This is a genomic window from Arthrobacter rhombi, assembly GCF_039526245.1.
In the GTDB taxonomy this organism is placed as follows: Bacteria; Actinomycetota; Actinomycetes; order Actinomycetales; family Micrococcaceae; genus Arthrobacter_H; species Arthrobacter_H rhombi.
The window spans coordinates 187,752-245,422 of sequence record NZ_BAAAIV010000010.1 but is presented as its reverse complement, the minus strand read 5'-3'; the positions used below and the strand labels follow the sequence as shown (position 1 = coordinate 245,422).

The window sequence follows — 57,671 nt, the reverse complement described above, 5'->3', positions numbered from 1 at the left end:
ACCTGAGAGATTCCGCCGTGCCCGGTGTCCCGGACGTGGCTTGCACCGTCGGTGAGCAGGCCCCGCGGGGTGCTGCTTCTTTCCAGAGTTGCCTCAGCGCGGCGGTACGGATGCCTGAGAGATTCCCGGGGAGGGTATTGCTCCTACGGCGCCCGCCAGTGGTTCTGAACGGGACTCTCCCGCCGCATGTCATTGGCGTGTGTCCTCGCGGACACGTCTCCATGATACGGCGAGATCCACGCCACAGACAAGCTGCGGTGGCGAACCCGCCGGTTTTGTAACCATGCATGAGGGTGCAAAAATATGAGCCGACCCCTTCCACCACCGGCCGTTGCCGCAATCCGGCAACCACCACCTGACCCGGGCCCCTCGAGCCCGTTGAGGACGCGCCATGCAGGCTTCCGCCAACCACCCGGCCCCGGCCTCCCGGCCCCGCCTCCCGCTGGGACGGCAGTTGCTGCTGCGCAAGGACGTCGAGGCACTCAGCGCCGAGGCCGGACACGGCTCAGGCAGCGGCACCATGCGCCGCACGCTGGGCGTGCTGCAACTGACGATGATCAGCGTCGGCGCCACCCTGGGAACCGGCATCTTCGTGGTCCTGGGCTCCTCCGTGCCGTTGGCAGGTCCCGCCGTCTGGATCTCCTTCACCATCGCCGGGATCGCCGCCCTGCTGGCGGCGCTGTCCTATGCGGAAATGGCAGGTGCAGTGCCCGTTTCGGGGTCCAGCTACTCCTACACGTACGCGACCATGGGCGAGGGCCTGGCCTGGATCTGCGGCTGGTGCCTGATCCTCGAATACGGGGTGTCCGTGGCGGCCATTGCCGTGGGTGCCGGCGAATACGTCAACGAGCTGGCCTCGACCTTCAACGTCGAGTTGCCCGCCGCCCTGACCAACCCGCCGGGGGCCGACGGCGGCGTGTTCAACATCCCCGCCGTGGTCGTGGTGGTGCTGGCCATGGTCCTGCTGATGCGCGGCGCCAAGGAGTCCGCCACGGTGAACACCGTGCTGGTGTTCCTGAAGATCGCCGTGCTCATCTTCTTCGTCGTGATCGCTTTCAGTGCGTTCAACACCGGCAACTTCGCCCCGCTGCTGCCCATGGGCACCGCGGGCGTCTCGGCAGCTGCCTCGCGCCTGTTCTTCTCCTACATCGGCTTCGACGCCGCTTCCACCGCCGGCGAGGAGGCGGTGAACCCGCAGCGCGACCTCCCCCGGGCCATCATCGCCTCGATGATCATCGTCACCGTGCTCTACATCCTGGTCGCCGTCGCCGCGGTGGGAGCGAAGGACTGGCAGTGGTTCGTCGGCAAGGAGGCCGCCCTGGTGCAGGTCCTGGAGGAGATCACCGGGCAACCCTGGGTCGCACTGGTCTTCGCCGTCGGCGCGGTGGTGGCCATCATCAGCATCGTCATCACCGTCCTGTACGGGCAGACCCGCGTGCTGGTGGCCATGTCGCGCGACGGCATGGTCCCGCGGGTGTTCGGCAAGCTGAACCCGCGCACCGGCACCCCGGTGCTGAACACGCTGATCACCGGAGGCACCATCGCCCTCACCGCGGGGGTGGTTCCGCTGGGCCAGCTGGCAGACGCCACCAGCATCGGCACGCTCTTCGCGTTCAGCCTGGTCAGCCTCTCGGTCATCTACCTGCGCCGGAACCGCCCGGATCTGCCGCGCACGTTCCGCGTACCGTTCTACCCGGTGACCCCGATCCTGGCCGTCGCCGGCTGCGTGTTCCTGATGGTCAACCTGGGCGGCATCACCTGGGTCGTGTTCGGACTCTGGATGGTGCTCGGCGCGGGTGTCTACCTCGCCTACGGCCGGCGGCGCTCCACGGTCGCTTCGAGGCACGACGTCGGAGCCACCTCCCGCTCCTAGCCCAGGGCCCCGCTGCTCCCGAGCCAGGTCCCGATGAGGAACGTGGCGCCCAGAGCCAGCACGCCGCCGATGACCACACGCACGATCGGTCGCGCCATCGGCGCCCGCCCCAGGTAGGCGCCCAGGCCTCCGGTGACCGCCAATGCCACCAGGACCGCGGCGAAGGTCACGGGGATCTTCAACGCCGCGGGCAGCAGCACCGCGGTGAGGAAGGGCAGCAACGCCCCGACGGTGAAGGAGACCGCTGAGGCCGCCGCGGCATTCCACGGGCTGACGACCTCGTCGGGGTCGATGTTCAGTTCGGCGTCCAGATGCGCGGCGAGCGCGTCGTGGGCCGTCAGCTCCCGGGCGACCGTCGCGGCGGTTTCGGCGCTGAGTCCGCGCCGTTCATACAGGTAGGTGAGTTCGGAGAGCTCCTCGTCCGGCATCTCCTCGAGTTCGCGGCGCTCCTGGGCGATCAGCGCCTTCTGCGAGTCGGCCGAGCTGGAGACCGAAACGTACTCGCCCAGCGCCATGGAGACCGCACCGCCGATCAAGGCCGCGGCACCGGCGGTCAGAATGGGGCCGGTGGCGGTCGTTGCCCCGGCGACGCCGACCACGACAGCCGCCGTGGAGACGATCCCGTCGTTGGCGCCCAGCACCCCGGCACGCAGCCAGTTCAGGCGTTCGGCCAGTCCGGCGGATTCGTGCGGTTCATCCGCATGGGGTGCGGGTTCCGGCAGGCTGCTCATGCGACCTAGTCAACCACCATTGGAGTCCGGCGAGCCAGCGCTAGGCTGACGGCATGACTTTTGCCAATGTGGGAACCCTCGGAGCCGCCCCCGGAAAACGCGACGAACTGGTCGCCCACCTGACCCGGCGCAGCGACGTCCTGGCCGGACTGGGGTGCATCGCCTACGAGGTCGGGGTCAACGCCGAGAATCCGGACACGGTCTACGTCCTTGAACTCTGGGACAACGAGGCGGCGCACCAGGAATCGCTGGCGCTGCCCGAGGTCCAGGCGGCGATCGCCGCCGCCCGGCCCCTGCTCTCCGGCGAATTCGGCGGCCTGCGGTTCGACGTCATCGGTTCCCCGCTGCGCGACTGACTGGCCCGCTGCCGCCCCGCAGAAGCGGCTACAGCCGGACGTAGTCGGGGTAGCGGGCGCTCAGCGAATCGCCGGATGAGGTGCCGGTCAACCGCCGCTTGACCCACGGCACCACGTGCTCGCGCGCCCAGCGCGCGTCCTGCTGCATCCTGGCCAGCCGGGACTGCGTCGCCACGGTCTCGAGTTCCGGGGTCTCGATCGCGTCGGTGGACTCCAGCAGGTTCAAGACCTTCTTGGCCATCAGCGTGTGGCCCGGCGTCCCCATGTGCAGACGGTCCTGGGCCCAGTAGCGCAGGTCGCTGAATTCCCGCCACCGCCAGTAGTCGGCCACCACGGCTCCGTGGTTGTCTGCCGTCTCACGCACCCATTCGTTGTAGATGGCCGTGCGGCCGCGGGTCTTGCCGAACACCGCCGAGTCCGAGGAATCAAAGCCGGTGAACACCACCACGGCTGCACCTGAGGCGCGCAGCCGGGCCACCATGTCGTCGTATCCCGCCATGAGGGCGTCGATGTCCACGCGCGGACGCAGGATGTCGTTGCCGCCGGCGTAGAGCGTGACCAGGGTGGGCTGCAGCACCAGCGCCGCATCGAGTTGCTCGTCGATGACCTGGCGGATCTTCTTGCCGCGGATCGCCAGGTTCGCGTACCCCCACGCCGGGTCGGCGGTGCACAGCTGTTCGGCCACGCGGTCCGCCCACCCCCGCACCCCGTTGGGCCGGGTCGGGTCGTCATCTCCCATGCCTTCAGTGAACGAATCCCCCAGGGCCAGATACCGCTTCTCGAATTCCACGCATCCACCTTACGTCGCCGGCGTCGGCTGGTTGCGCCCTCGGCTGAAAGGTCCCCCGGCGCAGTCGTTTTCGAGCCGTGGCACAGGGTTCTCACAGTTGTGTTGGGGACAGTGGAAGACATGCAGCACCCGTATGGACCGCTTTCCCGAAAGGAACCCGTCGTGAACATCCGCCAGGCTATTTTCGCTTCCGTGGCCTCGGCAGGTGTCCTGGCTTCCGGCTGGCTGGGTGGCACGGCCCCCGCAGCCCAAGCGGCCTCCACCCAGACCCCTCCCCGCCTCGGCTCGCTGCCCTCCGGCGCCTCGGCGACCATCAGCGACCGGCTGTCCACGTCCTCGGCGTCGCTCTCCCCGGTCCGGCGTCAACAGCTGCGCGGATCCGCCCCGGTCCAATTGCTCAGCGGCCCCGGATACTCCCCCGCCGCCTATGCCATGACCCAGCAGGCTGCCCTCGACGCCTCACGGGCGTGAACTCGATGAGTGGGCCAGCCGAAGATCCCCTGCCCGATGAGGAAGCTGACCCGCCAGTTCCTTCCCTGGCCAACCGGACCTTCGAGGCCTTGGGGACAGTGGTCAGCATCAGCGCACCCCTGGCCGCCGACGAGCTGGACGCCGCCGTGCAGACCATGAAGCGGGTCTTCGAGGAGACCGAACAGTATTTCGGCGTGGGCGGCCGCGGATCGGTGGAGGACCTGCGCCGCGGTGAAATCGAACTGCGCTACTCCCACCACCGGCTCCGCGCCCTGTATGAACAGGCCATCACCTGGCGCAACGCCACCGAAGGCGCCTTCACCCCACACACCCCGACCGGCCCCGTGGATCTGCGCGGACTGGTCAAGGGCTGGGCGATCGCCCATGCCGGCCAGGCCATGATGGACCTTGAATTGCCGCACTGGTCGGTGACCGCCGGCGGCGACGTGCTGTGCAGCGGTTCGCCCTTCCCGGCGGAGCCCACCGGATCCGACCCCTTCTACGGGCGGCATTGGCGCGCGGGCATCACCGATCCCTTCGACACCGACGCACTGGTCGCCGACGTCCCGCTGGCGGGCACCCCGGGGTTCACCGCGGCACTGGCCACCTCATCCGGCCACGGCTACGGCCGCTCCAACGCGTACCTGCAGGTCAGCGTCCTGGCCGAGGACATCGTCACCGCGGACGTGCTCTCCAAGGCGATCCTCGCCGGCGGTGCCACGACCCTTGATGCGGCGGTGCGAGAACTCGGCGTTGCGGTCCTGGTCTGTGGGCACGACGGCGAACTGCAGGCCTCACCGGAGTGGCCACTCCACAGCCCGGCCTGAGAGACCGTCTATTCCAGCGGTGCCAATCCGGCGAGGACCTCGTTGAGGGATTCGGTGGTGGAGGGGTGTGTCCAGATGCCGTCGCGCAGCTCTGACGCGGTGACGCCCGCGCGCATGGCCAGGGCCACCAGATTCACCAGTTCCTGGGCGTCGATGCAGTTCAGGGTCGCCCCCAGGACCAGGTCGGTCTCCGGGTCGACGACGAACTTGATGACCCCGCGGGTCTGTTCCATGATCTTCGGTCGCGGCATCGCGGCGATCTCGGCGACCTTCTTCGAGGCGACCAGGACGTCGCGTCCCGCCTCCCGCGCCTGCTTCTCGTTCAAGCCCACCCGGGCCAGGGGCGGGGTGAGGAAGGTGGTGGAGGGGACGGCCACCCGGTCGGCCCGGCTGCGAGTGCCCTTCCCCATCAACTGGCCGGCCAGGATCCGCGAATCGTCAAGCGAGATGTAGGTGAACTGGTCTCCACCGTTGACGTCGCCCACGGCGTAGACCCCTTCGAGGCTGGTCCGCAGGAAGTCGTCGACCGGGATGTAGCCGCGGTCGTCGGTGGCGATGCCGACCGCGTCGAGCCCCAGGACCGCGGTGGCCGGGGTCCGCCCGGTGGCAACGAGCAGGGCGTCGGCCTCGAGCGAGCCGTCCCCCGCGGAGTCCGTCACCCCCAGGGTGACCGTGCCGCCCTCAGCCGCGACGGAAGTGGCCGAGGCACCGAGCCGGAAGGTGACCCCCTGCGCTTCGAGCCCCTCGCGCACGGCCGAGGCGACGTCGTCGTCCTCCGCGGACAGCAGTGCCTCCGAGCGCCCCACCACGGTGACCTCGGAGCCGAAGTCGGCGAACATGCCAGCGAATTCGAGGCCGACGTATCCGCTGCCCAGGATGGTCAGGCGGCGCGGGAACGGGTCGGCGTGCTGGATGGTGGTCGAGTCGTAGACCCCGTCGGCCGGTTCCAGGGCTGCCAGGCCGTCCAGTGACGGACGGGCCGGGAAGGCACCGGTGTTGATGATGACGTGTTCTGCGGTGATGTGCAGCGTTTCCGTGCCGCCGGTGACCTCCACCAGGTGGCCGGGGGCGACGGAGTCCTGCCCGTTCTCCCCGGGGGCGATGAAGCGGGCGTCGCCGTCGATGAGCGTGACCGTCGAGACGGTCGCGAGCATCTCGTGGTTCTTCGCGCGCAGCTTGCCGATGAGCCCGTCGCGGGCTGCCACGGAGGAGCTGAACCACTCCACCGGGTCGTCCCCCTCGCGGCGCCCGCTGGCCTGGTGGACCAGCGCCTTGGTGGGAACACAGGCCACGTTGATGCACGTTCCGCCGTACATCTGGGGCGAACGCTCCACCAGCGCCACCTGGCGGCCGCTGCGCGCCAGCTGCCCGGCGAGGGTCTTCCCGCCCTTGCCCCAGCCGATGACCAGGGTGTCCACGTCCAGCTGCTCCATGGTGTTGCTCCTTCTTGTGGGTGGGTGTACGGATGAATCTAGTCGGCCGCGGCGCTCAGCAACACCTGGCGCAGGGTGGCGGAAAGCTGGCCGCCGCGGGATGTGGTGCCACTCTCCTCGGCCCGGGCCGGCACGTACCCGAAGCCGATCCCGTAGGCAGGGTCGGCGTAGGCCAGGGTGGCGTTGGCGCCGTCGTGCCCGAAGGCACGCCAGGAACCGAAGTCGTTGCGGGGGATGGACTTCATGAACATCAGCCCGAACGCACCGGTCAACCCGTTCGCCCGGTCGATGCCAAAGACCTGCTCATCGGCGACGGCGTGGACGGTTTCCCCGGTGAGGAACGGCCCGTCGGCGGCACCGTCTTCACGGACGACGCCGGTGCTCGCCGCCGCGTAGAGCCGCGCCAGGCCGCGGGCGCTGGCCACGCCCCCGGCTGCAGCGATGCCCGCGGAGCGGATGATGGGCAGGTTGGGCAGATCCAGCAGCCCGTAGCCCACGCCGTCGCCGACGTCGAAGCCGGAGGTCGAGTTCAGCGCCAAACCCATCGGCCCGAACGGGTCGATGAAGGGCAGCTGCTGCTCCCCGGCGGGCTTGAGGACGTCCCGGTAGCGGGCCTCCTCCGCCTCGGGCAGACCGAGGTAGAAGTCGATGCCGAAGGGCTCGCGGATCCGGGTCTCGTAGACGTGCTGCAGGGTCTGGCCGGTGATGCGCCGGACCAGTTCCTCGGCGAAGACCCCCATGGTCAGCGCGTGGTACTGATGCGTGGAGCCGGGCTTCCAGACCGGCGGTGCGGCAGCCAGGCGGGCCGCACCCGTGGCCGAGTCGGTGTACTGCTCCACGCTCATGCCGCCGTCGACGCCCGGCAGTCCGCCCTGATGGCTGAGCAGCTGCCCCACGGTGATGGCGGCCTTGCCGTTGGCCGCGAATTCGGGCCAGTAGGTGGCCACCGGCTCCTCGGGATCCAGCAGTCCGTCCTGCACCAGCAGGGCCATCACCAGGCCCGCGGCGCCCTTGGACGCGGAGAAGACCCCGGTGAGCGAGTCCTCGCTGCTGTTCGGGCCCACCACGTGGTCGATCACCAGCACGCCGCCGGCGTAGACGCAGAGTTGCGCCGAGTAGTCGGGGTCCGCGGCGGCGAAGGATTCCAACAGGTCGACGACGGGGGCAAAACGCGGATCGGTCACGAGGTGGTTCTCCTGGGGTTCGGGCGGTTAGATTTCTGGGGTTTCCTGGCGGAAGCGCAGCCGCCAACGGTTGTCCTGGCGGTGCCAGAGGGAGCCGACCGCTGTGGCGGTTTCTGCTCCCACCCATCGGTAGGCCAGGTGGATGGCGTCATCCCCGGCCTGGACTGCCTCGAGCAGCTCGAACGTGCGCTCGGCGCCGGACCAGGTGGCAGGTGGCGCGTAGTTGGCGGAGGGGGCATCGTCGTCGTCCGGGATGCCGTCGTCGCGGGCCTCGGGGAGATCGGTGGCGGCGGAGGCGAGCACGGTGATGGCGGTTTCACGTTCGCGTACCGTGCCGTCGGCGGCGATTTCCCGGTAATCGGGATGCAGCAGGAAGTTCAGCTGGCTGACCTCTGAGCGGACTTCGGGGTCCAGCAGTTCGCGTTCGAGGGTGACCACCGCGTCGATGTCGGCGTTGCCCTGACCGGTTTCCGCGGTGTCCTCCAGCGAGGAGAAGAGGTCGTCCTGGGCGGGTTGCCGCGGAGCTGCCGGGGCCGGAGCCGGAGCTACGGCCTGGGCCTGCGCCACGGAGGCTTGCTCCGCCGTCGTCCGGGTTTCCGCGGGAGTGCCGGCGGCTGTAGCGCCGGGGTAGCCGGGGCCCATGTCGCTGCCGCGTCCCGCCTGGTAAGCGGTGGCGACGGCGCGGGCCCGGTCATCGGCCGCCTCGTTCAGGTAGTGCCCGGCGTGGCCCTTGACCCATTCGAAGCTGTAGTCGCGGCCGCGGATCGCCTCGTCGATCTGTTTGAGGAGCTCGACGTTGAGGACCGGCTTGCCGTCGGCCTTCTTCCAGCCCTTGCGCTTCCAGCCGGGCATCCATTTGGTGACGCAGTTGATGACGTACTGCGAGTCGCACAGGATGCGCAGGTGCTCGTCGGTGACGTGGGCGGTGGCGCGGAAAAGGTCCAGCACCGCCATGAGCTCGCCCATGTTGTTGGTTCCGTGTGGCCAGCCGCCGGCACGCCAGGTGGCGTCGTCGACGTACCAGGCCCAGCCGGCCGGTCCGGGGTTTCCCAGCGCTGAGCCGTCTGCTGCGGCGGTGATCGTCATGGTTTCCATCCTGCCACGTGGGGCTGTCGCTTGGGCGCTCCTGCCGCTCGTGTGATGCGACAACCTCTGGGGGGATACATGCACGTCAACCGCCTGTCCGCGCTGTTGGTCGCCGGGCTCTCGCTGCCACTGCTGTCCGGATGCTCGGCCTCGAATGCCGCCTCCGGGATCGAGCTGCTGGAGCAGCCCGCGACGAAGGCCGATGCCTTGCCGTCGGGTAGCAACGCTACGGGGTTCAAGCCGGGCACAGCACGGTTTGCCGCCCGGGCGGAGGGCCACTCGTTCTATGTGGCTCTCCCGGCCAACGAAGAGGATACCGAATCGATGCCTGCACGTCCCGGGGTCTGCATCATCGTCGCGGAGGATGATTTCACTGGTTGCGGCGGGATGCCCGTCAACGCGATGGGCATCAGCTTCGGCACCGTCCAGCTCGTCCCCGACAGATTCGACGCCTCGACCCTCACCTCCGCTGGCTGGAAGCAGCTCCACCGGAACGTGTTCGTCAAGGGCCTCAAACCGATCCCGTCTCCCGAGCCCAGCCCGTAGGACCGCCTAGGCCGGGTACAACGGGTTGTGTCCCGGGGTGACCTCTTCGCCGGCGCGTACCGGACCGGGGGCCGTTCCGTTGCCGAAGGGCGAGCCACCCAGGGATTCGCGGCCGTGCGGCTCGAGCCAGTTGGACAGGTCCGGGCCCTTCGGGACGAACTGGGTGGGATTGATGTCCTCGTGCACGATGTAGTAGTGCTGCTTGATCTGCACGAAGTCGGTCGTATCCCCGAAGCCCGGCGTCTGGAACAGGTCGCGGGCGTACGCCCAGAGGGCCGGCATCTCATCGAGCTTGTTGCGGTTGGCCTTGAAGTGGCCGTGGTAGACCGGGTCGAAACGAGCCAGCGTGGTGAACAGGCGGACGTCGGCCTCGGTGATGTGGTCACCCATCAGGTAGCGCTGACCGCTCAGCCGCTCCTCCAGCCAGTCCATCGCCGTGAAGAGGCGGTCGTAGGCGGCATCGTAGGCGTCCTGGGAACCGGCGAATCCGCAGCGGTAGACCCCGTTGTTGACCTCGGTGAAGATCCGTTTGATGACCGGGGCCATCTCCTCCCAGCTACCGGCAGGGATGAGGTCCGGGGCGCCCTCGCGGTGGAATTCCTTCCACTGCGTCGAGAAGTCCAGGGTCATCTGCGGGTAGTCGTTGGTGACGACGCCGCCGGTGGGGATGTCGACGATCGCCGGGACCGTGATGCCGCGCGGGTAGTCGGGGAAGCGGGCAAAGAAGTTCTCCTGCAGCCGTTCGGTGCCCAGTACCGGGTCACGTCCGTCCGGGTCCAGATCGAAGGTCCAGGAACGGGCGTCATGGGTCGGGCCCGGCAGGCCAATGCTGATGGCGTCCTCGAGGCCGAGCAGGCGACGGACGATGAGCGTGCGGTTCGCCCAGGGGCAGGCGCGGGCGGCCACGAGCCGGTAGCGGCCTGCTTCGACGGGCCAGGCCTGTGCCCCCTCGGCGAGTCCGGCGTCGGGGTTCCCGATCGATCCGCCGGGCTCGGCGGTGGAGGCGCGGATGGCCTCGGGATCGGCGACAATCCGGTCATCGATGTAGTTGGTATCCCGGGTGAATTCCTGTCCCGGTGTCACGTACGCGCCACGGGTGGAGTGCTGGTTCTCGCTCATGAAGCCAGCCTACGCCGGGCCGATGAAGCGTGGCTGGCCGATGGTCACCTTCCGCGCTAAGTTAAGGTGTCTTAACTTTTCTCGACGACGACGAAGGAGGGCCATGGCGACCACGGTCATCGAACGGCAGGGCCGGCCCCAACGCCGGCTCATCTGGCTGCTGGGACCTGCCTTTGTGGCGGCCATCGCCTATGTGGACCCCGGCAACGTCGCCGCGAACCTGACCGCCGGCGCCCAGCACGGCTACCTGCTGGTGTGGGTACTGGTGGTGGCCAACGTCATGGCCGTCATGATCCAGTACCTCTCCGCCAAACTGGGCCTGGTGACCGGGAAGTCGCTGCCCGAGCTTCTCGGCGAGCGACTGCCCCGCACCGGCCGGCTGGCGTTCTGGGGCCAGGCCGAACTCATCGCCATGGCCACCGACCTGGCCGAGGTCATCGGCGGCGCCATCGCCCTGCAGATCCTCTTCGGCCTGCCGCTCCCCCTCGGCGGGCTGCTGGTCGGCATCGTGTCCATGGTCCTGCTGGCCATCCAGTCGCGACACGGCCAACGCCCGTTCGAATTGGTCATCATGGCCCTGCTGGTGCTGATCACCATCGGCTTCGTTGCTGGTCTGTTCGTCAGCCCGACGGACTGGGGCGCCGCAGCCGGCGGATTGGTCCCGCGGTTCGAGGGGGCCGGAACGGTCCTGCTGGCCGCCGGGATGCTCGGTGCCACCGTCATGCCGCACGCCATCTACCTGCACTCCTCGCTCTCCCGCGACCGCCACGGGGGCGGTCACACCCCGACCGGGCTGAAACGTCTCCTGCGCGCGAACCGTTGGGATGTCGGGCTGGCCCTCGTCGTCGCCGGCTCCGTCAACATCGCCATGCTGCTGCTGGCTGCCACGAGCCTGCGCGGCGTCGAGGGGACCGACTCCATCCAGGGCGCGCACGCGGCCATCGTCGATGCGCTGGGGCCGTTCATCGGCGTCGTCTTCGGGGTGGGTCTGCTGGCGTCGGGCCTGGCCTCCACCTCGGTCGGCTGCTATGCCGGTTCGGCGATCATGTCGGGGCTGCTGCACCGGCGGATCCCGTTGCTGGCGCGCCGCTTGGTGACGCTGATCCCCGCGATCATCATCCTGTCCGTCGGCGTGGACCCGACGTGGGCCTTGGTACTCAGCCAGGTGTTCCTCTCGGTGGGCATCCCCTTCGCTCTGGTTCCCTTGGTCCGTTATACGGGCCTGCGCTCGCTCATGGGCACGAACGCCAACCCCCCCGCCACCCAGGTCTTCGCGTGGGCCATCACCGTCGCGATCGTCGCGCTGAACCTGCTGCTCATCTACCTCACCGTCACAGGAGCCACCTGATGGCACCCCGCCCGTCTGCCAGTCCGCCGGCCGAGGGCATCAGCCGGGTTGCCGAGGATTTCCTCAAGGCCATCTGGTCCGCCACCGAATGGGGAGGCGCGCCCATCACCGGCAAGGCGCTGGCCGAACGCTTCGGCACCACAGCGGCCAACGTCTCGGACACCATTCGCCGCCTCACCGCGCAGGGCCTGGTCAGCCACGAACCCTACAAGCCGGTCCGACTCACTCCGGCCGGCGAACGCCACGCGGTGGCCATGGTCCGCAAGCACCGGCTCATCGAATCGTTCCTCGTACGCACCCTCGGCTACTCGTGGGAGGAAGTGCACGACGAGGCGGAGAACCTCGAGCATGCGGTCTCCGAAACCATGATCGAGCGCATCGACGCCCTCCTGGGCCACCCGGACCGCGACCCCCACGGAGACCCGATCCCCGCGGCGGACGGCACCTCGCCCCACCCGGAGCACGCGGTGAACCTCCCCGATGCCGCCCCCGGCAGCTACGAGGTCACGCGCATCTCCGATGACGATCCGGCTATTCTGCGCTTGCTCGCCGGCCACGGTCTGGGCCCCGGGTCCGTCGTCACCGTGCGAATCCGCGACGCCAATTCCGAATTGCTCTTCCTCGAGTACGACGACGGTGAGTTGGCTTCGCTGCCACGTGAAGCGGCCGCGGCGATTTGGCTGGTCAACAAGGGCTGAGCGCGTTTTTCTGGTCCTTGGGTTCCGAGCCGTTTAGTGGGCGAGGGCCCGTCGGGCAATCGCTATCAAGTCCTGTGCTGGCGTTTGCGAGGGGCGCGGACCATCCGACCACACTGCGGACAGGTTCCTCGTCAGCTGGATTCCGGTCGTTTCGACGGCGACCAGGCGCCTGAGCGCCAGATCGTCGGAAATCGCCAGGGAACTGAGAACACCGGGCGCCACACCGGAGGCGATAGCCGTCCTGACCACGGCAGTGCTGGAGAGCTCGACGCGGGGTGACGCGATCGTGCCAGCGACCCCGTCGAGCTCCTCGAACAAGTACTCCAAGGCCTTTCGGGTACCCGAGCCCTCTTCGCGGGTAATCGGCGGCGTCTCGGCTAGTTCCCTCGCCGTGATGGGCTTCCGCCGTCGTGCCCACGCATGAGTCGGGGACACGGCAACCATCAAGGTGTCACTACCCAAGGTCGCGGCACGCAGGTCCGAGGGGATGTCAGGAGTTTCAATAAAGCCGAGCGGTACCGTTCCATCCCGGACCAGGGCGATCACCGCTTCGCTGTTGACGGCGCTGAGTCCGATGCGCGTCGGCACCTGACCGGCAGCTTCTTGTCTGGAGCGCAGGGTGACCAGCCAACGCGGCAGGAGGTACTCCGCGATGGTCAGACTCGCGGCGACGTCGAGTTGGCGCAGTGACTGCGTGCGGATCGATTCGATGCCGGCTTCCAACCGCTCGGCGGCGGCGAGCACGTCGGCGGCCCAGCCCGTGATCATGACACCCGTTTCGGTGAGTGTCGACCCTCGCGGAGACCGGGATATGAGGGTCGCCCCCATCTGGCCTTCCAGAGACCGAATCCGCGAGGAGACAGCTTGCTGGGATACCCCGAGGCGTGCGGCAACCCGAGTCAGGCTGCCGAGCTCGTCGACAGTCACCAGTAGTTCCAAGCCTGCAAGATCAGGCACGTGCGGACCGAGCAAAATACGTTACCTACAACTTTCGCTTGTATCCCGCCAACCTTACGCCGACTACCACGGCCCGGCCGCCTGCGCGAGAGTAGTCTCTGTGAACCCAGCAGATGACCGCCCCGATCTCCCACGCTCCGTTGCCACGCATCACGGACAGCAGCCCCCCGACCGCGTCCGCGCTGGAGGGTCGCCAGCCTGGTTGCCCGGCGTCGGAGTCGCAGGGGCAGCAGCCCTGCTCGCTTGGGGCATCCACACGGTCGTGCCGGCCGTCCCGCTGCTCACCGCCTCCGTTGCCCTGGGCATCCTGGTCGCACAGCTTCCGTCTGCCCGCGGGGCGCTCACTGGCATCCTCGCCCCGGGATTGAGCCTGGCCGCCAAGAAGTTCATGCGGCTGGGCATCGTCCTGCTCGGCCTCAAGCTGAGCCTCGTCGACATTGCCCACCTCGGCTGGATCTCGGTTGTCACCGTCATCGCCGTCCTGGTGATCACTTTCGTCGTGACGCTCTGGCTCGGCCGCCTGTTCGGGCTGCCTGGCCACCAGCCCTTGCTGATCGCGACCGGCTTCTCGATTTGTGGCGCGTCGGCCATCGGTGCGATGAGCCACGTCGTGAAGTCGAAGGACGAGGAAACCGCCACTCCTGTTGCGCTCGTGACGCTCTGCGGAACACTGGCCATCGCCGTGCTTCCCCTGCTGTGGCACCCACTCGGCCTCAACTCGCTGCAGTTCGGGCACTGGGTCGGGGCAAGCGTGCACGACGTCGGCCAGGTGGTCGCCACCGCCCAGATCGCCGGTCCCGCAGCGCTCGCGATCGCCATCGTCGTCAAGCTGACCCGCGTGCTCATGCTCGCCCCCATGGTGGCCATCACCTCGGTCGTCATGCGCAAACGCGAGGGTGACCCCACCGCCGGAGGCAAGCAGCCGCCGATCGTGCCGCTCTTTGTCGCAGGTTTCATCTGCGCCGTGCTGATCCGCACCTTTATTCCGCTCCCGGAACCGGTCACCGACGCTGCGGATACCGTGCAAACAGCGCTGCTGGCCATGGCGCTCTTCGGCCTGGGTACTGCGGTGCGGCTGGGCCAGCTCGTACGGACCGGATGGCGGGCCCTGCTGGTGGCATTGCTGTCGTGGACACTCATCGCGGCCCTCGGCTGGGGTGCAGTGCAACTGGGTTAGGCGTCGAATGGTGGAACAACGCATCAGCGGATGAACGGAGACGTTGAGCCGTCGCGGGGACGGTATCGAGAATCGGGCCGCTATGCTCCAGACATGGGGAAACCACTTGAATACGTCATGCTCCACCGCGGTCTGGGCTGGGTCGCCACGGGGCTGGTCCTGCTTTTCGCGATCCAAATGCTGGGCGTTGCCCTCCAGATGTTCCCGGTGACCCAGCTCTTGGAGGACGGCAACGCTGCCAACCTGGAACCGCCGGGGAGCCTCTATGTCATCCCGGTGTTGATGCTTCTGGCCGGCGCAGCGATGGTCGGCCGCGGGATGATCCGCCGACACGCTACCCCCACCGCTGAAACTACCGGTTGATCCCCAACGACAATCCATCCGCCTGGGACCGGGAGCGGGCCAACCGGGCGAACGGGCCGTCGCCGTCGCGCAGCTCGGCGGGCGTCCCGCGCTCGTCAATGCGATGGGAGTATCTTCTTCAGCGACGCTGAAGGGCCATCATGAGAATCGAAGTCTCGGGTTGGGACCAGTATGCATCGAGACTCAATTCGTGTGTTAAACGGGCCCACGTTAGACGGGGTGCTCCTGATTTGCCGCTCTCATAGCGAGGCACTCCAAAGGATCTCTCGAAGCCCACCCGGTATCGCTCGAAGTGTTGCCAGATCTCCGCTCGGGTGCCACCGAACGTCAGGACGATAGCGGCCAGCTCCCCATTTTCGATATACCACTGACCGGATAGGTCACTTTCCCTGGCGGTGAAGTCGTACTCGACTAACCCCTCTTCATGAGCGCTGCGGCTTCCCTCAACCGTCTGGCAACCATGACGTTCCAATATGCGAGCGAGCTCGGATTCTGATGAGGGCCAATGGGTGCACAAGAGAGCACCCACTGCTTCACTTAGCCGCTCCGCACTCGGCCCTCGAACTGTACGAAACCCCAAAACTGGCTCCTTAACAACTCAATGCGCTTAGCAGGTCACTGTCTCGATGCCGGATCCAGCCTCAGCCAAAGACAACGATCCAGCAGGGGGCGACCACGCACCGCTCTTGTTTGCGTTCCATAGATTCCATCGCAGATACGATGGGCAGGTACCGGTGTAGTACGACGTGCACCGCCACAGACAATCAGGACCGTAGGCGGGTTTCATTTTTGCCATCAACGATTGGCACTTCGCCTGTGAACCGATATTGCTTTCGAAGAGTGCCCATTTGTATGCAGCAGCCGTCCCGGCAGGACTGCTAGCAACGGAAATTGCTTGTGCCGTGGGTTCGGTCGGTTGAGCAATGGGTTCCGCGGTTGCCGGTCCCGCAAACAGACCAACTGCCAACAGAGCCGAAATCACGACCGCAACAATCCCAGCCGGCTTTCGTACTTTGAGACCGTATGACATTTTCTCCGCTTGCAGTGCCGTCAACCAATAATGAAACGATATTCACACACGCTGTGTTTAAAGGCAACGGGCGGGGCCACTTGGAGGCAAGTTGAGGATCGACGAAGTACATCGACTCAGACGCAACTTTGTTCATGAACCTCTGAAAACTCGTTCAAGGGGACGTCTTCTCCGTGACCGTCCTGGACGAAGTCCAGTACTGCGAGGTCGACCAGATCCTGACCGTGGAGCCGGACGAAGCGGAAGCTCTCCGCCAAGAACCCAACACTGACTGCCTGATCCTGGTGGCGTGTACACCAACCGGCCTGACCACCCAGCGATTGCTGGTTCGTGGCCCGAAGGTTCGACGACCCGGCAGCGGCGGAAGCCGGAGCGCTTACCTCGCCAGCGGATGTTAAGGACGCGGGCGCCCGCCTCCTCATTGCCGGTCGATGATCGCCCCGTGTTTGACGGTGTTGGCTACCTACGTCTTCCCGTGGATATGCGACCGCGGACCGTGGTCCCGAGCGACGAGCATCCAACGAATGCCATGAAGCGATCGACTGTGCGCGGACGGCCCCGGACCCTGATCGAAGGCACATTCGAGCAGCCATCCCAAACTCAGCTGAAACCGGCTCTTCCCAGATGAGGGTGTAGGTCGGCCGGCCGCGTCGGTCCGCAGATAGACGTCGAGGTCTCCCGACGATGGAGGTTCCTACGCCATCCATCCGAAAGACCTCGACGTGACCGACGCTACCCCGCCGGCCGGCTTCGGCCGCCCTGACCTGACCGCCTTCGCGTCTCATCCCAATCGACCCTGATCGGGTCTGCTGATCCTCTCGACGAGAACGCAGCGACATCATAGCCACCCAACCCCGACCGTCCGGGAAGCCGGGGCACGTCGCATGGCCTGTGCTGCGGGCGTGTCGAGTGGGGCGTCCAGGGGCGACGCAGGAGCGTCGACGCGACGTGCTGAGAGGTGGTTCTAAGGCATGGCGATAGGTCAGGAACGGCGTCGCTCCCTGCGCAGGAGGGAGCGCAGAGTCTCGGCGTTCGCGTAGCCGACCCGTAGCGCGATCTCGGCGGAGGTGAGGTCCGTGGTTGCTGAGAGGTGCCGAGCTCGTTCGATGCGAAGCCGTTGGACGAAGCCGAGCGGAGTGAGGTTGAGCGCCGCACGGACTCGTCGTTCGAGGGTGCGCCGGCTGGTGCCGAGCGACTGCGCGACGAAGGCGACGTTGAACGGTTCGTCCAGGCGGGCGCGCACGAAGCGTTCGAACTCGACGACGATCGGGTCCTCGTGCCGGAGATGTTCGTAGGCGACGAAGGCCGCCTGCGACGGACGCTCGTCGATGATGAGGAGCTTGGCGACATGTTGGGCCAGGTCGGGGCTGATCGATCGCACGAGTGAGAGCGCGAGGTCGATGTGGGCGAAGGCGGCGCCGGCGGTGACGAGGTTCCCGTCGACCACGACCATGGTGTCGAGATCGAGGGCGACGGTCGGATAGCGCTTCAGGAACTCCGGCCCCAGGAACCAGCTGGTCGTCGCCCGCCGATGATGCATCCGTCCGGTCTCGGCGACGGCGAACACGCCGGTGCACGCCGCGGCGATCCGGGTGGTCGCCTCGTCGAGGCGCCCGAGCGAGGCGATGACCGAACGAGCATCTCGGCTCTGGAGGGCGTCGTTGGTAGCGGCGGCCGTAAGGGTTCCAAGCGCAGGGACGACGACCACGTCGAACTCTCCGGACTCCGACAGCGGGTGGTCCACCGACAGGGTCATCGATGCCGTCGTGGTCACTCGCCGTTTCGGTCCGAGGATGGCGAGTTCGATCGGGTCGATCCGCGGGTCGACATCGCCGCGGGCTCCGTCGGCCACCCGCACGATGTCGATGATCGACGCGATAGCCGAACCGAAGCAGCCGTCGATCGCGATCAGTCCGATACGCATGACGTAAACAATAGCAATACTGCCGTATACGCCACTTCTCACATGCCCTTGCTCGTCATAGACTGAACTCGCTTCACCAAGAAACCTCGACACCTAGGAGAACCCCTCATGTCAACACCCGCATCACTTCCGTATGCCTTCGTCGCCAAGATCGTCGCGGCCGATGGACAGCACGACGCGGTCGCCGATCTGCTCGCCGGCGCTGTCGCGCTCGCCAACGAAGAAGTAGGAACGATTGTCTGGTTCGCGGTCAGGACCCACGCCGACACCTTCTGGATCTTCGATGCATTCCCCGACGAGGCCGCTCGCGACGCCCACGCCAACGGCGCCATCGTCGCAGCCCTGATGGCCAACCAGCACCTCCTCGGCACAGCACCCGAGATCCTGGCGGCCGACGTCCTCGCGTCCAAGCTCCCGTAGTCCGCCAACGCACGAGACGATCGCGCCCCGCCGAGCCGTCGCCAGGTCGCGACGCAACGCCACGCTGCGTTGCCGAGCGGTGCGAGGCCTATCGGCACACGGACAGGATGCCGGCCGCGAGCGCTCAGCCTGCGAGGGGTCCGTCGCAGAGGAGAGCGACGTCGGTGTCGGGCAGAGACGTGAGGCCAGCGCATCGCGCGACCACCAGAACCGAACAGCCCCTGCCCTGCGTTTCCGCAGGTCAGGGGCTGTTCGCCGGAGCCGCCTGTCGGAATCGAACCGACGACCGAATCACGTCGGCTTTGCGTCTATCGCTTGATGCGCCCACTGGGCGAACGAGCCGCTGACCTGCGCAAACGCCGAGCGTGGGGGACGCCGCCATCCGGTGGTGACCGACGACGACCGACCAGTACCGACCGTTTCACCGGAGCTTGCGGCGGCGTCGAAGCCGAGCAAGCTCCATTCCTTTAGCTCACCGCGCCCTCCTCCTCGCCGGTCCCGTCGTCGTCGAAGACGTTTCAGGGGTCTTCTCAGATGACGGTGTAGGTCGGCCGGGCGCGTCGGTCCGCAGATAGACGTCGAGGTCTCCCGACGACGGAGGTTCCTACGCCATCCATCCGAAAGACCTCGACGTGTCCGACGCTACCCCGCCGGCCGGCTTCGGCCGCCCTGACCTGACCGCCTTCGCTCGACTCGACGGCCTCGGTCTGAGCGTGACCGGACAACGACTTGAACCGGATCGTGCGGTCCTCGCGTGCCGCGTGGTGGAACCAGATCAGTGGTGCCGACGGTGCGGCAGCGAAGGCGCTGCTCGTGACACCGTGATCCGGCGGTTGGCCCACGAGCCGCTGGGCTGGCGACCGACCGTGCTGGAAGTTGTAGTGCGCCGCTACCGCTGTGCCGACTGCGGACACGTGTGGCGCCAAGACACCAGCGCCGCGGCGGAGCCACGCGCGAAGCTCTCGCGCACCGGGCTGCGGTGGGCGCTGGAAGGGATCGTGGTCGCACACCTCACCGTCGCCCGTGTCGCCGAGGGACTCGGGGTCGCGTGGGACACCGCCAACAACGCGGTCCTGGCTGAAGGCAAGCGGCTGCTGATCAACGACCCCACGCGGTTTGAGGGCGTGAAGGTCATTGGCGTCGATGAGCACGTCTGTCGCCACACCAGGCGTGGCGACAAGTACGTCACCGTGATCATCGACCTCACCCCGGTCCGCGATGGCACCGGCCCAGCAAGGCTGCTGGACATGGTCGAGGGCCGGTCGAAGGCGGCGTTCAAGACCTGGCTCGCCGACCGCGACGACGCCTTCCGTGACGCGGTCGAGGTGGTCGCGATGGACGGCTTCACCGGGTTCAAGACCGCCGCTGCAGAGGAGATCCCGGACGCGGTCACGGTGATGGATCCCTTCCACGTCGTGCGCCTGGCCGGTGACGCCCTCGACAGGTGCCGGCGCCGGGTCCAACTCGCGATCCACGGGCACCGTGGGTTCAGGGACGACCCGCTCTACAAGTCGCGGCGCACGCTGCACACCGGCGCGGACCTGCTCACCGACAAGCAGAGCGACAGGCTACGCGCGCTGTTCGTTGATGACGCTCACGTCGAGGTCGAGGCGACCTGGGGTGTCTACCAGCGCATGATCGCCGCCTATTGCCACGAGGACCGGCAACGTGGCCGCGAGCTCATGGAGAAGCTGATCACCGACCTCAGCGCCGGCGTCCCCAAGGTGCTCACCGAGCTCACCACCCTGGGCCGGACCCTGAAGAAGCGAGCCGCTGACGTGCTCGCCTACTTCGAACGACCCGGCACCAGCAACGGGCCGACCGAGGCGCTCAACGGACGGCTCGAACACCTGCGCGGCTCCGCACTCGGGTCCCGCAACCTGACCAACTACATCGCCCGAAGCCTGCTAGAGACCGGCGGCTTCAGACCCCAACTCCTACACCCCCGATTGGGATGAGCCCTGAAACTACCGGTTGATCCCCAACGACAATCCGTCGGCCTGAGCCCGGGATCGAGCCAACCGGGCAAACGGCCCGTCCCCTGCGCGGAGCTCAGCCGGTGTCCCCCGCTCGACGATGCGGCCGCCGTCGAGGACCACGAGTTGGTCGGCCTGCTCCACCGTGGAGAGGCGGTGGGCGATCGTGATGGTGGTCCGCCCCTCCGCCAGCCGATCCAGCGCAGCCTGGACCTGGGCTTCAGTGGTGTTGTCCAGCGCGGACGTCGCCTCGTCCAGCACCAGGACCCGCGGGTTGCGCAGGATGGTCCGGGCGATAGCCAGGCGTTGCTGCTCACCCCCGGAGAACCGGTGCCCGCGGGCACCGACCAGCGTGTCCAGCTGGTCCGGCAGCGAGGCGATGAGATTGTCGATCTGCGCCGACTCCAGCGCGGCCCACAGGGTGGCCTCGTCGGCCTCGGGATCGGCCATCAGCAGGTTCTCCCGGATCGAGGCGTGGACCAGATAGGACTCCTGGGACACCATGCCCACGATCCGTGAGAGGTCCGCCGGGGCGAGGTCGCGGACGTCGATCCCGTCGATGGTGACCTGCCCGGTGGTGGTGTCATGCAGGCGCGGGACCAGCGAACCCAAGGTGGACTTGCCCGAGCCGGTGGCCCCGACAATCGCCGTCGCGGTCCCGGCAGGCACCACCAGATCGATGTCAGACAGGACCGTCGCATCGCCGTCGTACGAGAAGCCCACGCCCTCGAAGCGCAGTTCCCCGCGCACGGCGGCCGGGTCGATGGCGACCGGGTGTTCGGGCGGGGTGATCTCCGGGACGAGGTCGAGGTATTCGAAGATGCGGCTGAACAGCGCCATGGCGGTCACCCATTGGACCCCGACATTGAGCAGTCCCATGATGGGGCGGAAGATCGCTGCCTGCAGGGCCGTGAACGCGACGATGGTGCCGATGGTCATGCCCCCGGTGGCCGCCGGGAAGCCGCCTGCCAGGTAGATCACCGCGGGAATGGCGGCGAACACGATCTGCATGGTGGCCATGCGCCAGCGTCCGGCCAGCTGCGAGCGCAGTTCCAGTCCGATGAGGCGGTGGGAGCTGGCGGTGAAGCGTTCGGCGTCGCGCCCGGTGGTGCCCAGGGTCTTGGACAGGCGGACGCCGGAGACGGAGAGGCCCTGTTCGACCTGGGTGTAGAGGTTGGCGAGCTCGGCCTGGCGGTCGGCGGTGATGTCGCGGCGCATCAGGGCCACCCGGCGGCTGAGGATCACCGCTGGCGGGATGACGATGAGCGAGAGGATGCTGAGCATTGGCGAGAGGGCGACCATGGCGATGGCGGTGGCGACGGCGGTGGTCAGGTTCGAGGCGATGGACGTCGCGGTGGTGGTGACCACCGACTGCATGCCGGCGATGTCGCTGGTCAGTCGGGATTGGACCTCGCCGCCGCGGGTGCGGGTGAAGAACGCGAGCGACTGGGCCTGCAGGTGGGTGAACATGCCCGAGCGCAGGGTGTGCATGACGCGCTGGCCCATGTCGGTGGCCATCCAGGTCTGCACGACGCCGATCAGTGCGGTGATGGCCGCGATGACGACCATGGCGCCGGCCAGGGTGGCCAGCAGCGGGATGTCCGCGTTCGGGATGGCGTCGTCGATGATCGCGCGGACCAGGAACGGCTGGGCCAGCCCGGCAATCGAGGCGAGGCTGATCAGCAGCACCAGGATGGTGATCATGCGGCGATGCGGCGCGAACAGTGCTGCGACGCGGCGCAGGCTCACCGGGTGGTCGGTGAGCTGGTTGCGGTCGGCGGCGCTGACTTTTGCGGGGCCGGGGCCGCCGGGCCGGCCGCCTCCCATGCCGCCGGCGCCGGGCTGGGTCGGGGCGGGAGCGGAGGACGGGGTGGGGTTTGGGGCCGATGCCATCGGCACCACCTCCTGGGTCGAAGGGGTTGCGCGGTTGTCGCGCCAACTATGCCGAGGTTACCTCACTATGTGGTTGCCGCGCAAATGGGTACACTGGTGACATGACCTCCCCTGCCGCCGCTGTCCACGCCGCCGAATACGCCGACGAACCCGATCTGGGCGAGTTGTTCCATGCAGCCTTCCGCGGGCTGCGCCGCCGGTGGGCGCACGAGCTGGCGCCGTTCGAGATGACACCGCACCAGTGGCGGGCCCTGAACACCCTGGCCCGGCACAGCGACTCCTGCGCCCCGACCGCGGACCTGCCGCCCGCGGGCGTGCTGCGGCTGAAGGCGCTGGCCGAGCAGTTGCGGATCGCCCCTCGTTCGGCCACCGAGGTGGTGGACCAGCTCGAGGGCAAGGGGCTGGTGGAGCGGATTCCCGATCCCCACGACCGCCGCGCGGTCCTGGTCCGGATGACCGCGACCGGGCAGGAACTGCGCTCCGACGTGCAGCGGGCCCGGCGGGAGCAGGCCAACGAATTCTTTGCCCGGCTGGATTCCGGCGAGCGCGCCGAACTGTCCCGCCTCCTGGGCGTCCTCGCCGAGGAAACGAACTGCAGCCCCCGCGTCTAGTGTGGGGAGCGAACGCATCCCCGATCGGCAGGAGGGCATCCCATGCCCCGCACCATCCGCTGGACCACCGCCGACATCGGCGACCTGACCGGTAAGACAGCCATCGTGACCGGCGCCAACAACGGCCTCGGATGGGCGACCACCCGCGAATTGCTCCTGCACGGGGCACACGTCGTCCTCGCCTGCCGCGACGACGCCAAGGGCCAGGCCGCGCTGGATCGACTGCGAGCGGACGCCGTGGGCGCGGTCGGCGAACTGCGCGCCGAGGTCCTGGTCCTGGACCTGTCCATCCTCGCCAGCGTGCGCACCTTCGCCGAGGCGTTCCTCGTCGCACACGACCGCCTGGACCTGCTGGTCAACAACGCCGGCATCATGATGACCCCGTATGGGCTGACGGCCGACGGGTACGAGCTGCAGTTCGGCACCAACCACCTCGGCCACTTCGCCCTAGCCGGCCTGCTGCTGGACGCACTGGCGGCGGCACCGGGCTCCCGCGTCGTCTCGCTGTCCAGCCTGGCCCATCGTGGCGGGTCGATGGACTTCGCGAACCCGTTGTTCGCCGACGGCGGGTACTCCCCCAGCGCTGCCTACAACCGCTCGAAGCTGGCCAACCTGCTGTTCACCCGCGCATTGGACCGGCGGCTGCGCGCTGCCGGCCAGGACACCCTGGCCGTCGCCGCCCACCCCGGCGTGGTGGGCACCGACTTGTTCGGCCATGTCTTCGACCGGCCGGCGCTCCGCCCGGCCCGTGCGGTGTTCAACGCCGTGATGCCCCGACCGGCGGATGGCGCCCGCCCCACCCTGCGGGCGGCCACCGATCCCGGCGCCCGGGGTGGGGACTACTTCGGGCCGGGAGGTCCCGGTGAATTGCGCGGGGCACCGCGTCGGGCGAAGTCCAGCGAGGCGGCCCACGACCCCGCGACGGCCCGCCGGCTCTGGGAGCTCTCCGAGGAGCTCACCGGCGTGCATTACCTGGACGCACCCGGCATCTCCTAGCCTTCGGCCCGGCCGGCCCGCCAGTACCCCATGAAGGAAACCTGCTTGCGGTCGATCCCGACATCGCGCACCAGGTAGCGGCGCATCGACTTGATGACCCCGGCCTCGCCCGCAATCCAGGCATAGAACGGCTGGCCCGATCCCGACGTCGTCTCCCACAGGATGCCCTCGTCGACGTTCACGTCCTCGAAGTCCTTGCCCGGATCCACCGCGCCGGCGCCGGGAACCGCGACGGCGGAGCGGACCGCCGCCTCCAGCAGGTTTCCCGGGGCCTGCATGCCGCGCGGCAGCCACTGCACTGCCACGCCGGAGCGGGTGAACGAACCCTGGATGTCCTCGACGGCCGGCACCTCGATGAATGCGTCGCCGGTGATGCCCGGCGGCAGTGACTCCAGGATCGAGCAGATCGCCGGGGCCGCCGTCTCGTCGCCGGCCAGCAGGATGCGCCGGGCCTGCCCGGGACGGAATTCGATGCCCCCGTAGTCATGGCCGCACAGGGCGCGGTTCGGCCCCAGGATGATGACCTCGTCGCCGATCTGGGCTTCGGCGGCCCACACCGAGGCCGGCCCGCCCACCAGCACGCCGTTCTCGCGGCGCACATGGAGCACGAAGTCCAGATCCAGCTCGGGGTCCACCCCGGCGTTCCCGGGGTGCCCTGCGGGGCGGAAGGACCTGACCGTATAGGTGCGCATCGACCCGCGTTCGGACGGGTCCTTGGCCAGCCACGTCCGGTACCAGCCGGAGGCGTCGTCGTCGCTGATCGTCCCACCCGGCGACAGATCCTCGAACAGCGAACGCATGCGGGCCACGGCTCCCTCTCCGGGCGGCGGCACCAGGACCTTGATGCGCAGGTCCAGCGGGTGGCCTCCGGTGCCGAAGTGCTCCAGTTCCGGCCCGGCGAGGGTCAACCGGCGGAAGCTGGGGCCCAGGTCCTGGACGTCGACTGCGGTGAGGCCGAACGCCAGAGTGGGGCAGACCTGGACCGAGGGGCGGCGCGGTTCCTGCACGACGGCGGTGTCCCCGTCTTCCTGCCCCGCCCCGGCCACCTCGCCCGGGCTCGGGTCAGCCTGCGGGGTCTCGTCGTCGAGTCGGGTGGTGCGGAAGCGTGTGCTGGCCGCGTCCTCCGCCACGTCGGGCCGCTGCACCAGGTGACGGCCGATCGGCAGCACCAGCGGGGAGCCGGCGACGGGGTCGGTGATCACCCGGGCCGGGAGCCCGAACACCTCCTGGACCAGCTCGGCGGTCAGGACCTCGGAGGGGCGCCCGGAGACGGCCACCGCACCGTCGACGAGTGCCACCAGGTGGTCGGCGTAACGTGTGGCCAGGTTGAGGTCGTGCACCACCATGACCACCGTGGTGCCGTTCCTGCGGTTCAGGTCGGCGATCGCGTCGAGCAGCAGCAGCCGTTGCGCCACGTCCAGGTGGTTGGTCAGCTCGTCCAGCAGCACGACGCCGGTCTCCCGGCCCAGGACCCGGGCCACCGCGAGCAGCTGGAGCTGATCGGCCGAGAGGTCGCCTTCGAGGCGGTCGGCGAGCCCGGTGCACCCGGTGGCGAGCAGCGCACGGTCGATCGCCGCGTCGTCGTTCCCGGTCCACCCAGCGGAAGCGGAGCCCTGCGCGGCCCGGCCGCGGGCCACGTACTCACGGGCGGTGGCCCCCTCGAACTCCGGATGGGGTTCGGCCAGCAGACCCGGCAGGCCGGCGGAATCGGCAGCGGGGAGCGCTGCCAGGTCGCGGAGCAGGGTCGAGGTGCCGCTGCCGTTGGCGCCGATGACCAGGGTGATCGCGCCGGCGGGGATGTCCAGGGACAGCCGCTCTGCGTTCAGGGGGTTCATGTGTTCCTTCGCTGGTGGGGTGTGCTCGCGCCGGGTGGACGCCATCCTGCTGGCCGGGCAACGGGTCCGCTGGGGTGCCGCTGCCCTAGACTGGCGGCATGATCCAGCCGACGCCTGCCCCGCTGTTGCACGTGACCGATGCTGCCGCCCTGATCACCGCCCCGAATCCCGGGCCCATGACGTTGGACGGGACCAATTCGTACATAGTGCGTGCCACGCCGGATGCCGGCGGCGTGGTGGTGGTGGATCCCGGCCCCGCCGATGAGGGCCACCTGCAGGCACTGGCGGGCCAGGGCCGCGTCGAGCTCATCCTGGTCACCCACCGGCATGGGGACCATACGGAGGGGATCGACAGGTTGCACGAGCTGACCGGAGCCCCGGTGCGCGCCGCGCTTGCCGACCATTGCCGGGTTGCCGAACCGCTGGTCGACGGCGAGGTCATCACGGCCGCCGGGCTGCGCATCCAGGTGGTGGCCACTCCGGGCCACACCTCGGATTCGCTGTGCTTCCTGCTGCCCGACGACGGACACCACGGCTCGGTCCTCACCGGTGACACCGTGCTGGGGCGCGGAACCACCATCCTGGACTTTCCCGACGGAACACTCGGGGACTACCTGGCCAGCCTGGACGTCTTGTCCGGCTTCGAGAAGGCAGCCCTGCTCCCGGCCCACGGACCGGCGCATCCGCATCTGGGCACCGTCGTGGAACAGTACATCTCCCATCGGCTGCAGCGTCTGGAGCAGGTCCGCGAGGCGGTCGCCCGGATCTGTGGCGGGGACGCAGCGGCCCGTCCGTCCGTCGGGGAGGTCACCGATCTGGTCTACGCCGACGTCGACGCCGCGGTGCGCGGGGCGGCCGAGCATTCGGTGGCCGCGCAGCTGGATTACCTGCTCGGGATCGCCGACCGGTCCTAGGGCGAAACGCGCAGGGCACTGGGCATCCACACTGGTCTCCCCTCACGGTTGGCCCGGGAACGACCCCGAAAAACACTGTCTTGTTAGGCTAGCCTTAGCGACTGGCATTACGCAAAGCGCGGGTAACCTATTACCTTCTGCCGCGGTCCCCAGATGACGATTTGATCTTTGGCGCGCCGCCTCTTTGGACTGGCCGGTGCACCCCGCTACAGTCGAGACATGGCCAGCTCCACGCAGCATCCCGAGACGCATTATTCCGCTCAGCCGTCCGTCACGGCGCTCATCACCGGGGCCACCGCCGGCCTCGGCGCCGAGTTCGCCCGGCAGCTGGCCGCGCAAGGCTATTCACTGGTCCTCGTGGCCCGCGACCAGGAGCGCCTGGACTCCACTGCGGAGTCGTTGCGCGCCCGCTACGCCGTGCAGGTCCAGACCATCAGCGCCGACCTGGTCACCGAGGCCGGCGTCCAAACGGTCGCCAACCGGCTCGCCGATTCGAACCATCCGGTCACCACCCTGGTCAACAATGCCGGCTACGGCTTGACCGGCAACTTCGCCGACAACGACCTGGCGGACGAGCTCACCCACCTCGGCATCCACATCCGCACCCCGATGATCCTCTCCCACGCCGCGCTGCGGACCATGGCGGAAATCGGCGGTGGGCGCATCATCAACATCGCCTCGGCCGCTGCCTTCACCCCGCGGGGCACCTACTCCGCGGCGAAGGCCTTCATGGTCAACTTCAGCCGCTGGGCCAACGTCTTCTACCGCGACCGCGGCATCACCGTGACCGCCGTCTGCCCCGGCTTCACCCACACCGAATTCCACGACCGCATGCAGATCGACAAGAAGTCCATCCCGGCCTGGTCCTGGCTGGAGGCCGAGGAGGTCGTGCGTAGCGGGCTCACCGATGCCATGGCCGGCCGCTCGGTGTCGATCCCCAGCACCAAGTACAAGGTCATCACCTTCCTGGCCCGGATCGCCCCCGACGCCCTGGTGGCACGCATCGCCCAACGCGGCCGCTGAGCCGCCCCCGGTGGCGGTGAGCCGGATCACACCTTAGGCTGACCTGAAGTAATCATCAAAGGATCACTTCAGGTCAGGACGGCACGTGGGGGCCACGCCAGCACGCAAGAGGGCTGCCTCACGGTCGCGCCTGCTGGCCCTGCTCGGCGTGACGATCTTCGCCTTGACCGCAATCCTGGCCAGCGCAACGGCCTACAGCCAGTTGGCCAGCGTCCAGGCCCTGCGCTCCACCCTCCTTCCGGTGCACGCCCAGCCGCTCCTGTACCGCGTCCACACCACTGCCTCGGCGGATCCCGCAGCCCAGCAGGCCGCGGCCAGCGCCCTGCTGCAGCGGAGGGGACTCTCCGGGACCCTGGACGCCACCGTTTCGCAGCGCAGCGGCATCTACCCGGTCCGGGGTGCTTCGGCCGGCGCCAGCGTCCAGTTCACGTCCTTCGATGGTGCGCCGGACCGGCTTCCGGTCCGCGAAGGCACCTTCCCCGCGGATCACGACCCCGGGGTGGCCATCACCAGCACGACGGCGGATGCCTGGCACCTCGGCGTCGGCGACGATCTGGTGGTCACCGGGCCCGGCGGTGAACTGCGTCTGCCCGTCCGGGCCATCGTGGACCCCACCACCACCGGGGCGGCCCTGCTGGCTCCCGACGCACCGAGTGGATCCACCACGCCACCCGTACTGGCTGCCCTGTCCGCGCGGGAGCTCACCTCGACGTTCCCCGAACGCCAACTCGTCTGGACGCTGACGGCCAACCCCGAGCACATCGGCGCTGCCGATCTGGGCCGGTTGGGCGATGGTGTCGATGCGCTGGTGCCGGCGATGGTCCAGGACTCCCGCATTAACAACTCGGGGGTCGTCGGCTCCGGCGACCTGGCCGCTGCCTTGCGCACTGCGGGCCAGGGCACCCAGGCGCCCGCTGCGATGCTGCCGACTGCGCTGGTCCCGCTGGCCGCCGTCGGGGTCGTGGCACTGGTCCAGCTGCTGCGCCTGCTGGCCAGTTCGCGGGGCCGCGAGACCAGCCTGCTGCTCTCGCGCGGGGTCTCCGGATGGCAGCTGGCCCGGTCCAACGCGCTCGAAACCGGTCTGCTGGCATTGCTGGCCGCGGCGGCCGGGTGGGCCGTCGCCGTGGCCACGGTACCGGCGCTGCTCCGCTGGCTCGACGGCACCAGCTCCTCGGGGGTTCCGTTGGCACCGGCGGTGCTCGCGGGCACGTGGGCCGTCCCGGCCGTCATGGTCCTCGGATGCCTGGCGGGCGCGGGGGCACTGGGACTGCAGGCGGCCCGGGCCGAAGTGCTCCGGCTGGACCGGGCGCGGCGCACGGAACGCCTCGGCGGCCGCAATGCGTCGGCGTTGTCGGTGATCACCCTGGCCTTCGCCCTGTGCGTCGCCGCCTTCTGCCTCTGGCAATTACTGGCCTCCGGCAGTCCGCTGCTCCGGATGGCCGACGGCGCCACCCGGGTCAATCCGTTTGCCGCGTGGGCAACGGCCCTGCTCGTCCTGTCGCTGGGAGGGGTCACGGTGCTCGCGGCCGCCCTGATGTGCCGGGGCTTGGCCTCCGCGACGCGCCGTCGTCCGGGGTTCCTGGTGTCTTCGACGTTCACCGGGTTGGCCCGGGACCCCCTGGCCCTGGTCCTGCCGGTCTTCCTGATCACCGTCTCCCTCGCGGCATCGGTGGTGGCGATGTCCTACGGCTCGACGTTTGCGGCGGCCACCCGGACCAGCGGCCTGCTGGCCAACGCGGCACCCCTGAGGATCAACGTGGCCGGTTCCTCCTTGCTCGATGGGCCGCAGGACCTGCCGGACCCCGCACCCTACGCCGCACTTCCCCACGTCAGCTCGGCCACCCGCGCCCTCTCCCTGCCGACCCGCTTCGGCCAGGAAAGCGGATCCCTGCAGGCCCTCGACCCGCGGGCGACGGCCAGTGCCCTGGACGCCCTGCCCTCCGCCGACGCCCCCGCCCTGGCCGCGGCGCTGCACCCCACCTCCCCCACACCGGCAGTCGGCCTGCCTGCCGGAACCCACACGGCAACCCTTGAACTGGCCATCGGCCCGGAACCCTCCGGCGGCGGCGCCACGGCGGCCCGGGATCCGATCGACGCGACCGCCTGGATCACCGGCAGCGACGGGCGCCTGGTCCCCCTGGAGTCCAGGACCACCGAGCGTGGCCACCGCTCCGGTTGGCGGCAGGTTTCCCTGGGTTTCGACCTGCCGGAGGGCATGGCCTCCCCCGCCATCGCCGCCCTCGACCTGCGGGTGGCCCCGGCCTCCCCCGACGACACCCACGTCGAGCTGACCGGCCTGATGGCCGACGGGCAGCGACTCGACGTGCCGTCCGCCGCCGAACTGGGCCTGCTGCCCCACCCCACCGAGGGCACTGCCGGCCAGGTGGGGGAACTACGACCGGGCGAGCAGTCGCCGTTCTCCCCCGATCCCACCGACCCGTCGGGCTTCACCGTCCCCGCCACCGACGGCCAGGATGTATCCGTCCGGCTGGTGGACCGGCCCGCTTCGGCGCCCGGACCGGTGCCCGCAGTGGTTACCGAAACGCTGTTGGACCAGCTGGGGCGCACCGTCGGCGATGTCCTGGGCATCGAGTCCGGCGGGATCAACGTGCAGATCCGGGTGGCCGGAACCGTCGAGGTGGTCCCCGGGGCCACCGACCCGCTGGCCGTGCTGGTGGAACTCCCGGCGCTGGAACGCGCCGAACTGCATCTGCCCGGCCCCATCCACCGGCCCAACCAGCTGCTGATCGACACCGAGGACCCCTCGGCCGTGGCGGCTGCCGCCACACCCCTGCTGGCGCCCGGAGACCAGCTGGGCTCCGCGGTGGATGAGACCGCTGCGCGTTTCGTCGCCCCGGCCACGATCGTCCTGTGGCTCACGGCGCTCGGGACCTTCGCCGTGGCGGCCATCGCCCTGGCGGCGCACGTGCTGGCGATGGCCCGGAACCGCCGGAGGGAGGTGGCGCTGCTCTCGGCACTTGGCCTCCCAGCAGTGGTCCAGCAGCGGGCCAGGATCCTGGAAATGACGCTCCTCGGTGCCCTGGCCGCCATCGGAGGCACCGGCGTCGGGCTGGCTGCGGTGGCACTCACGGACGAACCCATGGTCCGGGCCGTCGTCCAGGGGGTCCCCGAGGTCCTGTCCCTGCCGCTGGTGGTGCCCGGAGTCGTGGCCCTCGCGATCCTGGCGCACCTGGGCCTGGGCGCCGGCGCCGGTTGGCTCTCGGCGCGCGGTGGCCGCCTGCGCGCCGCCCACACCACCGGGCGGGGGGCCGGATGATGCGCGGAGCCCCCCTCACCTATCGACTGCCGCGGCTGCTGCGGCACCAATTCCACCGGCTGACCCCCGGGACCGTGATGCTGGCGGCGATCGTCCTGCTGGCTTCCCTGTTGTTGGCGTTGTGGCCACGCCTGACGGCATCGAGTACGACGGCGGAACTGCGCCAGGAGCTCTCCTCGCTGTCCGCGGGGGTCCGCAACCCCCAAGCGGTCTCCCTCGACTGGATGCCCACCGGACCCGCGCCGGAGGGCCAGGACGTGGCCCTGCCAGGAAAAATGGGGGATCTGTATGGGCTTTTCGCCGCGGCAGCCGACCGGAGCGCCGCGGAGGCGGGCCCTCCCCTGTCCGATCTGCTGGGTCCGGCCCGCTTCCGCACCACCTCCCGGCCGGGAACGGTGACCGACCCTCCCCCGGGCATCGGCACCATGGAAGTCTCGCTGACCGCCGACCCGTTCGCCGCCGGGCACCTGGACATCGTTCGGGGCAAGGCCCCGGAACCCGCAGATCCCTCGCTGCTGGACCAGGTCTCCCAGGGGGAGGTGGACACGGCCAGGATCCCGGTGCTGATCTCCCGGGAGCTCTCCGAGAAGGCCGGCTGGAGCCTGGGGCAAACGCATCTGCTCCGCGGCGACGCCCCCACGAAGTTCCTGCTGGTCCCCACGGGGATCTTCGAGCCGTCCGATTCCTCGTCCGACTACTGGGCCATGAATCCCGAAGCGGCCACCCCCTCCCTCGGTTTCGAGCCCGAGCACGGAACCACGATCTCTGCCCAGGTCCTCGTGGACCCCGCAGCCCAGAGGACACCGGCGCTGCTCTACAACGGGATCAGGACGCACATCTGGTATCCGTTGGAGCTCTCCGGCCTGACGGCCGCCACCGCGCCCCGGCTGGCGGACCAGTTGGCACTCTTTGCCGGCAGCGAGCGGGCCTTCGAGGTCCCCGAGTTCTCCGGCCCCTTCCCCAACACGGTTTCGGCCCGCTTCGAGACCGCTGCGCCGCAGAAGATCACCGAGGTGCTCGAACGCACCGATGCCGCCCGGCAGATCATGACCATGATGGTCGCCGGACCGCTCGGCATCGCCCTGGCCACGCTCGTGCTGGCCGGGCGCATCGTGGTGGAGCGGCGGCGCCCGACGCTGGCGCTGGCCACGGCCCGGGGCGCCTCACCGCTTCAACTGCGCAGCCGGCTCGCGGGGGAAGGGCTGGCGCTGGGGCTTCCCGCCGCAGCCGTGGGCGTCGGGGCGGCAGCTGTCATGGTGCCCGGGCCGCTGGACATCGCCAGCTGGCTGCTGCCCCTGCTGCTGGGGCTCGCCCCGGCAGCGGTCCTGGGCCTGATGCCCTGGACGGACCGGACCGGCGGGGCCCCGGCCCGGCCGGCGACCCGGATGGCACGGCAACTGCGTCTGGCCACCGAACTGTTCATCCTGGCCGCCACCGCGGTGGCCTGCTGGCTGCTGGTGAGCACCGACGGCGGCCAGCTGGGTCCGGCGCTGGCCCCGCTGTTGACCGTCACACCCCTGCTGCTGGCCCTGCTGATCTGCGTCCTGGTGCTGCGCATCTTCCCCCTTCCGCTGGCCGCCCTGGTCCGTATCCGGCAGAAACGGCCCGGGCTCACGGGCTTCCTCGGCCCGGCGCGCGCCCACCGCGCCCCCGCCGGAGGGATGATTCCGGTCCTGGCCTTGTTGATCGGCCTGTCGATGGCGACGTTCTCGGCCATCACCCTCTCCACGCTCGACCACGGCATCGAGTCCACGGCGCGCACCACCGTCGGCGCCGACCTGCGCGTGGACGGCGCCGGATTCACCGCCGACCAGATGGCGGCCATCGCCGACGTCCCCGGGGTGTCGGCGGCCGCGGCCATCAACGGCGCCCGACGGGTCGATGTGCAGGCCGGCTCCCGGCAGCTCAGCGTCCGGTTGATCTCCGCCGACAGCCGGCAGCTGGGTCGAGCGCAGGCAGGGTATCCGGGCGCCGTGGATCCCGCCTCCGTGGCCCGGCTGGATACCCCCGTCAAGGATGCGGTCCCGGTGGTCGCCTCGACCTCCCTGGGGCTGTCGGTGGGCGATACCGTCGACGCCGATGTCGCCGGTGGCACCCGGATCACGGTGACCGCGGTGGCTCCGGATACCACGGGGTTGACCGCCGATGACCGGTGGATCCTGGCCGACCGCCAGCAGCTGGAACATGCCGGGGCGTCCGGCCTGGAGCCGCAGACCGTGCTGGTTCACCTCGACGACGGGGCCGATGCAGCGGGGGTCGGCGCCGACATCGCCTCGCTGCCCCCGCTCCAGAACGCTGGTTCGTTGACCGTGGCCAACCCCGGGGAGCAGGCGGCGACATGGCGCGCTGCCCCCACCACTGCGGGCCTGGCCGCCGCATTGGTGGTCCTGGTGGCCGTCTCGGCTGTGCTTTCGGCCCTGGCCATCCTGCTGGTGGCGGCCGGGAACGCCCCGGCCCGCAACCGCCTCTTGGGCCTGCTGCGCACCCTGGGGTTCCCGGCCCGCGAGGACGTCAAGCTGCTGGTGTGGGAGCTCGGCCCGCTGCTCGCCGCCGCGGCCCTGGGCGGCATACCGCTGGGAGTGGCGTTGCCGTACCTGCTGACAGCCGCCGTCGACCTGCGCCCGTTCACCGGAGGTCCTGCGCCGCCGGTGGTCGTGCCGGACCCTGCCCTGCTCACCCTGCTCTTCGGCGGGTTGCTCGCCGTCGTCCTGTGTTCCGTTGTCGTCGCGGGCCTGCTGGCCCGGCGCCAGCGGCCTTCCACCCTCTTGAGGATTGGTGATTGACATGACCGCCCCGACCGCCCCTCTCACTCCCCCGCGGGAGCCTGACATCCTGTGCCAGGAGCTCGTGCGGATCTACGCGCACGCGTCCGTCGAGGTGCAGGCGCTGCAGGGTCTGAGCCTGCGGCTCGAACGCGGCGAGTTGACCGCGCTGGTCGGCGCGTCCGGCTCGGGGAAGTCCACGCTGCTGTCCATTCTGGCCGGCCAGGACCGGCCCACGGCGGGCTCGGCCCGGTTGGCCGGGCACGACCTGACGACCATGGGCCGCAGGGAACGGTTGGCGTTCCGCCGGAAGACCACCGGCTTCGTCTGGCAGCAGACCTCCCGGAACCTGCTGCCGTACCTGACGGCAGCCCAGAACGTCGCGTTCCCGGCCACCGTGGCCGGCGGCGATGCCTCCCACCGGCGTGCCCTCGAGCTGCTGGACCTGCTCGACGTCGCCCACTGCGCCGATCGCCGACCCACCGAGCTCTCGGGCGGCGAACAACAGCGCGTGGCCATCGCGGTGGCTATCACCAACGCCCCGCAGGTGGTGCTGGCCGATGAGCCCACCGGCGAGCTCGACGAGGAAACCAGCTCCGATGTCCTCGAGGCCCTGCGCCAGGTCAACCGCGAACTGGGCATCACCACGCTGATCGTGACGCACGATCCGGCGGTGGCCGAACATGTCCAGCGCACCGTGGAGATCCGCGACGGCCGCTGTTCCACCGAGGTCCTGCGCAGCACCAGCGTCTCAGCGGCCGGGGTCACCACGCGCACCGCCGAGGAGTTCGCCGTGCTGGACCACGCCGGGCGCATGCAACTGCCCTCCGACTACGTCTCGGCCCTGGGGCTCCGTGACCGGGTCAGGCTGGCCCTGCACCCCGACCAGGTCACCGTCCGCCCCGGCGACGCGACCACCACCCCACCGCCGCCCCCACCACGGCACGGCCGCCATGCAGGCACCGGGCAGGAGACACCATGACCGACGCATTACGGGCCCTCGGAATCGACAAGACCTACGGCCGGGGCAAGACGGCGGTGCACGCCTGTGCGGGCATCGATCTGCGGGTCGCCTCCGGGGAGCTGCTGGTCATCCGCGGCAGGTCGGGGTCGGGGAAGACGACCCTGCTCAATTGCCTGGGCGGCCTGGACCGTCCCGATGCCGGACAGGTGTGGATCGGGGACCGCGAACTGACTGCCATGCAGGAGGCGGAGCGTGTGGAACTGCGCCAACGGCACCTGGGTTTCGTGTTCCAGGGGTTTGGACTGCTGCCGATGCTCACGGCTGCGGAGAACGTCGAGGTGCCCTTGCGGATTGTGGGCACCGCCGCCGACGTCCGCGAGGAGCGCGTGGCCGAACTCCTGGAACTGGTCGGTCTCACCGCCCACCGGGATCAGCGCCCCGGGGAACTCTCCGGTGGGCAACAGCAACGCGTGGGCATCGCCCGCGCCCTGGCCAACGAGCCACAGCTGCTGATCGCCGACGAGCCGACAGGCCAATTGGACGCCCTCACCGCGGCATCGGTCATGGACCTGTTGCGCGGCCTGACCGAGACGCAGGGTGTGGCCGTCATCGTGACCACCCACGACCCGCAGCTGGCCGACCGTGCAGACCGTGTCCTCCACCTCCATGACGGAGCACTGGCCGGAACACCCTGAGGTGTTCCGGCCAGTGCGCTACCGAGCTGGCGGAGGCGTATCAGCCGCCGACGTTGGCCAGCACCTTTCCGGCATCGACCAGGCCCGCGCCGCACCCGAGCGAGCAGCCGCCCGGCAGCGCACGCGTGCCGGACTTCAGCGCCGACTCGACAGCACTCGGGCTCATCGACGGGTTCTGCGAGCGCATGAGCGCCACGACTCCCGCGACGTGCGGGGTGGCCATCGAGGTGCCCTGGTACTCGGCATAGGCCTCGGCGCCCGGGGTCGTCCGGCCGGAGTTCAGCGTGGAGAGGATGCCGCCTCCGGTGGTGGACGTGTCACCACCGGGTGCGGTGACATCAACCAGGGAACCGTAGTTGGAGTACCAGGACATGCCACCCGATTTGTCGCTGGCCGCCACGGCGATCACGTTGTTGCAGTTGGCCGGACGTGAATTGGAGGCGTTCTGCTGCTCGTTGCCGGCGGCGACCACCACCGAGGTTCCGCGGGAGACGGCGGAGTTGATGGCGTTCTGGTAGGTGGTGCCGCAGGCCCCGCCGCCACCGAGGGACATGTTGATCGCGTCTGCCGGGTTCGGGTTCGCCGGGATGCCCGGCACCGTTCCGCCCGAGGCCCAGACGATGGCGTCGGCGATGTCGGAGAGCATCCCGCCACATTTGGCCAGGACCCGCACGGGGACCACCTTGGCGTTCGGTGCGACACCGGCGACGCCCTTGCCGTTGCCGGTCACCGCGGCGATGGTTCCGGCGACGTGGGTGCCGTGCCAGGAGGAGTTGCTGGCCTGGCTGGAACCGCACTCTCCGGCAGCGGACCAGTCCCCCTGGTCGGCGGCGTTGGCGTCGCGGCCGTTGCCGTCACGGGCGGCGGTGGAGTCGGACACGAAGTCGTAGCCGGGCAGGACGTTCGCGTTCAGGTCGGAGTGGCTGGTGATCCCGGTATCCAGGACCGCCACGACGGAACCGCTGCCGGTCGAGTAGTTCCAGGCACTGGGGGTGCGCATGCCGGTGGAGCCGGTGAAGTCCCACTGTTCGCCATAGCGCGAGTCATTGGGCGTGAGTGCCGACAGCGTCATGCGCACATCGGGTTCGATCGAGGAGATCGTCCCGGTGCGCGCTGCGTCGACCATGAACTGCTTGGCTGCCTTCGCCGTCATCTTCGCATCGGCCTTCACGACGTGGGCTCCGGTGGCCGTCGCGCGCAGCTCCTTCATGCCCACCCCCGCATCCTGTGCTGCGGGGGCAAGGGACTGCACGCGGGACTGCTTCGTTGCGGTCCGGGCGGAGTCCTTGTAGGTGACGATGAACTGGTCGTACGTCGTTCCGGTTTCCACACCGCTGACATCGACGGTGGCGGGCTGGGCCGCCTGCTGGGAGACGGGGACGGCGTCCGAGGTGATGGGCAGCGTGGTGGGGGCCGAGGCGGTGGCCGGCAGCACGCCGAGCCCTCCCACCAGCGAACAGGTTCCCACGAATGCCGCGGTCGTCAGGGTCATGGCGCGGGTCAGTTTGGGGCGTTTAACACCCATGGTGCACTCCTTGCGTCGGTTTTTCCCGAAATCGTCCGACCGCTCCATTGCGGGCCGAACCGGGTCACGCTAGGGATACTAAGCATGTGTTGACTAGTTTTGAAAGACTTGTTCAATGTTGAATATCGAAATGTTGAAGCTTGTCTTTACAGTCCACAAGAGAACGCATTGTCACAGGACAGTGGAGTTTCCGGAGGCAGCCGGGAAGCCGGGCCACGACGGGTCCCGCACGCCAGGGGGTGGTTTACGCGAATGCCTGACTAAAGATCCCGGAATTTTGGGGCGGACCGCACGTGGTGATCATCTGGAGGGGCCCGTCGAGCGGAAACGGTCGTCCCCCGAGGCGCAACCCCTCCCGGAGCGACAGGATCAGTAGTAGACGGCCAGCGGTCCGTGGGGGCCGTCAATGACCTGCACCGGGGTGTCGAAGACCCGGCTGAGCACGTCGTCGGTCATGATCTGCCCGGGGGTGCCGAATTCGACGACCTTCCCGTCCTTGACCGCGCAGATGTGGTCCGCGTAGTGGCCGGCGAAGTTGATGTCGTGGATGACCAGCACGATGGTGCGGCCCAGCTCCTCGGCGGCCCGGCGCAGGTGCTGCATCATCTGGACCGAGTGCCTCATGTCCAGGTTGTTCAGCGGTTCGTCCAGCAGGACGTGTTCGGTGTCCTGGGCCAGCACCATGGCCACGTAGGCGCGCTGCCGTTGGCCGCCCGAGAGCTGGTCGAGGTAGCGGTTCTCCAGGTCGCCCAGATCCAGGAAGTCGATGGAGCGGGAGATGGCCTCTTCGTCGACGGTGGTCAGGCGCCCGCGCGAATGGGGGAATCGGCCGAACCCGACGAGTTGGCGCACCGTCAGCCGCGCGGTGAAGTGGTTCTCCTGGCGCAGGATGGAAACGATCTTGGCCAGATCCTTCGAGGCGGTACTCGCCACGTCGTACCCGGCGACCTCGATGGCACCTTCGTCGATGCCGAGCAGCCGCCCGATCATGGTCAGCAGTGTCGACTTGCCAGCACCGTTGGGCCCCACCAGGGCGGTGATGCCGCCGGTCGGGATCTCGAGGGTGACCGGTCCGATCTCGACCTCGTCGCCATAGCTCTTGCGGACGTCGTTCAGGGTGATCACAGGCGGCCCTTTCTCAGGATGAAGTACAGGAAGAGCGAGCCGCCGATGACCTCGATGATGATCGAGACGACCCCCTGGGCGTAGAAGACGTTCTTCATGATGAAGTACGCGCCCGCCAGGACGACGAACCCGGTGAGCACTGCCACCGGGAAGACGTACCGGTGGTCATGGGTGTCGGCCAGCTGGTAGGCCAGCGTGGCGACGAGGAATCCCAGGAAGGTCATCGGGCCGACCAGGGCGGTCGAGATGGCCATGAGCACGGACACCAGGAGCAGGCTGCGCATGAGCTCGGCGCGATGGTTCAGCCCGAGGTTCGTGGTGGTGTCCCGGCCCAGGGCCATCACATCCAGCCGCTGGGACCTCGTCCACAGCAGCCCGCCGGCGACCAGGCACACCGGGATGGCGATCGGCAGGTAGGAGGCCTCCGCATTGGAGATCGAGCCGAAGAGGCGGGCGGTGAGGACGTCGAATTCGCTCGGGGAGAGCAGCCGCTGCATGAAGGTGGACACGGAACCGAGCCCGCCGCCGACGATGATGCCGATCAGCAGCATGACCTGCAGGTTCCCGTACTTTCCCGAGAGCAGCCACCCGTACAGCGCCACCGACAGCCCGACCATGACCAGCACCTGGAGGATGAACTGCGGGATGCCCTGGACCGCAGTGATGCCGGCGGCCCCGAGGAAGAACACGGCAGCGGTCTGCACTGCGACATAGAGGGACTCGAAGCCCATGATCGAGGGGGTGATGATCCGGTTGTTCGTCACCGTCTGGAAGCTGACCGTGGCCATGGCCTGGCAGAAGGCGACCACGAGCATCACGACAACGCTGGTGCCCCGCAATTCGGCGATCCGCCAGAAACCCGGGGTGCCCGGCGGCATGGGGTTGTCCCAGGCCAGCAGCCCCCAGCCGAAGCCGGCGGCCAGGACGATGAGGACCGCCAGCACGATCCGGTAGCGACGGCGCGAGCGGGCGGTGGGCAGGGGGCCGGAGCCGCGCGGCGTGGAGCGCGGCAGGGTGGGGATGGCCCGCGTGGGCGTCAGGGTCCTAGGCACGACGGCGCTGCCTCAGGAGGAGTCCGATGAAGACGACGGCCCCGACCACTCCCAGGATCAGCGAGACGGGAACCTCGAAGGGCATGATGATGATGCGTCCCACCAGGTCGCAGACGGTGACGATCCCGATCCCCAGCAGGCAGACCCAGGGCAGGTTGCCGCGCAGGTCGTCGCCGCGGAACATCGAGACGATGTTCGGCACGATCAGGCCCAGGAACGGCAGGTTGCCGACCACGACGGTGACGATTCCGGTGGCGATCGCGATCAGCCCGGTGCCCAGCAGGATGACCTGGTGGTAGTTCAGCCCGACGTTGGTGGCCACTTCCTCGCCGAGCCCCGCGACGGTGAACCGGTCGGCCACCAGGAAGACGACGACGCCCACCACCGCGACGATCCACAGGACTTCGTATTGGCCCTTCAATACCGAGGTGAAGCTGCCGGCGAACCAGATCCCGAGGCTCTGGAGCATGTCGGTCTGCAAGGCGATGAAGGTGGAGATGGCCCCGACGACGGCGCCGAGCATGATGCCGACGATGGGGACCGTCAGCGATTCCTTCAGCGAGACCCGGCGCAGGAAGCCGAAGAAGACCATCGTGCCGATGAACGCTGCCACCACGGCACCGATCATCTTCACGGTGATGCTGGCTCCGGGGTCCACGATCATGACCGCCAGCAGGCCCAGCCCGGCCCACTCCGTGGTTCCCGTCGTCGTGGGTTCCACGAACCGGTTCTGCGTCAGCAACTGCATCACCAGGCCGGACATGGCCATGGCGGCCCCGGCCAGCACCAGGGCGATGGTGCGGGGGATGCGCGTGATGCCGAACATCTCCCCGCCCAGTTCACCGCCGAAGATGTCGTAGACGCCGGTGAACAGGGAGAAGGCCAGCAGGGCACCGACGACGGCGACGCCGATGAGCAGTCGTGGTTCGAAGAGCCTGCCCTTGGAGGCGGCGCGCTGTGCCGTGGTGGTCATCGTGCTGGATCGCCCCTAGCCTTCGAGGGCGTCGGCGAAGGAGTTGAAGAACTTGGTGTAGGTCTGGATGCCCTCGTTGGTGTAGGTGTCGGCGGGCATGTAGACGATGTGCTGGTTCTTCACCGCGGGGACGTTCTTCAATGCTGCGGATCCGGCCAGCAGTTCGTTGGCGGGCTGGTAGGAGGCGTCGTCGGAGGCGACGGCAGCGTCGCGGTCCATGGCCAGGATCCAGTCCGGGTTCGACTTCGCGATGGCCTCGACCGAGATGTCGTCACCCTGGTGGTCCTCGCTGGAGTCCTCCACCTCGAGGGCAGGTGCCAGTCCCAGGATGTCGAAGACCGGTCCGAGCGTCCGCCCGTTCCCCGGGGCCGCGTAGCCGATGTCGCCACCGGAGGTGATCACGGCCATGACCTTCTCGTTCTTGTCGTAGGCCTTCTTCACGCGGGCGACCGCAGCATCCAGCTCGTCATTGAGCTGCCGGGCCTCGGCCTGCTTGCCGAAGACCTCGCCCAGGACGGTGGTCTGGCGCTTCAACTCGGCGTCCAGGGGCTGTCCGTCGCGCGGGTCCAGTTCCAGGACGGTGGCCTCGGGCGCCAGTTTGGCGAAGTCGTCGTGGAATTGGGCGAAACGCTGCCCGTTGACGATCAGGTCGGGTTCGGCGGCGACCACGGATTCCAGGTCCGGTTCGCGGTGGCTGCCCAGGTCGATGATCGAATCATCCTTCGTATAGGCGATGGTGTCGGGCATCAGGGCCACGGCACCGGCCGACAGTTCCACACCCCAGTCCGCGAGCGTCTGGAACGTCCGGTTGTCGGTCGCCACCACGGAGGCCGGAGGGTTCTTCACGGTCTGGGCGCCGTTGTTGTCCTGGACTTCAATGGTGGTCGATTCGCCGGCCGAGTCGGTGGAGGCCGCCGAGGTGCCGCCGCAGGCGGTGAGGGCCAGGGCGGATGCTCCCAGCAGGACGCCGAGGCGCAGTTTGATGGAGGACATCTTTGTTCCTTACGAGTGATGACGGCCAGTGGGCCGGGCGGGTAGGAGTCCACTGTTAACTTAGCCTGCCCTACATGAATAACGAACATCGATGCTGGTGTTATTCATGTCACGTCACCATAAGTTGATTAAACAACTCACATCTGTGCACCACCGCGGCGGGACACCGGCCTGCCGCCGATGTCCCGCCCGGATTCCCCGCCCCCGATTGCCCCTAGGCGGCCCGCAGGACGGTGCGCGAGCCGGCGAGCGTGAGCGCACCACGCACCACCAGGACCCCGGCGATCATCGTCACCGCGACCACGAGGATGGTCACCGGCGACACGATCATCGCGATGCCCACGAGCGGGAACATCATGACGGCGGCAACGATGGCCGACCCCAGCGACACCCAGACCAGCGGGCCCATCACCGAACGCACCCGGGCGCTGTCCATGGTGGCCGGGTCCATGCCCAGCCGGCTCAGGTTCCCGTAGAGGTCCCGCCGGTCCAGGGTCAGCGCGCTTTGGTTGATGACTGCCGAGCAGCACACTCCGATGAACGAGGCGACGATCGTCACCAGCACCCCTGTCAGGACGTCATCGATGAGCGCCAGGTCCTGCGCGCTGGCTCCTCCGCCACCGGAGGCGCGCATCATGGCAGCACCCGAGCCGCCGAAAACGGCCACGAAACTGGTCATCGCCACTCCCGAGACCTGCCGCCACGCCGCCTGCGGGGATTCGAGGATCATGCGGGCGGCAAGCAGCCGTTCGGGGCTCTCGGCCTTGCGCAGCGAGCGGACCGCCAACCGGCGGACCACCCATGGCCCTACGACGTTCAATACGGCGAGGACCGCGGCAAAGGCCCCGAGCACCACGGCGATCATGACGGCCAGGTCGCGGATGGTGCCGAGCTGCTGCAGTGCGGTGAACGCAGCGACCACCACGATGCCGGCGACCAGCGCGCGGATCCAGCGGGCACCGGGCGCGACGGCCCGGGTACGCACCCCCAGCGGCGAGACGTTCAGCCGGCGCAGTCCGGCCACCGCCGAGATGATCCCGATCAGCACCACGGCTGCCGCCAGGGCTGCCACGATCCCCGGCGCCATGAACATGTCGGATCCGATGGCCCGGCCGCGGAAGTGCAGCAAACCGACCAGCGGCGCCGAGGCCAGGTACACCACCACGCCGCCGACGGCACCGAGCAGGGCCAGTGCGGCGGAGTCGATCACGGTCACGGCCCCGGCGAGCGCCGGGGTGCCGCCGAGCAACCGCACGGTGGCAAGTCGCTCGTCGTGGGAGCGGGCGGACAGGCGGGCCGCGGCACCGCCGAGGACGGCCAGGGGCACCACCAGCAGCACCACGGCGATGCCCGCGAGGATCAGGTACATGCCGGTGAGCTCGTCCTGCACGGCCCGGAAGGACAGGCCGCCGGCGGCGACCAGGAGCAGCAGCGCGGTGGTCAGGACGTAGGCGGTGACGGTGAGCACTTGCGGTGCCAGGCGCCCGCGGGTGGGCCGGCCCAGCAGCCAGGCGAGGGAGAAGGCCTTCATGACCGGGCTCCCGTCCCGGAGGTGGGGACACCGGCGTCGTGCTGGATCCGCCCGTCGAGCAGGTGGATGACCCGGTGGCAGCGGGCGGCGACCTGCGGGTCGTGGGTGACCATGACCAGGGTGTTGCCGCGGCCGACGGTGGCGTCGACGAGGACGTCGAGCACCTCGGCGGAGGTCGCCGAATCCAGTGCCCCGGTGGGTTCGTCCGCGAAGGTGACGGTGGCGCCGGTGACCTGGGCGCGGGCGATGGCCACCCGCTGGGCCTGCCCGCCGGAGAGTTGGCCGATCCGCCGCTCCTCCATCCCGGCCAGGCCGAGCGCGCCCAGCCATTCGGCGGCGCGCGGCAGGGCGGCCGAGCGCGGGATCCCGTTGATCATCAGCGCCATGGCCACGTTCTCGATGGCCGTGAGTTCGGGGATGAGCAGGCCCGATTGGAAGACGAAGCCGAAGCTTCCGCGGCGCAGGCGGGAGCGGGCGGATTCGCCCAGGGCCGCGATCTCCACGGGACCGGTCGATGCCGACGGGTCCTGGAAGAGCACCGAGCCGGAGTCGGGGCGTTCGATGCCGGCCAGGGTGTGCAGCAGGGTGGACTTGCCGGAGCCCGAGGGCCCCATGATGGCCAGCGATCCGCCGGCCGGGATGTCCAGGCCCAGCCGGTCCAGCGCGATGGTGCTGCCGAACGCCCGGGTCAGGTCGCGGGCGGACAGGACCGGGGCGGGGCCGCCGGCCGCGGGATGGAGCGGGTGGGGTGAGTGCGGGTGCGAGGTGTTGTGTTCCATGCCTTCCAGTGTTCCGTCGGGCCGTGGGGCTGCGGATCCACCGAGGAGCTGAATTGTGCGGCGCGGCCTCCTACCGGGGGATGACCCCGGGGCGCCGGAACGGGTTCGTGACCCCGGGCGGCACGGGTGCGCAATCCGTGTCCATTCCTCCACCATTGCGCTGCCCCAATCGACGCCGCAGCGGCCTGAAGCCGCCCCTTCATCACCTTTATGCACCAACGTGATTAACCCCTTTCCCTCGGGGACATCACGGCGCATCATGAGGCATCAGCCAACGCACCATCCTTGGGAGTGAACGAAGCATGAAGACACTGAAAGCGGGTCTTGCCAGCGCCCTGCTGATCGCGGGGTTGGGGCTGGCCCCTGCAGCACCAGCGGCCGCTGCACCCGCGTCGCCGTATTGCGGCATCACCTGGGGATCGACCGCCGATTCCCATTCCACGATGTCCTCCGCGCAGATCACCAACGCGCGCGCCGGACAGCAGACCTGCTACGACCGCCTGGTCATCGACCTGCGCGGCAAGGTCCGCGGCTACGACGTCCGCTACGTCGGCGCCGTCTACACCGAGGGGCAGGGCAAGCACGTCCCGCTCTCCGGAGCGGCGGACCTGCAGGTCATCGTCCGCGCCCCGGCATACAACTCGTCGGGCACCGCAACCTACCGTCCGTCCAGCCGCACCCGTGCGGTGGACGTCTCCGGCTACCGGACCTTCCGGCAGGTGGCCTATCTGGGCAGCTTCGAGGGCCAGACCTCGTTCGGGCTCGGCGTGCGCGCCCGGCTGCCGTTCCGCACCTTCATCCTGGACGGCCCGGGGACCGGTTCACGCCTGGTCATCGACGTCGCGCACCGGTGGTGATGCCGGCGCAGGGGTAAACATCACGTCATGAACCCGGCGGGGGCCACCCCCGCCGGGTCCGGTGTGCCACGATGGCGCCATGAGCCCCAGCCCCTTCCGCCAGGTCGACGTCTTCACCTCGACACCGTATCTGGGCAATGCCCTTGCCGTTGTCCTCGATGCCGACGGGCTCACGGAGGCTGACATGCTGCGCTTCGCCAACTGGACCAACCTGGCGGAGACCACGTTCGTGCTCCCGCCCACCGACCCGACTGCCGACTACCGGGTGCGGATCTTCACCACCACCACCGAGCTGCCCTTCGCCGGGCACCCGACCCTGGGCACCGCACATGCCTGGCTGGAGGCAGGCGGCCGGCCCCACCGCCCCGGGGTCATCGTCCAGGAGTGCGCGGCAGGACTCGTCGAGGTCCGCACCGAGGACCGGGACGAGGACGCCGGGAGCCGGCTCTCCTTCCGTGCCCCTCCCCTGCAGCGCACCGGGCCGCTGGAGGACGATGTCCTGGCCTGGGCGATCTCCGGGTTGGGCCTGTCCGCCGACGACGTGCTGGACCACCAGTGGGTGGCCAACGGACCGCAGTGGGCGGTGCTCGTGCTGCGCGACGCGGACGCCGTGCTGGCACTGGAACCCGATTTCGGCGCCCTGGAGGGGCTGGAGATCGGGGTGATCGGCCCGCATCTGGTCCCCGGGGTGGACGCCGTCCCGTACTCCCGCCGCAACGAACACCGCCCCCAGGGCACCCGCGCCGAACTGGAGCCGCTGCGCCCCGCTGACGACGCCGCGGCCTTCGAATCGGCGGTCTCCGGGGTGCCCGCCGACTTCGAGGTCCGCGCCTTCTGCCCCGGCGAGGGCCTGCCCGAGGACCCCGTGACCGGGAGCCTGAACGCGGGCATCGCCCAGTGGATGATCCCGGCCGGCCTCGCCCCGTCGTCGTACACCGTGCGCCAGGGGACCCGGCTGGGACGGGCCGGACAGGTCGGGCTCTCCGAGCACGACGGCGGCATCTGGGTATCGGGGCAGGTCATCACCTGTGTCGAGGGCACGGTCCGCACCGCCTGAACACCGCACCGCGGCCGGTCCGGGTGTCGGGCAGATCACCGGTTTCCGGGGGTCCCAAGCCGCCCGACGCGGAGTAGTCTCTATCGGTGACCAACGCACAGACCTCCCCGAAAACCGCCCCGGACGACCGCGCCGCCTGGACCGCCTTGTGGGCCCTGGTGATCGGGTTCTTCATGATCCTGGTGGACTCCACGATCGTTTCCACCGCCATGCCGGCGATCATGCGCGGGCTGGACACCGGAATCAACGGGGTCATCTGGGTCAACAGCGCCTACCTGCTCGCCTTCGCCGTCCCGCTGCTGGTCACCGGCCGGCTCGGCGACCGGTTCGGGCCGAAGAACCTGTACCTGATCGGCCTGGCCCTGTTCACCGCGTCGTCGCTGTGGTGTGGGCTGTCCCCGAGCATCGGCATGCTCATTGCCGCCCGCGTGGTCCAGGGGCTCGGCGCCGCGATGATGACCCCGCAGACGATGACGTTCATCACCCGCATGTTCCCGGCCCAGCGTCGCGGCGCGGCGATGGGCGTCTGGGGCGCCGTCGCCGGCGTCGCAACCCTGGCCGGGCCGATCGTCGGCGGCGTGCTGGTGGACACCCTGGGCTGGGAATGGATCTTCTTCGTCAACATCCCCGTGGGCCTGATCGCGCTGTGGCGGGTGTGGGTCAAGGTCCCGCAACTGCCCCGGCACAGCCGCAGCTTCGACTGGCTGGGCGTGGTGCTCTCCGCCGTGGCCATGTTCCTGATCGTCTTCGGCATCCAGGAGGCCAACACGTATGACTGGGGCGTCGTCGCCGGACCGGTCACCGTCTGGTCACTGATCATCGTCGGGGTCATCGTGCTGGCGGGCTTCGTGCTCTGGCAGCACTTCAACCGGCGCGAACCACTGCTCCCGCTGGGCCTTTTCCGCAACCTGAACTTCTCCCTGGCCAACGTCGCGATCACCGCGATGGGCCTGGCCATCACCGCGATGAGCTTCCCGATGATCCTGTACCTGCAGTCGGTGCGCGGCATGACGCCCACGATGTCGGCCCTGATGATCGCCCCGATGGCCGTGGTCTCCGGCGTGCTGGCACCCTTCGCCGGGAAGATGACCAACAAGATCGATCCGAAGGTCCTGGCGGTCCCCGGGTTCCTGCTCTTCGGTGGCGGGATCGTCGCCTACGGCCTGCTGCTCACCCCCGATGTGCCGCTCTGGGTCCTGCTGCTGCCGCCCGTGGTGATGGGCATCGGCAGTGCCGGCATCTGGCCCTCCGTCTCGCTGACTGCCACGCGCGATCTGGGCCAGGCCGACGCAGGCGCCGGTTCCGGCGTCTACAACACCACCCGCCAGGTCGGTGCGGTGCTCGGTTCCGCCCTGATCGCGTTCCTGATGGAGGCCCGGATCAGCATCGAATCCACCGCGGTGCTCGCCGGCATGCCGTCCGGCCAAGGTGCGGCCACCGCCGGCGCCGGTTCGGAGGCCACCATGGGCCAGGCGATCCCCGAGTTCCTGCACGGCGCGTTCTCCACGGCACTGGGCCAATCGCTGCTGTTGCCAGGCCTGGTCGCCATCTTCGCCGCCGTCGTCTGCCTGTTCTTCCGGCGCCCGGTCGCCGTCGCCGAGAGCCGCGACTGAGCCTGCCCCGTGTTAGATTCACCGGCATGGACCAGACCCTGACCGTGCCCGAACCTGCCCTGCGACTGCTCGTGGAGCGGGGCTTCGACACGACCAGCGTGGACCAGCTGGCGCACGTCCTGGGCATGAGCCGCAGCACCTTCTTCCGGCGCTACGGCACCAAGGAGGACATGGTCTTCTCCGACATGGACGCCGTGATCACCGCGGTCCAGCGGCAGCTCGCGGTGCCCGATCGCGGCATCGCGGAACGGGTCAGCGCGGCGGCGCTCACGGTCTTCGACCACCACACCTCACGCCCCGAGGCCTCCGAACTGCGCTTCGCCCTCCTGCACGAGGTCCCTTCGCTGCGCGACCGCGAACTGGTCAGCACCCACCGCTACGAACGGGCCTTCCGGGCCGGGATCCGCACGGCCCTCGGGATCGAGCCGGCGCTGGAGAGCCGCCAGCTGGGCGTCATCGCCTACGCGGCGGCCGTCGTCGCGGTGCACAACGCCTTCCTGCGCAGCTGGCTCTCCGGCCGGGACAGCACCCTGCGCGGACGCCTGGCCACTGAACTGGCGCAGCTGGCCGACCTGTTCCTGCCGCGGATCGAGGGGACGGAAACGGCGCCCGAGGCGGACCGCGGTGGCCGGGTGGTCGTGGCCGTCGCCGCATCCGGAGCCAACACGGGCGAGGTCATCGAGGCCGTCCGGCAAGCCCTCGACGCCGGGACATCCCCCCGCTGATTCCACCACTGCCTGAAACTCAGTGTCTTGACGTGAACCGCAGTTTCAGCGATGCTGGGGGAAACGAAAACCCCGGACCGTAGGCGCCGTGCGCCCGGCCACGTCGAGCCGAAGGACACCCCCGTGAGCACATCCGAGACGAGCACCGCCGCAGACTCCCCCCTGGCCGAATTCCCGCTGGGCGTCGTCGAGCCCGAATACGAGCTCTGGGGCGAGGTCGACGTGGACCCGGCAGGCCTGTTCGGCGAGGACAACATCCCCGCGGAAGACCGCGCGTACTGGGACCGTGCCCGCCGCTTCGGCCTCGACGAGGTCCGCCCGATCATCGACGACTACTGGGACCGCGCCGACTATCCCTTCCAGCTGGCCACCCGGCTCGGCGACCTCGACCTGCTGCGCGACGGCATCGACGTCGAGGGCTACCCGGCCATGAGCACCCTGGCCGCCGGCCTGGTCAACATGGAACTGTCCCGGGCCGACGGCTCGGTGGGGACCATCGGCGCCGTCCAGGCCGGACTCGCGCTGCGCTCCATCGCCTACTGCGGCTCCCCCGAACAGATCGCCGAGTGGGTTCCGAAAATGGCGCGTGCCGAAGTCCTCGGGGCCTTCGCGCTGACCGAGCCCACCCACGGTTCGGACTCGGTGTCGCTGGAAACCCGCGCCACCCGCGTCGAGGGCGGCTACGTCCTCAACGGCGAAAAGAAGTGGATCGGCAACGGCTCCACCGGCGGCATCACCGTCGTCTGGGCCCGGGACGACGAGGGCAACATCCGCGGGTTCATCGTCCAGCAGGAATGGGATGGCTACACCGGCACCACCATCCCCGGGAAGCTGAGCCTCCGGGCCATCTGGCAGGCACACATCCGCATGGAAAACGTCTTCGTCCCGGATTCCCACGTCATGCCCGGCGCCCAGTCGTTCAAGGACACCGGCAAGGTCCTCTTTGCCACCCGGCTCGGAGTTGCCTGGTCCGCCGTCGGCCATGCCACCGCCTGTTACGAAAGCGCGGTGCAGTACGCGTCCCAGCGCATCCAGTTCGGCCGGTCCCTGTCCTCGGCCCAGGTGGTCCAGGAACGGCTGGCCCGCATGCACTCCGAACTGGCCACCATGCAGCTGATGGTCATGCAGATGACGCGCCGCGAGGAAAAGGGCGAGCTCTCCCCCGTGCAGGCATCGCTGGCGAAATACACCTGCACCCGCACCGCCCGGCAAATCGCCTCCAACGCCCGCGACCTGCTGGGCGGAAACGGCATCCTGCTCAAGAACCGCGTGGCACGCCACCTGGCGGACATCGAGGCGGTGCACACCTACGAGGGCACCGAGACCGTCCAGGCGCTGATCATCGGCCGTTCCATCACCGGGATCTCGGCCTTCAACAAGTAACCGGCACGCGGCTCAGCCGCGCAGGAACGGGAGCATGCCGGCCAGCACCTCGTCCGCGGGGAACAACGTCGAACCGTGGGTCCTTCCCTGCAGCGGGACGAACCGGGCGTCGGGCAGCAGCTCGGCGGCCCGGCGGGAGTCCAGGTACCTCTCCGTATCGCGGGTCCCGGCCATCAGCAACACCGGCAGATCGAGGTCGGGCAGCACGGATTCGTCGAGCCCGGGCTCGATCTCGGTCCGCTCGAAGTAGGCGACCAGCGCCTCGGATTCGTTGGCCATGAACGCTGCCTTCGTCTGCGGGTCCAGCGTCTGGCCGTCCACGAAGGCCTGCATCCCGCCGGTGCGCAAGGCGTCAAGGTAACCGTCGAAGAACACCTTCGCGACCTCGCCGGCTTGCGGCCGATAAGTGCCGCCCAGGGTGACCAGCTTCTCCACCCGTCCGGGCGCCCTCGCCGCCAGGGAAAACCCGACACGTGAGCCGAACGAATACCCCACCACGGCGGCGCTGGCCAGCTTCTCGGCGTCCAGCACCGCCAGCACATCGGCGACCAGCAGGTCCATCGCGTACGCGTGTGGGTCATGCGGTTTTCCGCTGCGTCCGTGCCCGCGCAGGTCGATCCGCACCACGGTGAATCCCTCCAGGGCCTTCACATAGCCCAGGCCTCTCCAGATGGCCCGGGAAAGGGCCGAACCGTGCAGCAGGACGACGGCGGGGCCCTCCCCGGTCACGTCGTAGGAGATGGTGGTCCCGTCCAGGGGGTTGTGCGCTTCGGCCATGGATTCAGATTATCCCGCAGTGTGCCGGCCGCGCTCCGCAGCATTCACACCTGGTGTTGCCGCCATTTTCAGCGAACGCCAAGCTTTGGCGTTTATTGTTCTTAAGTACCTCATGGAGGTGCGAGTGATGAGAGCACCGGCTGGTTTATCGATGATTCCCCCCAACTATCGATCCAGCCGGTGCTCGTCTCGTTAAGGCGCAGTGCAGCCGCCGTCTGGTCCTTCCCTCGACATGCCGCAGCTTCGGGGCGAGACTGGGGGAATAGGAGCATGAGCGAGGGAGCACACCATGAGCGAGAATCCCCAGGACCCGTCCACCGGCGAACCGGCCACGGAACCCGAGAGCGCCGAGGCGGCAGCGGCAAAGACCGCGAAGGCCCAGCACGATCACGACGACGAGCGCGTGGACGAATGGGAAGACGAGTCCTTCCCCGCCTCCGATCCGCCGTCGAACTACTAGCCCGCGGCAGTTCCCATTGAGCTGACACGGGACGCACAGGTGGTTCCAAGTTTCGCTGTTTAGGCTGAAGGAACCTTCTCAAAGGTGCGAGTGATCAGAAGCACCGGTTATAGCGGTTTGTCGCCTCCTTGTCTGCTATGGCCGGTGCTTCACTCCTTTAACCGATCCCCCGCCGCGCGCCCCGCCGCCCCGTAGTCTGGGCTCATGGCCGCACCGACCTCCCCACATATCGCCGTCATCGGATCCGGCGTCGCCGGCGCCTCCACCGCCTTCGCGGCAGCACGCGCCGGCGCCCGCGTCACGCTCATCGATCCGGAGACCGACGGCGCCGCCACCCCTGCAGGCGCGGGCATCATCATGCCGTGGGCCACCAGCAGCGAGGGCCCGTTCTACGACCTCTACGCCGCCGGAGCCGAACACTATCCGCAGTTGTTGGAGGAGCTGGCCGCCGTGGGAGTGGACGATGTCGACTTCCGCGTCACCGGGGGGCTGATCGTCCACGACGATGACGAGCTCCTGCGCACGACGGCGGAGCGCATCTCCGCACGGATCTCCGGTTCGGCGGTGGCCGGCACCCTGCGCCGGGTCGATGCCGAGGAGGCGGCCGGCCTCTTCCCGCCGTTGCGCCCCGGCCTCCGCGGACTGCACCTCAGCGGCGCCGCCCGCGTGGATGGCCGCTCCCTGCGCTCCGGACTGATCCGCGGCGCCCAGGCCCACGGCGCCGAGCTGATCGCGGACACCGCCTCGCTCACCGCAGCCCGGTCCCCGGGCGGCACTGCACACCTCGAGGTCGGCGGCAGGACGCTGGCACCCGATGCCATCGTCGTCGCCGCGGGCGCGTGGACCGATGCCGTGCTCGCCCCGCTGGGCCTGGCTACCGGCGTCGTGGCCCAGCGCGGGCAGATCCTGCACCTGCGCGCCGACGGACACACCACCGACCACTGGCCCAGCGTGCACCCGCTCACCGACGTCTACATGGTGGCCTTCGGCGGATCCCGGCTGGTCTTCGGGGCCACCCGTGAGGATGGCACCGGCATCGACCCGCGGCGCACGGCGGCCGGAGAGCGCAAGCTGTACGACGGCGTGCTGGACCTGGCCCCGGGCCTCGCCGACGCCACCGTCATCGAGACCCGGGTGGGCATCCGCCCCATGAGTCCGGAGGCCTTGCCGATCGCCCGCCAGCTGGCCCCGGGCCTGTGGGCCAATGTCGGGTTCGGCCCGGCCGGGCTGACCATGGGCCCGTGGGTGGGATACCGGCTGGCCCGGGACGTGCTGGCCGCCACCGCGTAGCATGGGGTTGAACCCACCCGTCATCCCGTGAGGAGACCGTTTTGGCCCAGGACATCCGCTTTGACCGCGCCTACGAAGGCCACCGCCCCTACGCCGCCGCCGAGGACCGCTACGACACCCTGGGCTACCGCAGGGTCGGCCGTTCGGGCCTGCTGCTGCCGCCGTTGAGCCTGGGGCTGTGGTGGAACTTCGGGGACAACCGGACGTTCGACACCCAGCGCGAGATCCTGCGCCACGCGTTCGACCACGGCATCACGCACTTCGACCTGGCCAACAACTACGGTCCGCCCGCCGGCTCCGCCGAGGAGAACTTCGGGCGGATGCTGCGCACTGACTTCAAGGCGTACCGCAACGAAATGATCGTCTCCTCCAAGGCCGGGTATGACATGTGGCCCGGCCCGTACGGCAACTGGGCCTCGCGCAAGTACCTGATCGCCTCGGCGGAGGAGTCCCTGCAGCGCCTGGGGCTGGACTACGTGGACATCTTCTACTCCCACCGCCCCGATCCCGAGACCCCCATCGAGGAAACCATCGGCGCACTGGACACGCTCGTGCGCCAGGGCAAGGCGCTCTACGTGGGCATCTCCTCCTACTCCCCCGAGCGCACTGCGGCGGCAAAGAAGGTCGCCGACGAGCTCGGCACCCCGCTGGTCATCCACCAGCCCTCCTACTCGATGCTCAACCGGTGGGTCGAAGACGGGCTGCTGGACACCCTCGACGACCTGGGCATGGGCTCCATCGCGTTCACCCCGCTGGCGCAGGGCCTGTTGACCGGAAAGTACCTCGACGACAAGAACGCGACGCCCTCCGGCGGCCGCTCCTCGTTGGCCGGGCTGACCGAGGAGAACCTGTCCACGGTGCGCGAGCTGGCGAAGCTGGCCGAACAGCGTGGACAGACCCTGGCCCAGATGGCCATCGCCTGGTTGCTGCGCGATGGAGGCGTCACTTCGGTGCTCATCGGGGCCTCCTCGACCCGGCAACTGGACGAGAACCTGACCGCAGTGGAGAACACCGCGTTCAGCGCGAAGGAACTCGAATTGATTGACGGAATCACCCGGGGTGCCGATAACGTGGATATCTGGCGCCGGTTCTCCGAGTCGTAGGCGGAGGCGGCGAACGCGACCACCGATGAGGAGGCCTCCGGGTGAACACCGATCTGCCCACTGTCCAGGACAGGGAATCGACGACGGGGGTCCGCCTGGCCCGGCTTCTGGCGGCGGCCGCGCTGGCTGTGGCCACCCTGGTGGGCATCGGCTCGCCCGCCCAGGCGGAACCACCGAAGGACGTCGTCGTCGAGGACACCGCGGGCATCCTCGATGAGTCGAAGCTGGTCCCGGCGATCGAGGACACCAGCTTCCGCAGCCCCACCACCGTCGTCGTCTTCACCCAACGCGGAGCCCGGGACGACATCTTCAACGAGCGGGTCCTGGCCTACGCCCGGGCACACCACCCCGAGTGGCTCAGCGCCGACGGACAGAAGTGGGCCGACGGGCTCTTCATCGTGGGCATCGACCCGGACGGCCGGCATATCGGCACCTACATGGGCGAGGACCGCAAGGTCAGCCAGGACGCCCAATCGGATATCCAGGACTCGGCGAAGGACCTGCTCGCCGACGCCCAGTGGACGGATGGGGCCATCGAGGCGGTCCACACCGGCGCCCGGATCATCAACCGGCCGTGGTACCTGAGTCCGGTGGCGTTGGTCCTCGGCGGGCTGGGCGTGGTGGGCATCGGCGCCGCGGGAGTGGGCATCCTGATCTACCACCGCAACAACCGGCGCAAGTTCGCCGCTGCCCTCGCCCAGGGAGATGAGGCCTACGCCAACGTGACGATGGACCTGGACGTCACCGAGCTCAACGCCCGGACCATCCCCACCGAATCCACCTACGGCGCCCGGGTCCTGGAGCGTTACCGCGAGTTCCGCACCCGGTACACCGAGCTGACCGGCCAACGCCGCGAACTCGACGGCGTGCCGTCCAAGGTCCGCTCCATGCCGGATGGAGTCTCCCAGGCCGAGGACTTCGCCGAGGCTGCGATCGCGCTGGACAAGCTCGACGACGTCATCGCCGATGCCAACTCGTTCCTGAACCACGACTCGAACTGGGAGGAGGCGTGGGAGCACCAGACCCGCGACCTGCGCGAGGACCTCGACGGCATCGACGAGGTGCTCACGACCGCCGAGTCGGACCCCAGCGAACCCACCGCAGCAGCACTGGTGTCGTTCCGCGATGAAATCCAGGCCACCCTGCCATCCTGGCGTGCCGCCCTGGCCGACGCCAGCATGACCCCCGACGAGGCGCTCGATACCCTCCGGGACACCCGTGCACGGCTCTCGGAACTGTTCCAGGCCCATGCCGAGGCGACCATCGCCGCCCATGCCTCCTCCACCGAAGAGGAAGAGCTCATGCGCGAGGAGCTCAAACAAGCCCAGGCGGAAGCCACCCGACCACGCGCCCGGCGGACCAGCATCCTGACGACGTCCTACCCCGGGGTCTACTACTGGAGTGCCGTCACCATGAACACGGGTTACACGTCCGGCCAGGCCTCGGTGGCCAGCGCGCAGAGTTCGTCGTCCTCCGGGTATGGCAGCAGCGGCGGCAGCTTCTCCGGGGCAGGAAGTTCCTCGAGCTTCTAGTCCCCCGGTTCCGGTCCCCTGCACTGTTGCGCAGGAGCCGAAATGTGCAGATGCAGTGACCCGATTCACAAACCCGGGCATTCGGGACATGATGGTTCGGTGCGCCCCTCCACCGCGGGCGCCCCGCGTTTCAACGAAGAGGAGTCAGGCAGTGTCCCCCACCGCCCAGCAGTCCAACCAGCCCGGCTACCGCGTGCTGAACCCCGCCACCGGCGAGGTCGTCGAGACCTTTGACACCGCCACCGACGCGCAGGTCCAGGACGCCCTGTCCGCCGCGCAGTCCGCGTACGAATCGTGGGGGTCGCTGCCCATCACCGAACGCGCGCCCATCGTGAAGCGCGTCGCCGAGCTGTTCACCGAACGTGCCGACGAGCTGGCCGCCACGATCACCGAGGAAATGGGCAAGCCGCTCTCGGAGTCCAAGGGCGAAGCGGAATTCTGCACCGACATCTTCAACTACTTCGCCACCGAGGGCCCCACCCTGGCAGCGGACCAGGAGATCAAGGCCATCGGCGGCGGCCGGGCCATGGTCCAGCGCCTGCCCGTCGGCCCCCTGCTGGGCATCATGCCGTGGAACTACCCGTACTACCAGGTTGCCCGCTTCGTCGCACCCAACTTGATGCTCGGCAACACGATCATCCTCAAGCACGCGGAAACTTGCCCGCGATCGGCCCTGGCCATCCAGAAGATCATGGACGACGCCGGTGTTCCGGCAGGTGCCTACGTGAACCTCTTTGCCTCCCACGAGCAGATCGCCGACGTCGTCGCCGACCCGCGGATCCAGGGGGTCTCCCTGACCGGCTCGGAGCGCGCCGGGGCCATCATCGGTGAGCTCGCGGGCAAGAACCTGAAGAAGGCAGTGCTGGAACTGGGCGGATCCGACCCCTACGTGGTCCTGGATTCCGCCGATGTGAAGGCAGCAGCCCAGCTCGCCTGGGCCACCCGGATCGAGAACACGGGCCAGGCCTGCAACTCCAACAAGCGCATGATCGTCATGGAGGACATCTACGACGAATTCGTCGCCGGGCTCACCGAACAGGCCGCCGGCCTGGTCCCCGGGGACCCCGCCCAGGAAGCCGAGGGGACGTTCGGCCCGTTGTCTTCCCGCGCCGCAGCGGAGGCCCTGCACGAGCAGGTCCAGGACGCCGTGTCCAAGGGTGCCACCCTGCACGCCGGCGGGACCCTCCACGACGGTCCGGCTTCGTACTACTCCCCGGCGGTGCTGACCGGGATCACCGAGGACATGCGCGCCTACAGCGAGGAACTCTTCGGCCCCGTCGCCGTCGTCTACAAGGTCTCCTCCGACGAGGAGGCGCTGAAGCTGGCCAACGACACCCGCTACGGCCTGGGCGGAGCGGTCTTCAGCACCGATGAAGAGCGCGCCCGCAAGGTCGCCCAGCGTCTCGAGGTCGGCATGGCCAACGTCAACGGCATCGGCGAAGACGCCGATCTGCCCTTCGGCGGCGTCAAGCGTTCGGGGTTCGGCCGCGAGTTGGGCCCCCTGGGCATGGACGAATTCGTGAACAAGCGCCTGTTCTACATCGCGGATTAGCCGGGGCTGGGGTGGCGTCTACCTTAGGGTAGGAACCATGACGATCGAGGCCTCCGCATGAGTTTCCGACCCTTCCGCCGTCGCAGGGCTGGCGAGACGCCCCCCACCATCCCGCTGGCCCCCGGCGGACGACACGTCCAGGCCGACACGCTCGGTCCTGCGGACCCCCGGGTTGCCCCCACCGACCGCGTGGCACTGCTCTGGTCCAGCGGGCTGGGCCGAAGCGCCACCCGGGCCGGCCAGGTGCTGCTGCTCCTGGTCCTTGCCGGGGCGGCCATCGTCGGTCTGGCCCAGGTCAGCGTCGTGGTCCTGCCGCTGCTGATCGCCCTGATCCTCACCAGCGCGCTGTGGCCGCTGGTGCGGCTGCTGCGCCGTCACGTATCGTCCATGCTCGCCGCGTGGACCGTCTTTCTCGGTTCATTCGTGGTCCTGGGCGGCATCGGTACCGGGATCGTCCTTTCCGTCCGGTCCCAATGGTCGGGGCTGGTCGACCAAGGCGTGCAGGGTTTCCACCAGCTTCAGGACCTCGTAAAGGATCTGCCGTTCCAGATCAGCCAGGGCCAGATCGACGGCGGGGTGAAGGCCGTCACCGACTTCCTGACCAGCAAGCAGTTCGGCGCCGGCGCCCTGACGGGGCTCTCGGCCGCTGGAAACTTCTTCACGGGGTTGGTCCTGTTGCTGGTCATCATGTTCTTCTTCCTCAAGGACGGAGACAAGATCTGGGCCTTCTTCCTCTCCTGGATCCCGCGCAGCCACGAACCGAAATGGAAGGCCAGTGGTGACCGGGCGGTCACCACGCTGGGCGGCTACATCCGGGGAACAGCGACCGTGGCCCTGGTCGACGCTGCGGGTATCGGCATCGCCCTGTGGATCATGAACGTCCCCCTGGCCCTACCGCTGGCAACCATCGTGTTCATCAGCGCGTTCATCCCGATTGTCGGCGCGACCTTCGCGGGCATCCTGGCCACCCTGGTCGCCCTCGTGGCGAACGGACCGGTGGTGGCTCTGATCGTGCTCGGTGTGGTCATCCTGGTGAACCAGCTCGAAGGCAACTTCCTGCAGCCGGTGGTCATGGGCCAGGCACTGCACCTCCATGCGCTGGTCATCCTGCTGGCCTTGACCATTGGCACCGTCCTCAGCGGGATCGTCGGCGCCGTGCTCTCGGTGCCGCTGACCGCCGTCGGCTGGGCGATCGTGAAGATCTGGAGTGGACGCGACGACGACGCCATAGCGGTCCACGAACACAGGGAACCGATCTCCGACTGACCCCGGCAATACCGGGCGAACGCCCACTCCGCGTACAGGCGGTTCAAAGGTTCGCCTTTTAGTCTCTTAAGTACCTCATCAAGGTGCGAGTGATGAAAAAGAGGCCCCAGCTGTCCCCCCGGCTGGGGCCTTCATCATGTCCGGCTCGTGGTGGTCGCGCGGCGACCAGGGTGTCTAGACTGCGAACTGAACATCTCAACAGCGGCCGACTACCGGAAGGACCCCCGTGAATTCCCCCGGACCGGCATCTGACGCCGATATTCCTGCCTACCTCAGGAGCCTGGGCCTGCCTGGCCTGGCGGATATCCACGTGCACTTCCTGCCCGAACCGATGATGCGCAAGGTGTGGGCCTACTTCGATGAGGCCCCAGAGCACTATGGCCGCGCCTGGCCCATCTACTACCGCACCAGCGAGCAGGCACGTTTGGAGACGCTGCGGAGCTTCGGGGTACGGGCAGTTCCTGCACTCTCCTACGCGCACAAGCCGGGCATGGCCGGTTGGCTGAACGACTGGAGCCAGGACTTCGCTGATCGCGTCCCCGATGCGGTGCGCTGCGCGACGTTCTATCCCGAGCCCGGTGCAGGAGATCAGGTACGTCAACAAATCCAACGTGGGGCCCGGCTCTTCAAGATCCATATCTCAGTTGGCGGATTCTCCCCGGACGATCCCCAACTCGATGATGCGTGGCACCATCTGGAGGTGGCGGGTATCCCGGTGGTCATCCACGCAGGTTCCGCACCGAGCAGCGGCGACTACACCGGCCCGGAACCCGTCCGTCGGCTCCTTGAAAGATTTCCC

At 68.8% G+C, this 57,671-nt stretch carries 49 protein-coding genes, 2 pseudogenes and 1 riboswitch (1 of these 52 only partly in view); of the genes and pseudogenes, 32 read left to right on the top strand and 19 right to left on the bottom strand.

The annotated features are described in order from the left end of the window. Positions 1–92 precede the first annotated feature (92 nt). Positions 93–192: riboswitch (glycine riboswitch) on the bottom strand. A 199-nt stretch (positions 193–391) separates the two neighbouring features. Further along, positions 392–1,873 carry an amino acid permease gene (locus tag ABD088_RS09275; RefSeq protein WP_343901638.1) on the top strand — a complete coding sequence of 494 codons (1,482 nt, stop codon included), beginning with the start codon at positions 392–394 and terminating at the stop codon, positions 1,871–1,873. On the opposite strand, the gene ABD088_RS09270 is transcribed toward ABD088_RS09275, so the two are convergent. Next, complete coding sequence (locus tag ABD088_RS09270) at positions 1,870–2,604, bottom strand: VIT1/CCC1 transporter family protein (RefSeq protein WP_343901637.1); 735 nt, start codon at positions 2,602–2,604, stop codon at positions 1,870–1,872. The genes ABD088_RS09275 and ABD088_RS09270 overlap by 4 nt on opposite strands. A 53-nt stretch (positions 2,605–2,657) precedes the next feature. Here ABD088_RS09270 and ABD088_RS09265 point away from each other — a divergent pair, with 53 nt between their 5' ends. Continuing rightward, positions 2,658–2,960, top strand: a complete 303-nt coding sequence (locus ABD088_RS09265) for a putative quinol monooxygenase (RefSeq protein WP_343901636.1) — start codon at positions 2,658–2,660, stop codon at positions 2,958–2,960. Between the two features lie 28 nt (positions 2,961–2,988). Here the strand turns inward: ABD088_RS09265 and ABD088_RS09260 are convergent, their stop codons facing one another. Continuing rightward, positions 2,989–3,750 (bottom strand): SGNH/GDSL hydrolase family protein, encoded by a 762-nt coding sequence (locus tag ABD088_RS09260; RefSeq protein WP_343901635.1) that lies wholly within the window; start codon positions 3,748–3,750, stop codon positions 2,989–2,991. Between the two features lie 162 nt (positions 3,751–3,912). Here ABD088_RS09260 and ABD088_RS09255 point away from each other — a divergent pair, with 162 nt between their 5' ends. Together ABD088_RS09255 and ABD088_RS09250 are read left to right on the top strand one after the other, a co-directional pair. Next, positions 3,913–4,221, top strand: coding sequence for a hypothetical protein (locus ABD088_RS09255; protein WP_343901634.1), 309 nt, complete (start codon positions 3,913–3,915; stop codon positions 4,219–4,221). 5 nt (positions 4,222–4,226) lie between these two features. After that, the gene (locus ABD088_RS09250; protein ID WP_343901633.1) at positions 4,227–5,048 is read left to right on the top strand and encodes an FAD:protein FMN transferase; all 822 of its coding nucleotides are present in this window, start codon (positions 4,227–4,229) and stop codon (positions 5,046–5,048) included. Between the two features lie 8 nt (positions 5,049–5,056). Here ABD088_RS09250 and ABD088_RS09245 read toward each other — a convergent pair whose 3' ends face one another. Genes ABD088_RS09245 through ABD088_RS09235 form a run of 3 tightly spaced genes read right to left on the bottom strand, consistent with a single transcriptional unit; the run spans position 5,057 to position 8,751 of the window. Then, on the bottom strand, positions 5,057–6,481 hold the full coding sequence (locus ABD088_RS09245; protein WP_343901632.1) for an FAD-dependent oxidoreductase: 1,425 nt from the start codon (positions 6,479–6,481) through the stop codon (positions 5,057–5,059). Between the two features lie 38 nt (positions 6,482–6,519). Further along, complete coding sequence (locus ABD088_RS09240; RefSeq protein WP_343901631.1) at positions 6,520–7,665, bottom strand: serine hydrolase domain-containing protein; 1,146 nt, start codon at positions 7,663–7,665, stop codon at positions 6,520–6,522. Positions 7,666–7,692: 27 nt separating this feature from the next. After that, entirely contained in the window at positions 7,693–8,751 is a 1,059-nt protein-coding gene (locus ABD088_RS09235; RefSeq protein ID WP_343901630.1) for an RNase H family protein, read from the bottom strand. A 78-nt stretch (positions 8,752–8,829) separates the two neighbouring features. On the opposite strand from ABD088_RS09235, the gene ABD088_RS09230 reads away from it, so the two are divergent. After that, positions 8,830–9,297 (top strand): hypothetical protein, encoded by a 468-nt coding sequence (locus tag ABD088_RS09230; RefSeq protein ID WP_343901629.1) that lies wholly within the window; start codon positions 8,830–8,832, stop codon positions 9,295–9,297. A 6-nt stretch (positions 9,298–9,303) separates the two neighbouring features. Here the strand turns inward: ABD088_RS09230 and ABD088_RS09225 are convergent, their stop codons facing one another. Beyond that, positions 9,304–10,416, bottom strand: a complete 1,113-nt coding sequence (locus ABD088_RS09225; RefSeq protein WP_343901628.1) for a glutathione S-transferase family protein — start codon at positions 10,414–10,416, stop codon at positions 9,304–9,306. 103 nt (positions 10,417–10,519) lie between these two features. On the opposite strand from ABD088_RS09225, the gene ABD088_RS09220 reads away from it, so the two are divergent. Further along, positions 10,520–11,764, top strand: a complete 1,245-nt coding sequence (locus tag ABD088_RS09220) for an Nramp family divalent metal transporter (protein WP_343901627.1) — start codon at positions 10,520–10,522, stop codon at positions 11,762–11,764. Further along, on the top strand, positions 11,764–12,462 hold the full coding sequence (locus ABD088_RS09215; protein ID WP_343901626.1) for a metal-dependent transcriptional regulator: 699 nt from the start codon (positions 11,764–11,766) through the stop codon (positions 12,460–12,462). The genes ABD088_RS09220 and ABD088_RS09215 overlap by 1 nt, the downstream gene beginning before the upstream one ends. Positions 12,463–12,495: 33 nt before the next feature. Here the strand turns inward: ABD088_RS09215 and ABD088_RS09210 are convergent, their stop codons facing one another. Both ABD088_RS09210 and ABD088_RS09205 read right to left on the bottom strand, forming a co-directional pair. Further along, complete coding sequence (locus ABD088_RS09210; RefSeq protein WP_343901682.1) at positions 12,496–13,230, bottom strand: LysR substrate-binding domain-containing protein; 735 nt, start codon at positions 13,228–13,230, stop codon at positions 12,496–12,498. A gap of 15 nt (positions 13,231–13,245) precedes the next feature. Then, positions 13,246–13,419, bottom strand: a pseudogene (locus tag ABD088_RS09205) (helix-turn-helix domain-containing protein); the annotation flags it as partial. A gap of 202 nt (positions 13,420–13,621) precedes the next feature. On the opposite strand from ABD088_RS09205, the gene ABD088_RS09200 reads away from it, so the two are divergent. The 3 genes and pseudogenes from ABD088_RS09200 to ABD088_RS09190 all read left to right on the top strand — a co-directional run. After that, entirely contained in the window at positions 13,622–14,596 is a 975-nt protein-coding gene (locus tag ABD088_RS09200) for a YeiH family protein (RefSeq protein WP_343901681.1), read from the top strand. 93 nt (positions 14,597–14,689) lie between these two features. Then, entirely contained in the window at positions 14,690–14,959 is a 270-nt protein-coding gene (locus tag ABD088_RS09195) for a hypothetical protein (protein WP_343901625.1), read from the top strand. A gap of 1,191 nt (positions 14,960–16,150) precedes the next feature. Continuing rightward, positions 16,151–16,387: pseudogene (locus ABD088_RS09190) on the top strand (sortase); the annotation flags it as partial. A 584-nt stretch (positions 16,388–16,971) separates the two neighbouring features. Here ABD088_RS09190 and ABD088_RS09185 read toward each other — a convergent pair. Further along, entirely contained in the window at positions 16,972–17,913 is a 942-nt protein-coding gene (locus ABD088_RS09185; RefSeq protein WP_096222961.1) for a GlxA family transcriptional regulator, read from the bottom strand. A 108-nt stretch (positions 17,914–18,021) separates the two neighbouring features. On the opposite strand from ABD088_RS09185, the gene ABD088_RS09180 reads away from it, so the two are divergent. Beyond that, positions 18,022–18,333, top strand: a complete 312-nt coding sequence (locus ABD088_RS09180; RefSeq protein WP_343901624.1) for a putative quinol monooxygenase — start codon at positions 18,022–18,024, stop codon at positions 18,331–18,333. Positions 18,334–18,965: 632 nt separating this feature from the next. Further along, a complete protein-coding gene (locus ABD088_RS09175; RefSeq protein WP_343901623.1) occupies positions 18,966–20,291 on the top strand; it encodes an ISL3-like element ISPfr2 family transposase in 1,326 nt (441 codons plus the stop codon). 9 nt (positions 20,292–20,300) lie between these two features. Here ABD088_RS09175 and ABD088_RS09170 read toward each other — a convergent pair whose 3' ends face one another. Beyond that, entirely contained in the window at positions 20,301–22,202 is a 1,902-nt protein-coding gene (locus ABD088_RS09170) for an ABC transporter ATP-binding protein (RefSeq protein ID WP_372710933.1), read from the bottom strand. A gap of 101 nt (positions 22,203–22,303) precedes the next feature. Here ABD088_RS09170 and ABD088_RS09165 point away from each other — a divergent pair, with 101 nt between their 5' ends. Together ABD088_RS09165 and ABD088_RS09160 are read left to right on the top strand one after the other, a co-directional pair. Then, positions 22,304–22,813, top strand: a complete 510-nt coding sequence (locus ABD088_RS09165) for a MarR family winged helix-turn-helix transcriptional regulator (RefSeq protein ID WP_343901622.1) — start codon at positions 22,304–22,306, stop codon at positions 22,811–22,813. A gap of 42 nt (positions 22,814–22,855) precedes the next feature. Next, complete coding sequence (locus ABD088_RS09160) at positions 22,856–23,809, top strand: oxidoreductase (RefSeq protein WP_343901621.1); 954 nt, start codon at positions 22,856–22,858, stop codon at positions 23,807–23,809. Here ABD088_RS09160 and ABD088_RS09155 read toward each other — a convergent pair. Then, entirely contained in the window at positions 23,806–25,644 is a 1,839-nt protein-coding gene (locus ABD088_RS09155) for an SIP domain-containing protein (protein ID WP_343901620.1), read from the bottom strand. The genes ABD088_RS09160 and ABD088_RS09155 overlap by 4 nt on opposite strands. A gap of 98 nt (positions 25,645–25,742) precedes the next feature. Between ABD088_RS09155 and ABD088_RS09150 the strand changes: the two genes are divergently transcribed. The 6 genes from ABD088_RS09150 to ABD088_RS09125 all read left to right on the top strand — a co-directional run bounded on the left by ABD088_RS09150 (position 25,743) and on the right by ABD088_RS09125 (position 35,279). Then, entirely contained in the window at positions 25,743–26,558 is an 816-nt protein-coding gene (locus ABD088_RS09150) for an MBL fold metallo-hydrolase (RefSeq protein WP_343901619.1), read from the top strand. A gap of 219 nt (positions 26,559–26,777) precedes the next feature. Continuing rightward, positions 26,778–27,581: an SDR family NAD(P)-dependent oxidoreductase gene (locus tag ABD088_RS09145; RefSeq protein WP_343901618.1), complete on the top strand. Its 804-nt coding sequence runs from the start codon at positions 26,778–26,780 to the stop codon at positions 27,579–27,581. 85 nt (positions 27,582–27,666) lie between these two features. After that, positions 27,667–30,858, top strand: coding sequence for an FtsX-like permease family protein (locus ABD088_RS09140; protein WP_343901617.1), 3,192 nt, complete (start codon positions 27,667–27,669; stop codon positions 30,856–30,858). Beyond that, positions 30,855–33,641, top strand: coding sequence for an FtsX-like permease family protein (locus ABD088_RS09135; RefSeq protein WP_343901616.1), 2,787 nt, complete (start codon positions 30,855–30,857; stop codon positions 33,639–33,641). Before ABD088_RS09140 ends, ABD088_RS09135 begins: the two co-directional genes overlap by 4 nt. Before the next feature lies 1 nt (position 33,642). After that, positions 33,643–34,602, top strand: a complete 960-nt coding sequence (locus ABD088_RS09130; RefSeq protein ID WP_343901615.1) for an ABC transporter ATP-binding protein — start codon at positions 33,643–33,645, stop codon at positions 34,600–34,602. Beyond that, complete coding sequence (locus ABD088_RS09125) at positions 34,599–35,279, top strand: ABC transporter ATP-binding protein (RefSeq protein ID WP_343901614.1); 681 nt, start codon at positions 34,599–34,601, stop codon at positions 35,277–35,279. The genes ABD088_RS09130 and ABD088_RS09125 overlap by 4 nt, the downstream gene beginning before the upstream one ends. A gap of 40 nt (positions 35,280–35,319) precedes the next feature. Here the strand turns inward: ABD088_RS09125 and ABD088_RS09120 are convergent, their stop codons facing one another. The 7 genes from ABD088_RS09120 to ABD088_RS09090 form a co-directional block, all read right to left on the bottom strand. Further along, entirely contained in the window at positions 35,320–36,804 is a 1,485-nt protein-coding gene (locus ABD088_RS09120) for a S8 family peptidase (RefSeq protein WP_343901613.1), read from the bottom strand. Between the two features lie 369 nt (positions 36,805–37,173). Beyond that, the gene (locus ABD088_RS09115; protein ID WP_343901612.1) at positions 37,174–37,929 is read right to left on the bottom strand and encodes an iron ABC transporter ATP-binding protein; all 756 of its coding nucleotides are present in this window, start codon (positions 37,927–37,929) and stop codon (positions 37,174–37,176) included. Beyond that, positions 37,926–38,981: an iron chelate uptake ABC transporter family permease subunit gene (locus ABD088_RS09110; protein ID WP_372710931.1), complete on the bottom strand. Its 1,056-nt coding sequence runs from the start codon at positions 38,979–38,981 to the stop codon at positions 37,926–37,928. Before ABD088_RS09110 ends, ABD088_RS09115 begins: the two co-directional genes overlap by 4 nt. After that, a complete protein-coding gene (locus ABD088_RS09105) occupies positions 38,974–39,954 on the bottom strand; it encodes an ABC transporter permease (protein WP_343901611.1) in 981 nt (326 codons plus the stop codon). The genes ABD088_RS09110 and ABD088_RS09105 overlap by 8 nt, the downstream gene beginning before the upstream one ends. A 15-nt stretch (positions 39,955–39,969) precedes the next feature. Then, a complete protein-coding gene (locus ABD088_RS09100; protein ID WP_343901610.1) occupies positions 39,970–40,947 on the bottom strand; it encodes a siderophore ABC transporter substrate-binding protein in 978 nt (325 codons plus the stop codon). Between the two features lie 214 nt (positions 40,948–41,161). Beyond that, positions 41,162–42,478: an ABC transporter permease family protein gene (locus ABD088_RS09095; protein ID WP_343901609.1), complete on the bottom strand. Its 1,317-nt coding sequence runs from the start codon at positions 42,476–42,478 to the stop codon at positions 41,162–41,164. Next, positions 42,475–43,257: an ABC transporter ATP-binding protein gene (locus tag ABD088_RS09090; RefSeq protein WP_343901608.1), complete on the bottom strand. Its 783-nt coding sequence runs from the start codon at positions 43,255–43,257 to the stop codon at positions 42,475–42,477. The genes ABD088_RS09095 and ABD088_RS09090 overlap by 4 nt, the downstream gene beginning before the upstream one ends. Positions 43,258–43,559: 302 nt before the next feature. Between ABD088_RS09090 and ABD088_RS09085 the strand changes: the two genes are divergently transcribed. From ABD088_RS09085 to ABD088_RS09065, 5 genes are all read left to right on the top strand, one after another. Next, the gene (locus tag ABD088_RS09085; protein ID WP_343901607.1) at positions 43,560–44,114 is read left to right on the top strand and encodes an AMIN-like domain-containing (lipo)protein; all 555 of its coding nucleotides are present in this window, start codon (positions 43,560–43,562) and stop codon (positions 44,112–44,114) included. Between the two features lie 79 nt (positions 44,115–44,193). Continuing rightward, complete coding sequence (locus ABD088_RS09080) at positions 44,194–45,171, top strand: PhzF family phenazine biosynthesis protein (protein ID WP_343901606.1); 978 nt, start codon at positions 44,194–44,196, stop codon at positions 45,169–45,171. 86 nt (positions 45,172–45,257) lie between these two features. After that, the gene (locus ABD088_RS09075) at positions 45,258–46,784 is read left to right on the top strand and encodes a DHA2 family efflux MFS transporter permease subunit (RefSeq protein ID WP_343901605.1); all 1,527 of its coding nucleotides are present in this window, start codon (positions 45,258–45,260) and stop codon (positions 46,782–46,784) included. Positions 46,785–46,810: 26 nt separating this feature from the next. Continuing rightward, positions 46,811–47,509, top strand: a complete 699-nt coding sequence (locus tag ABD088_RS09070; protein ID WP_343901604.1) for a TetR/AcrR family transcriptional regulator — start codon at positions 46,811–46,813, stop codon at positions 47,507–47,509. A gap of 123 nt (positions 47,510–47,632) precedes the next feature. Then, the gene (locus tag ABD088_RS09065) at positions 47,633–48,892 is read left to right on the top strand and encodes an acyl-CoA dehydrogenase family protein (protein WP_343901603.1); all 1,260 of its coding nucleotides are present in this window, start codon (positions 47,633–47,635) and stop codon (positions 48,890–48,892) included. 12 nt (positions 48,893–48,904) lie between these two features. On the opposite strand, the gene ABD088_RS09060 is transcribed toward ABD088_RS09065, so the two are convergent. Continuing rightward, positions 48,905–49,669 carry an alpha/beta fold hydrolase gene (locus ABD088_RS09060; protein WP_343901602.1) on the bottom strand — a complete coding sequence of 255 codons (765 nt, stop codon included), beginning with the start codon at positions 49,667–49,669 and terminating at the stop codon, positions 48,905–48,907. A 289-nt stretch (positions 49,670–49,958) separates the two neighbouring features. Between ABD088_RS09060 and ABD088_RS09055 the strand changes: the two genes are divergently transcribed. From ABD088_RS09055 to ABD088_RS09025, 7 genes are all read left to right on the top strand, one after another. Then, positions 49,959–50,129 carry a hypothetical protein gene (locus ABD088_RS09055; RefSeq protein WP_343901601.1) on the top strand — a complete coding sequence of 57 codons (171 nt, stop codon included), beginning with the start codon at positions 49,959–49,961 and terminating at the stop codon, positions 50,127–50,129. Positions 50,130–50,333: 204 nt separating this feature from the next. After that, complete coding sequence (locus ABD088_RS09050) at positions 50,334–51,419, top strand: NAD(P)/FAD-dependent oxidoreductase (RefSeq protein WP_343901600.1); 1,086 nt, start codon at positions 50,334–50,336, stop codon at positions 51,417–51,419. A gap of 41 nt (positions 51,420–51,460) precedes the next feature. Continuing rightward, entirely contained in the window at positions 51,461–52,522 is a 1,062-nt protein-coding gene (gene mgrA, locus ABD088_RS09045; protein ID WP_343901599.1) for an L-glyceraldehyde 3-phosphate reductase, read from the top strand. Between the two features lie 41 nt (positions 52,523–52,563). Beyond that, positions 52,564–54,054 carry a DUF5129 domain-containing protein gene (locus ABD088_RS09040; protein ID WP_343901598.1) on the top strand — a complete coding sequence of 497 codons (1,491 nt, stop codon included), beginning with the start codon at positions 52,564–52,566 and terminating at the stop codon, positions 54,052–54,054. Between the two features lie 151 nt (positions 54,055–54,205). Continuing rightward, positions 54,206–55,606 carry an NAD-dependent succinate-semialdehyde dehydrogenase gene (locus tag ABD088_RS09035; protein WP_343901597.1) on the top strand — a complete coding sequence of 467 codons (1,401 nt, stop codon included), beginning with the start codon at positions 54,206–54,208 and terminating at the stop codon, positions 55,604–55,606. Between the two features lie 57 nt (positions 55,607–55,663). Next, a complete protein-coding gene (locus tag ABD088_RS09030) occupies positions 55,664–56,872 on the top strand; it encodes an AI-2E family transporter (protein ID WP_343901596.1) in 1,209 nt (402 codons plus the stop codon). 226 nt (positions 56,873–57,098) lie between these two features. After that, a protein-coding gene (locus ABD088_RS09025; protein ID WP_343901595.1) for an amidohydrolase family protein crosses the window boundary here: on the top strand, positions 57,099–57,671 show its 5' portion. The gene runs 342 nt beyond the window's last position; the window shows 573 of its 915 coding nt (coding positions 1–573); it begins with the start codon at positions 57,099–57,101; its stop codon lies off the right edge, out of view.

Excerpts from the sequence above, each read along its gene's own strand:
- ABD088_RS09275 (WP_343901638.1), top strand. The coding sequence starts at position 392 with ATGCAGGCTTCCGCCAACCACCCGGCCCCGGCCTCCCGGCCCCGCCTC.
- ABD088_RS09270 (WP_343901637.1), bottom strand. The coding sequence starts at position 2,604 with ATGAGCAGCCTGCCGGAACCCGCACCCCATGCGGATGAACCGCACGAA.
- ABD088_RS09265 (WP_343901636.1), top strand. The coding sequence starts at position 2,658 with ATGACTTTTGCCAATGTGGGAACCCTCGGAGCCGCCCCCGGAAAACGC.
- ABD088_RS09250 (WP_343901633.1), top strand. The coding sequence starts at position 4,227 with ATGAGTGGGCCAGCCGAAGATCCCCTGCCCGATGAGGAAGCTGACCCG.
- ABD088_RS09245 (WP_343901632.1), bottom strand. The coding sequence starts at position 6,481 with ATGGAGCAGCTGGACGTGGACACCCTGGTCATCGGCTGGGGCAAGGGC.
- ABD088_RS09235 (WP_343901630.1), bottom strand. The coding sequence starts at position 8,751 with ATGACGATCACCGCCGCAGCAGACGGCTCAGCGCTGGGAAACCCCGGA.
- ABD088_RS09230 (WP_343901629.1), top strand. The coding sequence starts at position 8,830 with ATGCACGTCAACCGCCTGTCCGCGCTGTTGGTCGCCGGGCTCTCGCTG.
- ABD088_RS09225 (WP_343901628.1), bottom strand. The coding sequence starts at position 10,416 with ATGAGCGAGAACCAGCACTCCACCCGTGGCGCGTACGTGACACCGGGA.
- ABD088_RS09220 (WP_343901627.1), top strand. The coding sequence starts at position 10,520 with ATGGCGACCACGGTCATCGAACGGCAGGGCCGGCCCCAACGCCGGCTC.
- ABD088_RS09215 (WP_343901626.1), top strand. The coding sequence starts at position 11,764 with ATGGCACCCCGCCCGTCTGCCAGTCCGCCGGCCGAGGGCATCAGCCGG.
- ABD088_RS09210 (WP_343901682.1), bottom strand. The coding sequence starts at position 13,230 with ATGATCACGGGCTGGGCCGCCGACGTGCTCGCCGCCGCCGAGCGGTTG.
- ABD088_RS09195 (WP_343901625.1), top strand. The coding sequence starts at position 14,690 with ATGGGGAAACCACTTGAATACGTCATGCTCCACCGCGGTCTGGGCTGG.
- ABD088_RS09185 (WP_096222961.1), bottom strand. The coding sequence starts at position 17,913 with ATGCGTATCGGACTGATCGCGATCGACGGCTGCTTCGGTTCGGCTATC.
- ABD088_RS09180 (WP_343901624.1), top strand. The coding sequence starts at position 18,022 with ATGTCAACACCCGCATCACTTCCGTATGCCTTCGTCGCCAAGATCGTC.
- ABD088_RS09170 (WP_372710933.1), bottom strand. The coding sequence starts at position 22,202 with ATGGCATCGGCCCCAAACCCCACCCCGTCCTCCGCTCCCGCCCCGACC.
- ABD088_RS09165 (WP_343901622.1), top strand. The coding sequence starts at position 22,304 with ATGACCTCCCCTGCCGCCGCTGTCCACGCCGCCGAATACGCCGACGAA.
- ABD088_RS09160 (WP_343901621.1), top strand. The coding sequence starts at position 22,856 with ATGCCCCGCACCATCCGCTGGACCACCGCCGACATCGGCGACCTGACC.
- ABD088_RS09155 (WP_343901620.1), bottom strand. The coding sequence starts at position 25,644 with ATGAACCCCCTGAACGCAGAGCGGCTGTCCCTGGACATCCCCGCCGGC.
- ABD088_RS09150 (WP_343901619.1), top strand. The coding sequence starts at position 25,743 with ATGATCCAGCCGACGCCTGCCCCGCTGTTGCACGTGACCGATGCTGCC.
- ABD088_RS09145 (WP_343901618.1), top strand. The coding sequence starts at position 26,778 with ATGGCCAGCTCCACGCAGCATCCCGAGACGCATTATTCCGCTCAGCCG.
- ABD088_RS09135 (WP_343901616.1), top strand. The coding sequence starts at position 30,855 with ATGATGCGCGGAGCCCCCCTCACCTATCGACTGCCGCGGCTGCTGCGG.
- ABD088_RS09130 (WP_343901615.1), top strand. The coding sequence starts at position 33,643 with ATGACCGCCCCGACCGCCCCTCTCACTCCCCCGCGGGAGCCTGACATC.
- ABD088_RS09125 (WP_343901614.1), top strand. The coding sequence starts at position 34,599 with ATGACCGACGCATTACGGGCCCTCGGAATCGACAAGACCTACGGCCGG.
- ABD088_RS09120 (WP_343901613.1), bottom strand. The coding sequence starts at position 36,804 with ATGGGTGTTAAACGCCCCAAACTGACCCGCGCCATGACCCTGACGACC.
- ABD088_RS09105 (WP_343901611.1), bottom strand. The coding sequence starts at position 39,954 with ATGACCACCACGGCACAGCGCGCCGCCTCCAAGGGCAGGCTCTTCGAA.
- ABD088_RS09100 (WP_343901610.1), bottom strand. The coding sequence starts at position 40,947 with ATGTCCTCCATCAAACTGCGCCTCGGCGTCCTGCTGGGAGCATCCGCC.
- ABD088_RS09095 (WP_343901609.1), bottom strand. The coding sequence starts at position 42,478 with ATGAAGGCCTTCTCCCTCGCCTGGCTGCTGGGCCGGCCCACCCGCGGG.
- ABD088_RS09090 (WP_343901608.1), bottom strand. The coding sequence starts at position 43,257 with ATGGAACACAACACCTCGCACCCGCACTCACCCCACCCGCTCCATCCC.
- ABD088_RS09085 (WP_343901607.1), top strand. The coding sequence starts at position 43,560 with ATGAAGACACTGAAAGCGGGTCTTGCCAGCGCCCTGCTGATCGCGGGG.
- ABD088_RS09080 (WP_343901606.1), top strand. The coding sequence starts at position 44,194 with ATGAGCCCCAGCCCCTTCCGCCAGGTCGACGTCTTCACCTCGACACCG.
- ABD088_RS09070 (WP_343901604.1), top strand. The coding sequence starts at position 46,811 with ATGGACCAGACCCTGACCGTGCCCGAACCTGCCCTGCGACTGCTCGTG.
- ABD088_RS09060 (WP_343901602.1), bottom strand. The coding sequence starts at position 49,669 with ATGGCCGAAGCGCACAACCCCCTGGACGGGACCACCATCTCCTACGAC.
- ABD088_RS09055 (WP_343901601.1), top strand. The coding sequence starts at position 49,959 with ATGAGCGAGAATCCCCAGGACCCGTCCACCGGCGAACCGGCCACGGAA.
- ABD088_RS09050 (WP_343901600.1), top strand. The coding sequence starts at position 50,334 with ATGGCCGCACCGACCTCCCCACATATCGCCGTCATCGGATCCGGCGTC.
- ABD088_RS09030 (WP_343901596.1), top strand. The coding sequence starts at position 55,664 with ATGAGTTTCCGACCCTTCCGCCGTCGCAGGGCTGGCGAGACGCCCCCC.